Source organism: Oculatella sp. LEGE 06141 (genome assembly GCF_015207605.1).
Taxonomy (GTDB): domain Bacteria; phylum Cyanobacteriota; class Cyanobacteriia; order Elainellales; family Elainellaceae; genus Oculatella.
Genome location: NZ_JADEWO010000015.1, coordinates 1 through 57,671, shown reverse-complemented (window position 1 = coordinate 57,671; position 57,671 = coordinate 1). Strand labels below are relative to the sequence as shown.

General features: G+C 50.4%; 41 protein-coding genes and 1 pseudogene (1 of these 42 running past the window's edge). 18 read left to right on the top strand and 24 right to left on the bottom strand.

Going from position 1 to position 57,671, the window contains the following annotated elements:
- Together IQ268_RS12775 and IQ268_RS12770 are read right to left on the bottom strand one after the other, a co-directional pair.
- On the bottom strand, positions 1–612 hold the 5' portion of the coding sequence (locus tag IQ268_RS12775) for a PAS domain S-box protein (protein ID WP_193879167.1). It extends 2,154 nt beyond the left edge of the window; 612 of the gene's 2,766 nt are visible here — the first part of the coding sequence; it begins with the start codon at positions 610–612; the stop codon falls past the left edge of the window.
- A gap of 136 nt (positions 613–748) precedes the next feature.
- Positions 749–7,063, bottom strand: a complete 6,315-nt coding sequence (locus IQ268_RS12770; RefSeq protein ID WP_193879164.1) for an AAA family ATPase — start codon at positions 7,061–7,063, stop codon at positions 749–751.
- Between the two features lie 603 nt (positions 7,064–7,666).
- On the opposite strand from IQ268_RS12770, the gene IQ268_RS12765 reads away from it, so the two are divergent.
- A complete protein-coding gene (locus IQ268_RS12765) occupies positions 7,667–11,536 on the top strand; it encodes a PAS domain S-box protein (protein WP_193879161.1) in 3,870 nt (1,289 codons plus the stop codon).
- A gap of 469 nt (positions 11,537–12,005) precedes the next feature.
- Complete coding sequence (locus IQ268_RS12760) at positions 12,006–13,205, top strand: ATP-binding protein (RefSeq protein WP_193879158.1); 1,200 nt, start codon at positions 12,006–12,008, stop codon at positions 13,203–13,205.
- A 146-nt stretch (positions 13,206–13,351) separates the two neighbouring features.
- Here IQ268_RS12760 and IQ268_RS12755 read toward each other — a convergent pair whose 3' ends face one another.
- From IQ268_RS12755 to IQ268_RS12740, 4 genes are all read right to left on the bottom strand, one after another.
- Positions 13,352–14,746: a sensor histidine kinase gene (locus tag IQ268_RS12755; protein ID WP_193879155.1), complete on the bottom strand. Its 1,395-nt coding sequence runs from the start codon at positions 14,744–14,746 to the stop codon at positions 13,352–13,354.
- A 29-nt stretch (positions 14,747–14,775) separates the two neighbouring features.
- A complete protein-coding gene (locus tag IQ268_RS12750) occupies positions 14,776–16,437 on the bottom strand; it encodes an FAD-dependent oxidoreductase (protein ID WP_193879152.1) in 1,662 nt (553 codons plus the stop codon).
- Between the two features lie 469 nt (positions 16,438–16,906).
- Positions 16,907–18,469 (bottom strand): NAD(P)/FAD-dependent oxidoreductase, encoded by a 1,563-nt coding sequence (locus IQ268_RS12745; RefSeq protein WP_193879149.1) that lies wholly within the window; start codon positions 18,467–18,469, stop codon positions 16,907–16,909.
- A gap of 432 nt (positions 18,470–18,901) precedes the next feature.
- Positions 18,902–20,155, bottom strand: coding sequence for a lipid-A-disaccharide synthase-related protein (locus IQ268_RS12740; RefSeq protein ID WP_193879147.1), 1,254 nt, complete (start codon positions 20,153–20,155; stop codon positions 18,902–18,904).
- A gap of 153 nt (positions 20,156–20,308) precedes the next feature.
- Between IQ268_RS12740 and recQ the strand changes: the two genes are divergently transcribed.
- Positions 20,309–22,537, top strand: a complete 2,229-nt coding sequence (gene recQ / locus IQ268_RS12735) for a DNA helicase RecQ (RefSeq protein ID WP_193879145.1) — start codon at positions 20,309–20,311, stop codon at positions 22,535–22,537.
- A 73-nt stretch (positions 22,538–22,610) separates the two neighbouring features.
- Here the strand turns inward: recQ and IQ268_RS12730 are convergent, their stop codons facing one another.
- From IQ268_RS12730 to IQ268_RS12710, 5 genes are all read right to left on the bottom strand, one after another.
- Entirely contained in the window at positions 22,611–24,113 is a 1,503-nt protein-coding gene (locus IQ268_RS12730) for a GUN4 domain-containing protein (RefSeq protein ID WP_228035311.1), read from the bottom strand.
- A 122-nt stretch (positions 24,114–24,235) separates the two neighbouring features.
- Positions 24,236–27,445 (bottom strand): PAS domain S-box protein, encoded by a 3,210-nt coding sequence (locus IQ268_RS12725; RefSeq protein WP_193879143.1) that lies wholly within the window; start codon positions 27,443–27,445, stop codon positions 24,236–24,238.
- Positions 27,446–27,448: 3 nt separating this feature from the next.
- On the bottom strand, positions 27,449–27,601 hold the full coding sequence (locus tag IQ268_RS12720; protein ID WP_193879141.1) for a hypothetical protein: 153 nt from the start codon (positions 27,599–27,601) through the stop codon (positions 27,449–27,451).
- Between the two features lie 63 nt (positions 27,602–27,664).
- Positions 27,665–28,393: a DUF3891 family protein gene (locus IQ268_RS12715; protein ID WP_193879139.1), complete on the bottom strand. Its 729-nt coding sequence runs from the start codon at positions 28,391–28,393 to the stop codon at positions 27,665–27,667.
- A 146-nt stretch (positions 28,394–28,539) separates the two neighbouring features.
- Positions 28,540–29,100 (bottom strand): GAF domain-containing protein, encoded by a 561-nt coding sequence (locus tag IQ268_RS12710; RefSeq protein ID WP_193879137.1) that lies wholly within the window; start codon positions 29,098–29,100, stop codon positions 28,540–28,542.
- A gap of 374 nt (positions 29,101–29,474) precedes the next feature.
- On the opposite strand from IQ268_RS12710, the gene IQ268_RS12705 reads away from it, so the two are divergent.
- Both IQ268_RS12705 and IQ268_RS12700 read left to right on the top strand, forming a co-directional pair.
- Complete coding sequence (locus tag IQ268_RS12705) at positions 29,475–29,867, top strand: BON domain-containing protein (protein ID WP_193879134.1); 393 nt, start codon at positions 29,475–29,477, stop codon at positions 29,865–29,867.
- 468 nt (positions 29,868–30,335) lie between these two features.
- Positions 30,336–30,890, top strand: coding sequence for a DUF937 domain-containing protein (locus IQ268_RS12700; RefSeq protein WP_193879131.1), 555 nt, complete (start codon positions 30,336–30,338; stop codon positions 30,888–30,890).
- Between the two features lie 84 nt (positions 30,891–30,974).
- Here the strand turns inward: IQ268_RS12700 and IQ268_RS12695 are convergent, their stop codons facing one another.
- Positions 30,975–33,182 carry a glycosyl hydrolase family 28-related protein gene (locus IQ268_RS12695; protein ID WP_193879128.1) on the bottom strand — a complete coding sequence of 736 codons (2,208 nt, stop codon included), beginning with the start codon at positions 33,180–33,182 and terminating at the stop codon, positions 30,975–30,977.
- An 87-nt stretch (positions 33,183–33,269) separates the two neighbouring features.
- Between IQ268_RS12695 and IQ268_RS32875 the strand changes: the two genes are divergently transcribed.
- Positions 33,270–33,392 (top strand): hypothetical protein, encoded by a 123-nt coding sequence (locus tag IQ268_RS32875; RefSeq protein WP_255527183.1) that lies wholly within the window; start codon positions 33,270–33,272, stop codon positions 33,390–33,392.
- A 432-nt stretch (positions 33,393–33,824) separates the two neighbouring features.
- Here IQ268_RS32875 and IQ268_RS12690 read toward each other — a convergent pair whose 3' ends face one another.
- Genes IQ268_RS12690 through IQ268_RS12680 form a run of 3 tightly spaced genes read right to left on the bottom strand, consistent with a single transcriptional unit; the run spans position 33,825 to position 36,057 of the window.
- Entirely contained in the window at positions 33,825–34,796 is a 972-nt protein-coding gene (locus IQ268_RS12690) for an alpha/beta hydrolase (RefSeq protein ID WP_193879126.1), read from the bottom strand.
- Between the two features lie 2 nt (positions 34,797–34,798).
- Positions 34,799–34,978 carry a hypothetical protein gene (locus IQ268_RS12685; RefSeq protein WP_193879123.1) on the bottom strand — a complete coding sequence of 60 codons (180 nt, stop codon included), beginning with the start codon at positions 34,976–34,978 and terminating at the stop codon, positions 34,799–34,801.
- A complete protein-coding gene (locus IQ268_RS12680) occupies positions 34,978–36,057 on the bottom strand; it encodes a PIN/TRAM domain-containing protein (protein ID WP_193879120.1) in 1,080 nt (359 codons plus the stop codon). Before IQ268_RS12680 ends, IQ268_RS12685 begins: the two co-directional genes overlap by 1 nt.
- Before the next feature lie 356 nt (positions 36,058–36,413).
- On the opposite strand from IQ268_RS12680, the gene hemW reads away from it, so the two are divergent.
- A complete protein-coding gene (hemW, locus tag IQ268_RS12675; protein ID WP_228035318.1) occupies positions 36,414–37,730 on the top strand; it encodes a radical SAM family heme chaperone HemW in 1,317 nt (438 codons plus the stop codon).
- Positions 37,731–37,975: 245 nt separating this feature from the next.
- A complete protein-coding gene (locus IQ268_RS12670; protein ID WP_193879117.1) occupies positions 37,976–38,314 on the top strand; it encodes a hypothetical protein in 339 nt (112 codons plus the stop codon).
- 19 nt (positions 38,315–38,333) lie between these two features.
- Here the strand turns inward: IQ268_RS12670 and prmA are convergent, their stop codons facing one another.
- Positions 38,334–39,221, bottom strand: a complete 888-nt coding sequence (prmA, locus tag IQ268_RS12665) for a 50S ribosomal protein L11 methyltransferase (RefSeq protein WP_193879113.1) — start codon at positions 39,219–39,221, stop codon at positions 38,334–38,336.
- Entirely contained in the window at positions 39,222–40,802 is a 1,581-nt protein-coding gene (gene serA / locus IQ268_RS12660) for a phosphoglycerate dehydrogenase (RefSeq protein ID WP_193879110.1), read from the bottom strand.
- Positions 40,803–41,276: 474 nt separating this feature from the next.
- Between serA and IQ268_RS12655 the strand changes: the two genes are divergently transcribed.
- The 3 genes from IQ268_RS12655 (at position 41,277) to IQ268_RS12640 (ending at position 44,447) form a co-directional block, all read left to right on the top strand.
- Positions 41,277–41,447, top strand: a complete 171-nt coding sequence (locus tag IQ268_RS12655; protein ID WP_193879107.1) for a hypothetical protein — start codon at positions 41,277–41,279, stop codon at positions 41,445–41,447.
- Between the two features lie 98 nt (positions 41,448–41,545).
- On the top strand, positions 41,546–42,640 hold the full coding sequence (rlmN, locus tag IQ268_RS12650) for a 23S rRNA (adenine(2503)-C(2))-methyltransferase RlmN (protein WP_193879104.1): 1,095 nt from the start codon (positions 41,546–41,548) through the stop codon (positions 42,638–42,640).
- 895 nt (positions 42,641–43,535) lie between these two features.
- Positions 43,536–44,447 (top strand): pentapeptide repeat-containing protein, encoded by a 912-nt coding sequence (locus tag IQ268_RS12640; protein ID WP_193879098.1) that lies wholly within the window; start codon positions 43,536–43,538, stop codon positions 44,445–44,447.
- Here IQ268_RS12640 and IQ268_RS12635 read toward each other — a convergent pair.
- From IQ268_RS12635 to IQ268_RS12620, 4 genes are all read right to left on the bottom strand, one after another.
- Positions 44,356–45,075, bottom strand: a complete 720-nt coding sequence (locus tag IQ268_RS12635) for an ABC transporter ATP-binding protein (RefSeq protein ID WP_193879095.1) — start codon at positions 45,073–45,075, stop codon at positions 44,356–44,358. The two genes, IQ268_RS12640 and IQ268_RS12635, sit on opposite strands and share 92 nt — an antisense overlap.
- 29 nt (positions 45,076–45,104) lie before the next feature.
- Positions 45,105–46,325, bottom strand: coding sequence for an ABC transporter permease (locus IQ268_RS12630; RefSeq protein ID WP_193879092.1), 1,221 nt, complete (start codon positions 46,323–46,325; stop codon positions 45,105–45,107).
- 2 nt (positions 46,326–46,327) lie between these two features.
- On the bottom strand, positions 46,328–47,680 hold the full coding sequence (locus IQ268_RS12625; RefSeq protein ID WP_193879088.1) for an efflux RND transporter periplasmic adaptor subunit: 1,353 nt from the start codon (positions 47,678–47,680) through the stop codon (positions 46,328–46,330).
- Between the two features lie 112 nt (positions 47,681–47,792).
- Positions 47,793–48,299 (bottom strand): GbsR/MarR family transcriptional regulator, encoded by a 507-nt coding sequence (locus IQ268_RS12620; RefSeq protein WP_228035309.1) that lies wholly within the window; start codon positions 48,297–48,299, stop codon positions 47,793–47,795.
- Between the two features lie 241 nt (positions 48,300–48,540).
- On the opposite strand from IQ268_RS12620, the gene IQ268_RS12615 reads away from it, so the two are divergent.
- Complete coding sequence (locus IQ268_RS12615) at positions 48,541–48,690, top strand: hypothetical protein (RefSeq protein WP_193879082.1); 150 nt, start codon at positions 48,541–48,543, stop codon at positions 48,688–48,690.
- A gap of 19 nt (positions 48,691–48,709) precedes the next feature.
- Positions 48,710–49,813 carry a Gfo/Idh/MocA family protein gene (locus IQ268_RS12610; RefSeq protein WP_193879079.1) on the top strand — a complete coding sequence of 368 codons (1,104 nt, stop codon included), beginning with the start codon at positions 48,710–48,712 and terminating at the stop codon, positions 49,811–49,813.
- Between the two features lie 564 nt (positions 49,814–50,377).
- On the opposite strand, the gene IQ268_RS12605 is transcribed toward IQ268_RS12610, so the two are convergent.
- From IQ268_RS12605 to IQ268_RS12595, 3 genes are all read right to left on the bottom strand, one after another.
- On the bottom strand, positions 50,378–50,950 hold the full coding sequence (locus IQ268_RS12605; protein WP_193879075.1) for a GNAT family N-acetyltransferase: 573 nt from the start codon (positions 50,948–50,950) through the stop codon (positions 50,378–50,380).
- Between the two features lie 536 nt (positions 50,951–51,486).
- On the bottom strand, positions 51,487–52,014 hold the full coding sequence (locus IQ268_RS12600; RefSeq protein ID WP_193879072.1) for an SMI1/KNR4 family protein: 528 nt from the start codon (positions 52,012–52,014) through the stop codon (positions 51,487–51,489).
- Positions 52,015–52,282: 268 nt separating this feature from the next.
- On the bottom strand, positions 52,283–54,346 hold the full coding sequence (locus tag IQ268_RS12595; RefSeq protein ID WP_193879070.1) for an amylo-alpha-1,6-glucosidase: 2,064 nt from the start codon (positions 54,344–54,346) through the stop codon (positions 52,283–52,285).
- A gap of 453 nt (positions 54,347–54,799) precedes the next feature.
- On the opposite strand from IQ268_RS12595, the gene IQ268_RS12590 reads away from it, so the two are divergent.
- The 5 genes and pseudogenes from IQ268_RS12590 to IQ268_RS12570 form a co-directional block, all read left to right on the top strand.
- Positions 54,800–55,405 (top strand): peroxiredoxin, encoded by a 606-nt coding sequence (locus IQ268_RS12590; RefSeq protein ID WP_193879067.1) that lies wholly within the window; start codon positions 54,800–54,802, stop codon positions 55,403–55,405.
- A gap of 203 nt (positions 55,406–55,608) precedes the next feature.
- The gene (locus tag IQ268_RS12585; protein WP_193879064.1) at positions 55,609–56,184 is read left to right on the top strand and encodes a peroxiredoxin; all 576 of its coding nucleotides are present in this window, start codon (positions 55,609–55,611) and stop codon (positions 56,182–56,184) included.
- 177 nt (positions 56,185–56,361) lie between these two features.
- Positions 56,362–56,874 (top strand): hypothetical protein, encoded by a 513-nt coding sequence (locus tag IQ268_RS12580; RefSeq protein ID WP_193879061.1) that lies wholly within the window; start codon positions 56,362–56,364, stop codon positions 56,872–56,874.
- 243 nt (positions 56,875–57,117) lie between these two features.
- Positions 57,118–57,261, top strand: a complete 144-nt coding sequence (locus tag IQ268_RS12575) for a hypothetical protein (protein WP_193879058.1) — start codon at positions 57,118–57,120, stop codon at positions 57,259–57,261.
- Between the two features lie 82 nt (positions 57,262–57,343).
- Positions 57,344–57,671: pseudogene (locus IQ268_RS12570) on the top strand (hypothetical protein); the annotation flags it as partial.

The following is a 57,671-nucleotide window of genomic DNA, read 5'->3' as shown; positions in this document are numbered from 1 at the left end:
TGACGTTGAACCGTCTGGAGCCTGCTGATATTGGTAGAGCATTCCGGGCACATTAGCGGCCAACCGCTGAAAGCGGGCTTCACTTTCTCGCAGAGCCGTATTGGCCTGTTTTAGATCAGCCGTGCGCTCCTGTACCCGAAATTCCATTTCTTCATAGGCGCGGTTGCGTTCTGCTTCGGTTCGCTGCCGCTCCAGGATTTCCTGCTGCAATTCTCGGTTAATCGCTTCTAGCTGTTCAGGGGTTTTAAGCGCCAAGAATTGAGGTAACAGCGTCACCATTTGCAGGGCTGTGATGCAAGAAACCAGAGCCGTTGTGGCGTGTTCAAGACCAGCCAGCCAGTAATCTGGGTGCCAGAGCGTCCAGATATCGAATAGATGCCCAGCACCGCAGAGAATGATAAATGCCCCAAACAGCATGAATATGCCTGAAAAGGGAATATCTTTTCGCTTGTTTACAAAGTAAATTAAGAGTGCTGGAATGGAAAAATAAGCGATCGCAATGAGTGCATTACTCACCACATGCAGAGCAACCAGTGGCGTTTGCCAGAGATAACAGTGACCATGCGGAATATATTGACTAGACGATAGGGCACTGTTAATGATGTTCAACATTTTAGTTATTCCAGCAGCCGTTCATTAGTTTTGAAGACGCAGTATCAGTCCAAGTTCGTTTGAGTCAGCTTGGTGGCGAGAGGTTTGGAAGGTTAACTTCTCACAACATCAATTAACTTGCGGTTACAAGAGACGCTCAACCTGTGCCCGATTGAGTTTGCCGCAGTGGGATTTGAATGATAAATTCAGCCCCTTGTCCGGGCGATGAGATACATGTAAATGAACCGCCATGTTTTTCAGTCACGATTTGATAACTAATTGACAACCCCATACCTGTACCTTTACCGACGGGCTTTGTGGTGAAGAATGGATTAAACAGCCGTTGACGCACCGCTTCTGACATGCCCAACCCATTGTCAGCAATGCGAACTTCGGCTCGATCGGAACTGACAAGTTGAGTGCGAATACTAACGGTGGGTGTAAGTGATAAGGGTTGGGGTTTGAAGTTCTCTGTTGTGTTACCGGCTACCCATTTCTGGCTGTCCATTGCCTCCTCCAACGCATCGATCGCGTTGCTCAATACATTCATAAACACCTGATTGAGTTGTCCCGCATAACATTCGACTACAGGCAAATTGCTGTACTCTTTGATCACCGCAATGCCACTATGATCGGGTCTGGCTTTGAGTCGATGCTGTAAAATCATCAACGTGCTGTCAATGCCATCGTGAATGTTAATTGCTTTTACCTCGGCTTCATCCATACGGGAAAAGGTGCGGAGGGAGGCAACTATTTTCTGAATCCGCTCTGCCCCAATTCGCATGGAAGAAAGCAGGTTTGGCAGGTCTTCCAGCAAGAAGCCTAGATCAATTGTGTCTGCTTCTGTTTGAATTTCAGGATGGGGAGTGGGGTAATGCTTTTGGTACAGTTCCAACAACCCCAGAATGTCTTTAGTATAAGCATTGGCGTGGGTGAGGTTGCCAAAGATAAAGTTAACTGGGTTATTAATTTCATGAGCAACGCCAGCCACTAGCTGCCCCAGGCTAGACATTTTTTCTGCCTGAATCATCTGAGTTTGGGTGGTTTGGAGTTCTTGCAGGGTTTGCTCTAGCTCCTGTGTTCGCTGCTGCAACTGTGCTTCAGCGCGTTTGCGCTCACTGATATTGTTCACAAAAGCACAGTTATATTCTTCCCCGTCCAGTTCAAGGTAGTTCGCCCTCACTTCAACCGGATAGCTGTTTCCGAGTTGGTTAACGTTGCGCGTTTCGACGGTAAATGATCCCTCTGCTTTCAGGCTCTGCCAGTGTTCTCCCCACGACTCTGGCAGAAGATCTGGATTAAAATCCCAGACGTATTTCTGTAAAATATCTGCTTGAGAGTAGCCCAAATCGCGACAGGCCGCAGCATTTACATACGAAACCTGACCATTGGGTTTAATCCACCAAACTGGCAAACTGGCTCGATCGATCGCAAATTGAGTCAGCTTCAACGATTTTTCGGCATATTTGCGATCGCTAACATCTATCACAATGCCATCCCACACAATCGAACCATCTGCTTTTCTCTCTGGTTGAGCCGCAGACTGCACCCACTTCACGATTCCTGATGGGGTGATAATTCGCCATTCGTATACAAACGGAGTCAAAGTTTGGGCAGAGTGGAGCATAGCCTGTTCAACACCGGCACGATCATCAGGATGATGCATCCGGTATAAGTCATGGGTCCCTGCCATTGCTGCTTCCGCTTCCACTTCGTACAGCTCGAAGCAACCAGAACTGGCATAGGGAGTACAGGTAGAGCCATCGGTGGCCAGACAAAACTGATAAATCATGCCTGGAACGTTGGCAGCCAGGTTCCGCAACCGGGTTTCGCTGATTTGTAGGGCGTTTAGAGATCGTTCTAACTGTTGGGTATAAGCCTGCGACTGCTGATAAAGACGGGCATTTTCCAGGAAAATAGCCGACTGGGTACATAACAGGCTAAGCAGTTCTACGCGATCGCTGGTGAATACCCCTGTCGCCAGATTATTTTCCAGATACAACACACCCAGCAACTTACCCTGATGCAGGATCGGCGTACACAAAATACTCCTGGGCTGGTTCCGCTGAATGTATGCGTCAGATAGCAGCAGCGAATGATGGGTTGCATCAACAATTACAGTGGTCTCAAGGCTGCGTTTAACTCCATTCACAAGATTGACTGGAATTTCCTCACTGTCTTCTACTGGAATGGCTTCCAGGGTTGACGGGCAGGACTTTGCAAACTTGACGGCCGTCAACATCAAACGGTTGTCTTGCAACAACATCAATGCACACTTCTGTGCGCCTGCACTTTCAATGACAATGTCCAGCAAGGTGAATATTAATTTATCAAGCTGCATCTCGCTAGACAAAGATTGAGATGCTTTTAGTACCGCAGCCAGGTCTAGTGCATTTGAAATGCTGCTGGATGGGGACGTTTGGTTGACAGAAGATAGGGCGAAAATCGTTTCAGTGGCAATCAGTGGCTGCTGTTGCTGCTGTTGCTGCTGTTGCAAAACAGGCGCTAAAAGCTGTGGATAGCGTTGTTCCAGATCATTGATCTTGGCAGCAGATCCCCAACGAGCATAACAGTAGTACGCTTCAGTCATGTACTCTTGAGCAATCCGTTCTTTGCCCCATTCCAGGTAAAATGTTGCTGCGAGTTCATTAGCAATCGCTTCTTCATTCAGGTATTCATTTGCTTTAGCGGTTGAAATGGCCTGATCGTAAGCTTCTAATGCTTCTATGCGCTGGCCAGAGATGCGGGCGATTTCAGCCGACAGCAAAAGATATCGATGCTGAAAGTTCTCTGGGCAATGATCTGCCCATGTTTTGACCATGTGCTGATGCTGTTGCAGAACACTCCAGTACTGGCTTTTCTCTTCTGATGTAGCGGTAGGATAGAGTGCTGCTAAGCTAAGCGGGTAATAGAAATAGTATTGAATAATTGGGAAGAAACCAGCATTAGAGGGTAGTGTTGGCTCTGCCTCTTTCGCTGCTTGAACGGCATCGTTGTAGCGACCATACAGGTACGAGAGCTGTAGTTTGAGAAAGCAATACCAGTTGATGCCATGTTCAAAGTTCCGCTTTTGTCGCCAAACATTGATATGGGGAACGTCATGCTGATTCCAATCGTCGTAATTTTGATCGTGCAGCAAATCGGTATCTGGCAAGAGGTCTTGCAGGTTCAGGATAAACTGTCGCTGTAGCGTAAACGCATACAGCATATTGATATCGTTTACCTGCTGTACGTAGCTTAAATATTTTTCGGTTTCTGCGTAGACATCGGATAGGCGATCGCCCTTTACCAACATCGCCCAAATCAGAAATGAAACGGCCCAAACCCCAAACACAACATCTCCACCTTCCTGGCTGGCTTGAAACGATTGCCGAGACAGCGGTAGATTTGTTTTTAGATGCTGGTTATAGGGATTGATTGTGTGTGCAAAGATGTTATTGGTTTTGTAGATAAATTTAGTACTGTTAAAATGTCGGTCTAGCTTCAGGGCCAAGGTGCCAAACTCATACGCCGTTTGGTAGTCTCCCTGGTTAGCCAAACTCATTCCATACAGGCAGTAAGCAAAACCAGAACCTTCAGCATTGCCGTGAGTTAATGAGGTATTGAGCATTAACAGCAGGCTTAGATGTGAAAGATATTGATGGCCGCCCATGTAGGCTGCTGCCCAAAGGTCTGCTAAAAGACTCATGCAGACTTTATAGATGGGATCGGTCATCTGGGGTCGATCAAACAGATCGGCTGGGCGAACTGTTTTCAGTTTAGTGTGAAGTTTTTCCAGTTCAGCGGTGATGGCGGCTTGCTGTTCTTCGACGGTGGACGGTAGATGCATTCCCATGATGCTCAACCCTTTGAGTCCAGCTTCAAACCCAGCCTGGATATTTTCGCCCTGAGTCATTTTCAGATACATTTGAATGGCGTAAATATCGGCTTTGTCAAACTTATCTTGAGCGTGATGCAAGGCAACATCAAACAGCTTTTCTGCTGGATCAAGATGACCGGTTAAGTATTCACATTCTGCGCGTTCTCGATACAGGCCAAAGGTAAGCCCATAGTCGGTTTGCCAGCTATCTGCTGATAACAGCTCTAAACCGATCGCAAAATATTCGACGGCTGCTTTATACGCAGTGGAAATCTTTGCTTTTCTCCCGGCAATCAGGTTGAGTTGAGCCGTTTCTTTCTTTTCTGATAATTGAGTGGCGATCTCAATTCCTTGATTTAACTGATTAACAATATCAAAAATTTTAGTTTCAAGCGCTTCAGGTGGGGTATGTTGTAGCAGTAATTTTCCGATTTTTAAATGAGATGCTTTCTTCTGAGAGTCAGGAATGAGGGAGTAGGCTGCCTGTTGAACGCGATCGTGCAGGAATTTGTAGCGAACAGCCATTAACCCCTGTTCGTCAGCCCTTTGAGTGTCTACCTGGCTCTCGGCTAATGACCCGTTTCGGTGGATTAATGATGAATTTTGATAAAATTTGTAGACTTCATTGGTCGGTATGATAAATCCTTCCTGGATCGCTTTCCACAAATCCTCAGCCGTCTCTGCCTGAGACTTTTCATATACGGTGGCCAATGTGGCCAAGTGAAATTGATTGCCAATACAGGCCGCTAGCTTCAGGACATGCTGCGTTTTAGCAGACAATTTTTGCAGTTGAAGCGCCATGAATTCGACAACATCTTCGGTGAGGGCGAGCGATCGCACGGCTGCAATATCACACTGCCAGTGCCCGACGTTGAAGTTGAAGGTGATCAGATCGTCCTCATGTAACGCCTTGAGAAATTGACTGGTAAAGAAAGGATTGCCCTGCGTTTTTTGGTATACCAACTCGGTTAATGGCAAGGCAAGATCTTTTGTACAGCTCAATGTATCTGCAACCAGTTGGTTGATGTCGGTTGAACTCAGCGGAGTCAAGACAATTGTGTTGAGCGTTGCGTTTGCCCTCTCAATTTCCTCCAGCGTCAGCATTAAGGGGTGTGCTGCAAACACTTCGTTATCGCGATAGGCTCCCAAAATCAATAGATAGCCTGTCTCTGTCTCATCCATCAATAGCTTGAGCAAATTGAGCGAAGCAGAATCAGCCCACTGCAAGTCGTCAATAAATACCACCAACGGATGGTCTGCGGTGGTAAACACCTGAATGAACTGCTGAAACAGTCGATTGAAGCGATTCTGTGCGGCACTACCAGAGAGTTCCGGAACCGCAGGCTGTTGACCAATAATTTGCTCCAGTTCAGGAACCACCTCTATAATGACCTGGGCATTTTCACCCAATGCTTCTAGAATGCAGGTTTTCCATTGCGCCAGTTGAGTATCGGTTTCATTCAGCAGTTGCCCCATCAAGTCACGAAAAGCTTGTACAAATGCGCTAAAAGGGATGCTTCGCTGAAATTGGTCGTACTTGCCTTTGATGAAGTAGCCGCGCTGCCGCACGATGGGCTTGTGGACTTCATTCACTACAGCGGTTTTGCCAATGCCAGAGAAACCCGCAACAAGCAGTAGTTCGGTATTGCCGCTGCTAACCCGGTTGAAGGCACTCAGCAGTTCAATCACTTCAGTTTCTCGGCCATAGAGCCGTTCGGGAATCAGAAAGCGATCGCATATATCCCGTTGCCCCAGCGAAAACCATGCAAGGTTTCCCTTTTCTTTATATTGGGACAAGCACTGTTCCAGGTCATGTTTTAGCCCTAACGCGCTCTGGTAGCGATCTTCAGCCGTTTTCGCCATTAACTTAGCCACAATCTCAGACAGAATAGGGGGCATCAGCGGATTGAGACTGTGGATCATCGGCGGCTGCTTCGCCAGGTGGCAATGTACCAACTCCATTGGGTCGCAGGACTGGAAAGGCATTTGTCCTGTCAGCAGTTCAAAAAAGGTGACTCCCAACGAGTAGAAATCGCTACGGTAGTCAATTCCCCGGTTCATGCGTCCCGTTTGTTCCGGTGACAGATAGGCCAGAGTGCCTTCCAGAACATTTGGGTTTTGGATGTCCTGAGTTTCTCGCGGTAAAAGAGTTGAGATGGAAAAGTCGATCAGTTTTACCTGAAGCGAGTCGGGATGAATCAGAATATTGGAGGGTTTGATGTCTTTGTGAATCACCCGATGTTGGTGCAATTGGTGTAGAGTTTCTACCAACTGGCAGGCGATCGGAAGGAACTGGTTAAACGAGAGCGGCTCGTCTTTAGCGAATTGGCGCAACGAAATGCCGCCAACGTCTTCCATCACGAAGAGATAGCCGTTGTGATAGGAGTCGAGGCTGTAGGGCTGGATGATGCCCGGAAGGTTGAGGTTTTTGGTAATGGCATACTGATTCTGAAATTGCACCAGTTCCGCAAAACTAGGAAACTCATTTCTCAGTAGTTTGATCACTACTGCCTTTCGATCAAATTCCCGCATTCCTCGATAAACAAGTGTTCTGGTGCCCGCGTAAAGTTGCTCAGTAATGTAGTAACCCGGAAAGTCCTGTTTCACAGCCATATGGTTGAGTCTCTACTCTTGCAGGGAATAAACGGTGCGACTGAGACGCATCCGTTGAGCAGGGTTCCCAGTCGCTATTTCAAGTGGTTTAATACTCATTGTTCCCAGGCCAAATGAAGCTGGCACACAGCAATTTAGAAATTTAGGAAGGGGGTCGCGTTCTGTAACCTCCAAAGCAACCGATTTGGAACTCTGTCAGGATTTTGGGGGTGTGAGGTTGTTTGAAACGGATTAAGTGTCTGCTTAAACGTCTGCTGTAAGGGCGTAGCATTCGGCAAGATCGCCCTTGACTAGACTCAGACGTGGCGTGCTTGGTGCAGGGTATGACCACGCCCCTACAGGTTGTTGGGCTACTTCAAACCATCTTTTAGAGACTTTAGAACGGAACTGGCTCTCGCTCGTCAGTCTAGCAACGTTCATCCACCCAAAAGTTCAAACGGCACTTGAGTGAATGGGGTGTTGTCGAGAAGGGATCGGCAATCCTTCGCTATAGTGGTGACAACTTTGAATAATCGCTAAACGTAGAAAAATCAAATGCATTGGCGGCAATTTGTCAAAAAAACGTCGATCCGTCCAGGGAACCATTAAGGGGGGGTGATCACAATGGTGCCGTTGGCATTGTTCTGGCTAGGTGTGGGAATTGGAGGGGTAGTGGTTCTGCTGCTAGGGCACATCCAACGCGCTGACGTGGTTCTGCGGCGGTATGAGCGGATTGTATCCAGTGCACCAGATGGCATTGCCCTGCTTGATCGTACCTACACGTACCAGTTGGTTAACCAGACCTACCTCAGCAGAGCGCAAACGCAGCAAGAGAACCTGATTGGCTACACCATTGGTAACGTGATCGGGGAAGCCCGTTTTCAGAGCCAGGTAAAACCTCAATTCGATCGCTGTCTTGCCGGAGAAACAGTCCGATACGAAGAATGGTTGGACGATGCGGACGGTCGGCGGTGCTTTATTGGTGTGACCTATGCCCCCTACGTAGAGTTGGATGGCACCGTTACTGGCGTTGTTGTTACCACCCGCGACCTGACGAACCTGAAGCAGGCAGAAGAAGACCTGCAACGATCGAGAGCCTTTTTGAACCAGATCATCAATGTCATCTCAGATACTATCTTTGTTAAAAATGAGCAGTATCGCTTTGTGTTGGTGAACCGAGCGGTTTGCGAGTTAACGGGGGTCTCGGAAGATGACTTCTTGGGTCGTTCAGACTATGACTTCTTTCCTGAAGAACAAGCCGATCATTTTCGGCAGAAAGATCAGCAGGTCTTTCAAACCGGGTTGGAAGATGTTGTTGAAGAACCACTCACTAACCTGATGGGCGAAACTCGATGGTTGCTGACGAAAAAGGTGTGCTTTCAAAACCAGCACGGACAGAAGTTTTTGGTGGGTTCCAGTCAGGATATTACTGAACTCAAAGCAACCGAAGCGGCACTACGACAGCAAGCCTACCAGGAACAGGCGTTGAATCGGATTGTTCAGAGTATTCGCAACTCGCTTGATCTGGACACGATTTTTTCAACGGCAACCCACGAATTTGCCCAACTGTTGCAGCTTGATTTAGTTAATATTCTTCAACGCTTTCCAGAGCGACATTGCTGGGTGCCAATTACAGAACAGGTTCGGCATCCAGAATTACTCTCGACCCTGGGCGTTGAGATTGCAGATGCAAACAATCCCCTGACTGCACGCTTAAAACAGCGAGAAGTTGTTTTGGTTGAAGACACACATACCCTGAGCGACCCCATTAACCAGGCGGCTCAACAACATGCACCCGCTGCCTGGTTAATGGTTCCGTTAGAAGTAAACGGTGCCGTTTGGGGTTGCCTGGTTGGAATCAAGTCCCCTTTGCCCGCTACGTTTACAGAGGATGAACATTATTTGGCTTGTCGGTTTGCCGACCAACTGGCGATCGCCATTCAACAGGCCAACTTCTATCAACAAGTACAGCAACTCAACCAGGAGTTAGAACAACGAGTACAAAAACGAACGGCTGAACTGATACAACGGAATGAAGCGCTATACCAGAGCGAAGCCCGCCTTCAGCACATAGCGACCAATATACCCGGTGTTCTTTACCAAAATCTTAAACGTGGTGATAGGAACGTCCTGACTTACATTAGCGCTAACTGCCAGCAGGTTTTTGAACTAGAGCCAGCTAAAATTCAGGCCGATTTAAGCCTATTGGAAACGATGGTGGTGGCAGAGGATGTAGATGCTTTGCAGCAAGCCATTGCTCTGAGCGTGAAAACGTTGCAACCCCTTAGCCATGAGTATCGAATTATCACTCCCTCTGGTCGGCTGAAATGGATTCACACCCGTTCGCATCTAGAGCAGCAGCCCAATGGGGATGTGCTGTGGCATGGTGTGTCGTTTGACATCACCGATCGCAAACTGGCAGAGGTCGAGGTTCGCCGCAGCAAAGACCTGTTTGAAGCCATCTTTGAAGAATCGGCAGATGCTATTTTTCTGGTTGATCCGTCCAGCTTACTGATTGAGGACTGTAACCGCCGCGCTATAGAACTGTTTGAAGCCGATCGCAAGCAGGATTTAGTCGGCATTCAAGGTCACACTCTGCATCAAACTCCATTTTCAGAGGCAGAGAGGCTTAAGCTGCGTAGAGAATTTAGCCGACAAGGGGTCTGGAGCCAGGAGATTGAGTACCGCACATTCAAGGGGCATGCGTTTTGGGGCAATTTTGCGTCCAAGCGCATTCAGGTTGCCCATCGGCAAATGAACCTGGTACGAATTACCGACATCAGCCATCGCAAGCAGATAGAAGCGGCTCTACAAGCCAGTGAGGCTCATTTTCGCAGACTGATTGCCGACCTTCAGGTGGGAGTGGTGGTCTTCAATGCCGAGCTGATTCCACTGCTGTTTAACTCCAAGATGTTGGAACTCATGGAAGTTACAGCAGACGAAATGCTGAGTCGAACGCTACTCGATGCTGTTTGGGATGTGATTCGGGAAGATGGGTCGCCTATGCCAACCGCAGAGTATCCGGTTGTGCTGGCAACTGTGACCCGTCAGCCAGTGCTGGATGTCGTTTTGGGGGTTTATCGACCGATTACACAAGACAGGGTCTGGTTACTGGTCACGGCAGAGCCTCAGCTTGATCAGGAGGGCAGGGTTAAACAGGTGATCGCTACCGCCAGTGACATTAGCGATCGCAAACGAGCCGAAGAGTCACTCCGCCAGTTTGCCGAACGGGAACACCTATTACGAACGGTGACGCAACAAATTCATCACTCCCTGGATTTAGAGAGCATTCTTGATACGACGGTCACTGAAGTGCGGCAAATGCTTCAGGTAGACCGAGCCTTAATTTTTCACCTGACTTCAAGCTCATCGGGTGTGGTGTTAAAAGAATCGGTGCTGCCAGAGTACTCCAGCACTGCCACGATGTTTTGGGAAGATGACTGTTTTCCGCCGGAATGCCACGCCCACTATCAACAGGGCAAACCTCGCGTAATTTTAGATGTGGCTCTGGATCAGTGGGTCTCTTGTTTGAGCGCGTTCCACCGAGAAGCAGGAGTGAAGTCTAAGGTGGTTGCTCCAATTGTGCTTAATTTGGAAGATACGGAGCCTCATCTCTGGGGCGTGCTGGTGGTGCATAGCTGTGCTTACTACCGCCAGTGGGAAGCGGTAGAAGTGGCATTGTTGCAGCAAATTGCCAACCAACTGGCGATCGCCATTCAGCAGTCAGCTCTTTACCAGCAACTTCAAACCAAACTGAGCGAGCGTCGCCAAATTGAAGCGCAACTGCGAACCTCTCTGCAAGAAAAAGAAGTTTTGCTAAAAGAAGTTCATCATCGGGTGAAAAATAACCTGCAAGTTATCTCCTCAATGCTCTGGCTACAAGCAAGGGCTGCCCAACACGCCATTGTGTTCAATGCTTTGGCAGATACCCGCAATCGGCTACAGGCGATGGCGTTAATTCATGAAACGTTTTACCAATCGACTAATTTAGGGCAACTTAGCTTTGATGACTACATTCAATCCCTGGTTAGTAATATCCTGGCTGCCCACAGTACTCGTTCTAGCCCCATCCGCTTGGTTTATCATTTGCGTCCGACTGTACTTAATCTTGAAACGGCGATTCCCTGTGGTTTGCTGTTGAACGAGTTGGTGACCAATGCCGTAAAACATGCTTTTCCAAACCATCGAGCAGGCGAAATTTGCATCGTGCTAGAAGAGCGCACCGCATCTAACCTGGCCTCTCCATCGGCAGGCGCAGGACACTCAGCGCTATCTCAACCTCTAACACAACAGCCTACAAGCTATGTCTTGACGGTTCAAGATAACGGGGTTGGCATTCCCGACGACCTGGATCTTGAGAACCTGAAGTCTTTAGGACTCAAGATTACCTACGATTTAGCGCTACAGCTTCGAGGCAACTTGACACTCGATCGCTCCAGTGGCACTCGGTTTCAATTGACCTTTTCGGTATTGGAGTATCGCAAGCGGTTTTAGCTTGAAGTTTTATGTTGAAAATAGTTAAAGAACCTTAGCATTGTTATGTTTTCTTAGCGTTGACGATAAGTTATAAGCAGTCTTTTCTGTGGCGAACAAATGCTGCCACTCGTCGTGTAGGAGCCGCTCATGGCTGAGTCTTTAGAAGGATGCTGTAGACGTGTTAAGCGCAACCTAAACGGCTGTCTTTTCTGGCTTAGTGCAGGCGCTAATCTCCCAATTCTGGTGACCTTTGAACCAGAATTGGCTTGAACGTTCTCCATGTTGAGGAGTTTAGGAGGTCAATGCAGACCATTTGCTACGTTTCATCACCCTCTGAGAAGCTGTCTGCGAAAGATGCAATAGTCTGCATTAGCCTGTCAACCTTCCGATTTTGGGAGACTTTAAGACAGAATGATTCGGAAGGCTACCAAACATGGGGGATTAGGAAGCGGTTCGAGTTGGGCTTAGCACTTCTCAGACAACTTAGATGGAATTCGTCTCACTGAGTAGCGAACCGATTCAAGATATGGCAAACACCAGGATTCTGATTGTTGAAGATGAAATCTTAATCGCTAGAGAGATTGAGGGTTGCCTACAGGAATTAGGATATAGCGTTGTCGGTATTGCGGCGGACTCTGAAACGGCGTTGCAGCGCATCATGGAAACCCATCCCGACTTGGTGCTGGTCGATATTGTGATTCAGGGAGAGCAGGATGGAGTCGCCTTAGCCAAGCAAGTGCGCGATCGCTACCAACTTCCGGTGGTTTACCTCACCGCCTATGTTGATGAGCAAACTCTGGCACGGGCAAAACTAACCCGACCCTTTGGCTACATTCTCAAACCGTTCAACAAAAATGATTTGCGAGTGGGTGTTGAAATTGCCCTGGCGCGCCACCAGATAGAGATGGAAGAGAAAAGCACCTTGCTTTCTCTGGTGGAACACTACACCAGCGAGGCGACACCAGCGCCAGACAGCACAAACTCTGAATCGTTTGAGTATATTTCTATTCTGTCCCACGAACTCCGCAATCCCATTTCAGCCATTCAACTCGCAACCACTATGTTGGGAGTTTATAGCGATAAAATGGATGAAACGAAGAAGCAGCAATTGCTTCAGCGCATTCAGGCTGCTGCTGCCACAATGAATCAACTGATTGAAGATGTCCTTACTTTGGGACAAACGGGACACCACGCTACACCGTTTTGCCCCGAAGAAACAGACATCGTTGAGTTTTGCCACATTTTGTTGGAAACCGTTCAGTGGAGTGCAGCCGATCGCCCCAAAATTGATTTTGTTTATCAACCCAATGCTATTTCTGCCTGGGTTGATAAAAAGCTTTTGTGGCATGCGTTAAGCAATTTAGTGGGAAATGCCATCAAGTATTCGCCCGATGATTGTAATGTTGTTTTGCGAGTATCCGGCACGGTGGAAGCGGTGTGTGTTGAGGTGCAAGATTATGGAATTGGTATTCCACCAGGCGATCTAGAGCATTTGTTTCAGCCATTTTATCGCGGCTGCAACGTTGGCAAAGTGCCTGGAACCGGGCTGGGATTAGCGATCGCCAAACGAGCTATAGAACTGCACAGTGGCCAGATCACCGTCGATAGCCAGGTGGGATATGGTACAACCTTCCTCATCACATTACCGCTTGGCGATCGCCAGGCGAGAGGTGCCGATGTGGGATAAATGTAACCGTAAGCGGATGCGTTAAAGGGACGGATTGTCGCTCGAACCGCCTCTTCTGGAAGACTTTGAAACAGAATCGGCTTGGAAGTCCCCAAGGTTGAGGAATTCAGGGGACGAGTACAGCACATTGGCTGTTGAAATTGGCTCTATACGGTCAGGGGTAAGCAAATGGAAAAGCAGGTTCTCCCTGGCTTAGATTCAAACAAAATGCTGCCCTGGTGCCGATTTTCTACAATTCGCCGCACCAGATCCAGACCCAACCCGGAGCCTTGGCCTACTAGCTTGGTGGTAAAGAACGGCTCGAATATACGTGACTGAATCTCAGGGGAAATGCCGCTGCCAGAATCTACGATATCTACCCGAACTGACCCTTTTCTGTGATGGGTTGTAATCTCAAGGGTTCCTTTACCATCCATCGCAGCGATCGCATTATCAATTAAATTAGTCCACACTTGATTGAGTTCGCTACCGTAAGCCAGCACTTTAGGAATCTGTTTGTCATAATTCCGTTGAACCTGAACGCCATACTTGAGTTTATGGGCAAACAGGCGCAATGTGTCCTCTAATCCCTGGTGTACATCGACTTCCTGTTGGACGCCCTGATCCAGATAGGAGTAGGATTTCATTGCTTGCACTAATTCCGAAATTCGTTCAGCACCGCGCAGCCCATGTTTAATCATGATCATCACTTCAAACGAGAGAGCTAACCAGTGCAGGCCGATCTCTCGCAACTCGGTGGGGTCATCTCGCCACCGTTCCATTAGTGAAGACAGCGTTTCGGCTTCAACACTGCCTTCTGCCAGTGGTTCGGCTAGTTTCCATGCCTGGTTTACACCATACTCTTCTAGCCAGTCCAACAGTTTGTCCTCGCGATCGCTCAACGTGACCGGATCGGCGCGATCGTTGAGGATGACATCGTACCCCTGATCCCGCAAGTTTAACCATTGCTGAGTATGGGCATCTTCAACCTGCCGTTGCCCATAGACCAGGTTCATCCGCTGAAGTTCAAGAATAGCGGCTGGCATTTCTCGCAGGGCGCGAACGAGAGCGGCGGCTGGATTGTTGAGTTCATGAGCCAGTCCAGCCGTCAGAGTTCCCAGTGCGGCCATTTTCTCACGTCCGCGAATGAAGGACTCTAACCCACGCGATCGTTTCTCGACCAGGCGGAACACAATGCGCTCGAACTCTCGACATTCGTGCAGCAGTTTGCGAAAATCGTCTCCTTCAATGTTGTACAGGTTGCAGTCGGTCAGCGCCCACAGGGTGACTGGCACGGCTGTATCTGTTAGCACTTGTGTTTCCCCAAAAAAGGCCGGAGCATCATGTCGTCCTAGCGGGATATCAACCCCCTCACTGTGGCGGGTGATCTTGATCTGACCCTTGACAACGATGAACACACCACGAGGTGGATCTCCTTCCTTTACCAGTATTTCTCCAGCGTGCAGTTCAATGACCTGGGCGCGATCGCACATCCACTTCAACCGTTCCTGGGGCAGTTGGTTAAAGGGTTCAAGATCGGTCAGTTCCTCAATGCATAACATGGGCAAACCTCTCTTACGGTTGACAAGAGCTATACTCTGCTGAGGTAACGGTGAATAAATTGCACTGAGATTGATCCCTCTCCTACACCAGAGGCGACTCGTTTGACTGAACCATGACGGGCATCTCCAGCAACAAAAATGCCGGGAACGCTGCTTTCTAGCAGGAAGGGATCGCGCTCCAAATTCCACCGTTTGGGCGGGTGGCCATCGTGCATTAAATCAGGCCCGGTTAAGATAAAGCCCCGTTCATCTCGCTCGACAACACCGTCTAGCCAGTCGGTTTTGGGCATTGCACCAATGAAGATAAATAGAGACGTTGTATTCACTGTCTCCACGACACCTGTATTCATATCGCGAATAACGATCGCTTCCAGATTGCTTTCCCCTTTCACTTCCTCTACCACACAGCCTGTGCAAACGGTGATGTTGTCTGTCGAGGCGATCTGATCGATCAGGTATTGGGACATGCTCTTGCTCAGGGGCGATCGCACCAGCATGATCACTTCACGAGCGTACTTGGAAAAGTGCATAGCGGCCTGCCCAGCAGAGTTGGCTCCGCCCACCACATAAACCACCTCACCCTGGCAAGCAATGGCTTCGGTCATGGCTGCACCGTAATAAACGCCAGCCCCACAGAGTTTGTCCATTCCAGGAATATCTAACCTGCGGTACGAAACCCCCGTTGCAATGAGCAGCGCATGGCAACTAATCTCACTGCCGTCTGCCAGTTGCAGAATGCGGTAGGGATCTGTAATTCGAATCCCTGTCACTTCTTGAGGCGTTAGAATCTCGACGCCAAAGCGTCGCGCTTGCGTAACGGCTCGGCGGGCTAAATCCATACCGCTTAACCCAACCGGAAACCCCAGGTAATTCTCGATGCGAGAACTGGAGCCTGCCTGCCCGCCCGGTGCTTCTCGCTCAATCATGACGGTACTGAGTCCTTCGGATGCGCCATAAACGGCGGCGGCCAGCCCCGCCGGCCCACCACCCACGATCGCCAGGTCATAGAAGGGACGTTCTGCCTGGGTTTTTAGGCCAATTTTGTCGGCGATCGCCCGATTGGAGGGTTGCACCAGGCGGGAGCCATCGGGAAACAACACCAGCGGCAACTGTTGCCGACCATCTGATTCGGCATATTCGACCAGTTGAGCGGCTTCGCTCTCTAGTTCAATATCCAGCCACTGATACGGCATCTGGTTTCGCGCCAGAAAGTTTTTCACCTGATGAGACAGGGGCGACCAGCGGTTGCCGATGACGCGAATGCCTTCAAACGGAGGCCGGAAGGAGGCCAGCCAATCATCCAGCAAATCGTCCAGAACGGGATACAGCCGCTCCTCTGGTGGGTCCCAGGGTTTTAGCAGGTAATAGTCGATCCGGGTGCGATTAATGGCGCGAATGGCGGCATCGGTATCTGCATAGGCCGTCAGCAAGGCTCGTTTGGCGTTGGGAAAGACATCGATCGCCTGTTCCAGAAATTCCACACCCCCCATTTGGGGCATCCGCTGGTCAACGAGAAACAGCGCCACCAGTTCATTTCGCAACTTTATTTGTTGCAATGCGGTTAGCGCCGAAGAACCAGAATCGGCACGAACAATACGAAAGCGATCGCCATATTGATGCCGTAGATCACGATATACGGCTTGTAGAACATCTGGATCATCATCAACGGTTAGAACAACAGGTTTCGCCATACCTTTTAGTCCTTAATGCAACGATCGCACGGTTTAATCGGATGGGTTAGAAGTGCAGCCAGCACGCAAATTACGGTTCAGCCAGTTTGCGATTGGTTGTGCAACTTTTTATAGACACGCTTCTACAGGTATTCGCCGTTCAGACAAACGTTCATCTAAGACGATAGACCGCCTAACGGCTGAGAATGTAACGTATTCTACCGTTTGAAACAGAGCTGAGAACGAATGCTGATTTTCTTAGTGTTTCAGCTTTCTGTGTTCGCTCGTCTTAGAGCTTCAATCATACCGTACTCATTCTCAAACTCAGTTCCCTTTTTAGCCAGCCGAACGAAACGGTCGATCGCAGCAGCATCTGGTCGGCAGATGATCGACCGTTGGGCGCAACTTGAACAACCCTCCACATTCCATCACGGAACGTGGAGGGTGAGTACATGACCTTTTAACGATTGGTTGCGTTCATTTAACGCTGTTATCTAGTGCCTACCAGTTGTTTCGGTTCCTGTTTCTTTCTGATCGATCGCCCCGTGAGCAATTGAACGACGTCCATACCGTTGCCAATTACACCAGGCACACTGGGATAACCCGCACTCGCTCCCACAAAGAAGAGGTTGGGCAATTCGGTTGTATAGCCTAACCGATTTAACCCTACCTGTTGTGGAATTAATTTGGCTCCGTAGATATTACCCTGGGGTTGCCCCAGGTAATACTCACTGGTCGTCGGCGTACCGTAAAGCTTCATTCGCGTATAGGCATCCACGTCTGGAATCAAATCGCGCACACTGGTCATAATTTGTTGGTATACATCCCGCTTTTTAGCTTTATAGGCTTTGCGATCGGTTTCGTGGAGTTGTTTGAATGGTTCATAGGGGCAAATAGTGGCAATTTCTAGAACATGGTGCCCGGGAGGTGCCATACCTGGCTCATCGGATTTCATAGTGGGACAGGATAGAAAAATCCAGGGATGGCTGAGATCTCCCTGCAATTGTTTCTGATATTCCCGGTTGAGATTGCCCATTGGATAGTACCAGATATTCCAGTTGCCAATGCCATAGCGTTTTGGCTCAAAGCGACTGTCTAATCCCAGGTAGATGTTAAACGCACTGGCTGAGTATTCATAGCTGGTGAGACGATGATATTCACGCGGACTGAGAGCATTAGGGGACTGCATCAGATTAACGGTGAGTTTGGGGTCGAGGTCGCTGATATACGCCTTTTTCGCATGATAAACATCTCCCTCGGCAGTGGTAACATGCTGCACCTGGCGATCGCACACTTCAATGTGCTGAACCGGCGTTGAAAGCTGCACCATTCCACCTCTGTCCGTAATTGCCTCTACAATTGTGTCAACAAGATGTTTAAAGTGATGTTTAGGATAATAGGCACCTTCTGAATAATCCCAAACCAGGGATGTATGAGTCAGGAGCGCAATTTCATTGGGCGGCAGGGCATAATCGCCACTTTGTCCCGCCAACAGGTTCTGAAGTTTGGGTGAGAGGCCAACCCGATTGTACAAGTCTTGCAGTGTCCAATTCCGTTTAGAGAAGAGGTTCCAGTATTTGGGTAGCTTCAACCAATCTGACCACTTCTGGTCATACCATTGCACCTCTCGCACCAGATGATGGATATCTTGATGGAGTTGTTGAATCTCGTTGCAGTAGCGATGGATGGCGGCCTGTTCGTCTGGAAACGTGGCTAATAACCGATCGCACAGGGTGTTCCATCCCAGGGGAATGTTGAAGTCAACCTCAGGCGTAATGACCCGATCAATACAATCTGGATCAAGTGAGTTGAAGGGAACCGTGCGCTCAAGATAATTAAGCAATTGATCAATGGTTTTACCTGAACCACATTGGGAAATGTAATGCACATCGGCACAAAACCGATACTCGCCGTAATCAAAGGTGTGGCAGCAGCCACCGGGCAAATAGTGTTTTTCTAAAACGACCACTTCATGACCCTGGCGAGCCAGACAGGCAGCGGCAGAAAGCCCACCCAGCCCTGCACCCAAAATGACATAATCAAAGCTCTTCATCTCCACCTCCTGCGATCGCTTTTCTTCAGAGTAAGGAAACCCGTTGAGGAAAATGTGAGGACAGATTGATTAACGCTTGTATCCGATGCCGCAATGATTCCTGCCGTGCTTCTACATCGTTTGCACTCTTCACACCCTTCACAGCAGGCCATCAATTGTGTTCACCCGTGTTGCCTGAGCGGTTTTTGATGAAACGGGTTTGACCTAAAATGACGTTACGCTGTGGGAAGGGTGCTGGTAACTAACTTGAGTTCTATTATTTGTAACTTGATAATGTAAATCTCAATACAAACCAGTGCTTGTGCTTCTATTGTCATCCTACTCATCGATTCGGTTTCGATCTCTACACATTTCCTAACGCCATCGTCCGAATCAAGGTCACTAGCGCCTTCATAACCCAGATGTACTGGCCGCGATCGCATTTCCCTGCCGCTAGCGTCGGTTCACTTGCCAGTCCAGTTCCATCAGATGATCGGCAATGCGTTTTGCGGCTCCGGGTGCGCCCATGCGACGATAGCCATTATCGGCAATGAGTTGCAGGCGATCGGGGTCTTGCAGCAGCGCATCAATGACGTTAACCACCTGCTCGGGTTGTTTAATTAAAATGGCCGAGGGACCCAACAACCGAGTTTGGGCTTCAGCAAAGGCGGGCGTGAACTGCGGCCCTTCTCCTACCAATGTAATGGCCGGTTTTCCCAGACCCACAAACTGTTCTGTAGCGGTGCCAGCCATTGCGATCGCAAAATCAGCCTGGTGTAAGCAATCGTTATAGGCCGACTGGCTCAAAATGAGCGTGGCGGCACGTTGCGTAAATTTGAGATCGGGAGTAGACGGCTGCTGCTGCCATCCCTGTGAAATCAGGGCCTGGCTCAAGGGCGCAACGTCAAGATGGGGCGCGATCGCACCTAAGAACAAAAGCCGTTTGGAACGTCCCTGAACCATGATGGCAGCGACCGCTTGCAATATTAGTTGCCAGTTTTGATAGACTTCTGGCGCTCTGGAACCGGGAAGTAATACAAAGGTGAGCGATCGTTCTACGTCATTCCCCACTTCTCCATCCAGCCTGAACTGAATTCCAGACGGTTCTAGCCCGTCCATCATCGGGTTTCCCAGATCAAAAGCGGGAATATTCCATTCCTTCAGAATTGTTGTTGTTAACGTATCTCTGGGGAATACGGCCTTGCAACGGGGATGGCTCATCAGCCACCGCTCCCAGGGTAAATACACCGAGCCTGACCAGGTTTCTAACCGTTCAAACCACGAATGGCGTGGCAACAAACCCGCCTCATCCTGCAAATAGTAGTCTGACTTAGCCGTACCGACAAAGGCGTAGGGGGCACCGCTGAGCCAGGCAAACAGCAGCGGTACAATGTCGCCTACTGCCAGAACCATACCGCCCGATCGCGCCCATTTCCTCACGGCTTTGATCTGAGCCAGCGTGAGTTGTAACAGCCCGCCCCGGATATCGCGTGCCAATTGCCGATTGTCCATGTAGATGAAGCCACCGGAAGGCATTTGTCTGACTGGCTCTAACAGGGGAATGCTGTGGCGGATGTAAGCATACCCTTCTCCGACCAATGGCAAGGCGGCTAGTTTCGGATGGGCTGGATGCGGCTGAAGCTGCTGAAGAATGCGGAGCGCGATCGCGTCTTCGCCATGACCATTGCTAAGGCTAAGAAGTTTCATGCTTTCGAACGGAATGGAACAGGGCAGAGGTGAGTCTAGGATAAGATAAATGGGCGATCGTCGTAACCGCGATGAACCAGATCCGTCTCAATACGGAATCAATCGCGCCTCTGTCAGGGGCATTCTAACCGGATGTGCATCAAAGTTTAGTTAATGTCGGCTAGTATCTCCCTCACCCCTCCTAACTTCGCCTCCCTTGAGCAAGCGCTCAAGCATTACTTTGGCTACGAACAGTTCCGCCCTGGTCAGCGGCAAATTATTGAAGCGGCGCTGCAAAAGCAGGATCTGCTGGTAATTATGCCCACTGGGGGCGGTAAGTCGCTTTGTTTTCAGTTGCCAGCCTTGCTCCAGCCCGGATTAACGGTGGTTGTGTCACCGTTGATTGCGCTGATGCAAGATCAGGTGCAGGCGCTGCAAGATAATGGTATTGGTGCCACCTTTCTCAACAGTAGCCTCAGTGCTGCCGAGACGCGGCAACGAGAAGCCAGTGTGTTTAGGGGTGAGGTGAAGCTGCTGTATGTGGCTCCAGAGCGGCTGTTGGGCGATCGCTTCTTGCCATTGCTCGATCAGATCAACGCCCGGGTTGGGGTCACTGCATTTGCGATCGACGAAGCCCATTGCGTTTCAGAATGGGGACACGATTTTCGTCCCGAATATCGGCAACTTCGCACCCTGCGAGACCGCTATCCAGAGGTGCCCGTCCTGGCGCTGACGGCCACCGCCACCGATCGCGTTCGGCAAGACATTGTTGCCCAGTTAGAGTTGAACCAGCCCGTTGTGCATGTGGCGAGCTTCAACCGCCAAAATCTGTACTACGAAGTACGGCTGAAGCCACGCGGGGCTTACAGCGAACTGCTGCAATTTGTCCAGCAAACGCCAGGGTCGGGCATTATCTACTGCCTCAGCCGCAGACGCGTGGATGAGCTAACTGCTCAATTGCAGCGCGATGGCATCGCTGCTTTGCCTTACCATGCCGGATTAGACGATCAAACGCGGCGCGAAAACCAGATTCGCTTTATTCGGGATGACGTGCGGGTGATGGTCGCAACGGTTGCCTTTGGCATGGGGATTAACAAGCCCGATGTGCGGTTTGTGGTACATTACGATGCGCCACGAAATCTCGAAGGCTACTACCAGGAATCGGGTCGAGCCGGACGAGACGGCGAGGCGGCACGGTGCATTCTGTTTTTTGGCTATGGCGACATTAAAACCGCTGAATATTTGATCGATCAAAAACCCGATCCCAACGAGCAGCGAATTGCACGACAGCAATTGCGGCAGGTAATTGATTATGCAGAAGGAACAGACTGCCGCCGTCGAATTCAGTTGGGCTACTTTGGCGAACGGTTTGAGGGCGGGTGCAACAACTGCGATAACTGTTTGCATCCACAGCCAATTGAAGATTGGACCATTGAGGCGCAAAAATTTCTCTCTTGTGTGGCGCGATGTCGCGAAAAATTTGGCATGAATCACATCATTGATGTGCTGCGCGGCTCGAAAAATCAAAAGGTGATGCAGTATCGCCACAACGAGCTATCGACCTACGGCATTGGCAAAGACCGCACGGCAGATATGTGGCGCACATTGGGGCGATCGCTGCTGCATCAAGGGTTGGTGGCAGAAACGACAGATGGCTTTCCGGTGCTGCGGCTGAATGCGCTGAGTTGGGAGGTGTTACGAAAGCAGCGATCGGTTGCCATTGCGGTGCCACGGGCGGTAGATGAGATGGAAACGACTTCGTCTACCCGTGCCGAGATAGAAGTGCTGTTTGGGCGATTGCGCCACCTGCGGAAACAGCTAGCCGATGAGCAGTCGGTGCCGCCCTATGTGGTCTTTGCCGATTCCAGCCTCAAGCTAATGGCACAACTGCAACCCCAAACGCTAGAACAGTTTTCCAAAATCTCTGGCGTAGGAAGCCACAAGCTCAAGCAATATGGCGATCGATTCATTGCAGAAATTCGCGCCTATCGCCAGGAGCAAGGACTGACTCTTTTACCTTTAGTGGCTCCTTCTACGCGCCCTGTCCCTGCACCACCCCCCTCTACAGCGTCAGCGGCATCCCCCACGCACCTGCTTACCCTTGAATTGCATCAGCAGGGCTGTTCCCCGGCAGACATTGCCGAGAAGCGCAACCTGCGGCTGAGCACCATTTACGATCATCTGGGGATCTTAATTGAATCAGGACACCCAATCAATGTGACTGAGCTGGTGCCAGTGGAACGCCAACAGCAGATTTGCCATGCTATTCAAACCGTAGGAGATGACTCATTGCGATCGATTCGAGACAAGCTGGGTGAAACCTTTGATTACAATGAAATTCGTCTGGTGCGGGCGGCATGGCGGCGATCGCTCGATCCTGCACCCAATTCAGGCCTGGAATGATGGATCATTACTCGTTCATTGCTTGTTTGTAATGATGATTGATCAACCACCATTGCTTCAATGCTGCATGTTCCTATAAATTGCACTGCTCGATTCGCCGCATCATCAGCGCTATCATCCAGCGATCGCGGCTCACTCCGCCTCTGCCGCCCCAAAAATTTCCCATTTGGCTGGATTCTTGCCATGAAAGCTGCCAGAACCATCTAGCTGGCAAGTGACCTGACGGTGCCGATCGGGCAAAACCTAAAAAGGGATAATACTTAAAGAATTCCAGCCCTCGCGCCCACCATCCTACTGCTTTGCCAAAGGCGAGCGCGGTGCGATGGGGTAACTCATCATAAATTTGTTTTTGAACGCTGAACCCAAATCGTCCCTCGCTGTATTGCAGCCAGAGAGCATTCATGATCCGCAGATCAACACAGGGAAAGTCTTCAATGGCGTTCTGGTCTAGCCATCCCTGCTCAATGCGGCCTGTTCTAGCCAGCATGAGAGACATCGTTTCCAGATCGGCTTCTTTCCATAACCCTGCTTCTAACAGGCTTTCTAGCCGAGTGTAGTGTTCTCTGGGGTCATCATCGTCATCGTCTTCAAAGGCAGGCTTGGGCGGTAAGGTAATGGGTTCGTTGTCGAGCGATCGCTCTGTATGAGTGGAACCATTGGTGATAAAAGCAGCCATGATGCTGGCAGCGGTTTCTTTGGTGCCGTTTCCATGATCGGTGGTATCAGCCAGATCATCCCACAACTGGCCTGAGGTTTCGGTTTCGTCTCCCCACTGCGGCTGGTCGTCGTTTGTTGTCGTATCATCCCAACCAAGGTTAGATTCGGGATGCACCATTTCGTCTAGCTCGTCCCAGTTTTGCTCGGAATCATCCCAGGTTTCATTGACTTCATCACTGGGGAGAGAGTCTTGCGTTGGCAGATCGTCTGAAGCGGGTGGCGAAGTTACCTCCGCATGGCCTGGGGGCGGTGTATAGTCAACGAGTTCGTGGAGTTCAACCTTTTCAGTATTAAGGTGATTTGCCCAATCGGCAGAGGGGCGATCGCTCTCTTTCTCTGGTGATGCTTGTTCACCTGGATCCGTCTCATGCTGCAAGCCGCCCTGTGCTTCGGTCTGGGGTGTCGGCTCGGCTACGGCTGGTGGTTCAGATTGAATCACCGTGGTGGATGGATCGGCAACGGCTGGGTCGGCTGTTGTCGCTGGCTGGCGCTCTTGTTCAACTTCTTTGCGAACCAGAATAGGGCGTTCAATTTGTTGAATATCGGCATCTTTGATGGCTAGAGTCTGTTGCAGATCCTGAAACTCTGCGCGCATTGAGTTTGACAAGGGAAACTGCTGATCGATCGCCTGCATAAACTGCTGTTTGTACTGGTGCAGTTTGTCTTGATAGGCTGCATAGCGGGTTTCGGCATCAACCATGAGCTGATGTTCAAGCGGTAACACATCGGCATTGTTGAGATCGAGGGCTTGCTGTAGCTCTTTGAATCCGTTATAGGTGAACTCACTCATGGGAAACGATTGCCTGATCGCCCAGGCAAATTCCTGTTCATACCGCCTTAGCCGTGCTTGATAGTCCATGAACTAATCCCTATCTCTACCCGATCCAACTCGATTAGTATTCCACAATCACATGAATGCAGATCAGGCTAATTTCATATTGGCGATTCGTATGGTTAGGTTCCTGCTGCACCTGACTTGCACTACTGATGTCCATTCAGTAAACTCGTGACGGCTGCAACTAATTCAGTGGGTTCAATCGGTTTGGTGAGGTGAGCCTGAAAACCAGCAGCAAGGGCGCGAGCCTGGTCTTCTGTACGGGCATAGGCGGTTAATGCCGCCGATGGAATTTCTTTCCCTTGCTCGATGGCGATCGCCCTGACTCGTTCAATTAAGCTATAGCCATCTTCATCAGGCATACCAATATCGCTGATTAATACATCGGGCAATGACCGCTGCATATGGGCGATCGCTTCTGTGACGGACGAGGCCGTAGCAACGGTGGCACCCTGCTGTTCTAAAATGACCCGTGCTACCTCTCTGGCATCGGCTTCATCATCAACCACCAGAATGCAAACATCCTGTAGTGTCGCCTGAGGGGGAGGGGCTGGCTCCTTGGAGTCGCTGGGGTTAGCCCACTCTGCTACAATCGGTTTCTCTGAACGGGATGGGGAAACCAGCGGCAACCGTACCGTGAATGTAGAACCCTGCTCCAGCCCTTTGGAGTCGGCATGAATTGTACCGCCGTGGAGTTCAATTAAATGACGCACGATCGCCAACCCTAAACCCAGACCGCCATACGTGCGGGTGGTGGAACTATCCGCCTGGCGAAACCGTTCAAAAATGTAGGGCAAGATTTCGGGTTTGATGCCGCAGCCGTTATCAATGACTTCAATTTGGACATGATCCGACAATATAGAACTGGGGGGCGCAACTTGGGAAAGCCCGCTGGTGCTGGTTGGCTGATATTGACGATCGGGCGTTAGCCGCGTCAGGCGAATTTCGACTTGCCCTCCAATCGGCGTAAACTTGATCGCATTCGATAGGATGTTCCAGAAGACTTGCTGCAAGCGATCGCTATCTCCGGCGATGGGTTCAATGCTGCGATCGAGCTGGAGCCGCAGATTGATATTTTTCGCTTCTGCCGCCGGACGAACGGTATCGGCGGCCGCTTCCAGGACGGTAACTAACTCAACAGCGCGGATGTTAAGCCGCAGTTTGCCTGTAATGATGCGAGAAACATCCAGCAGGTCTTCAATTAATTGAGATTGAGATCGGGCATTGCGTTCGATGATTTCGATCGCCTGGGATTGCTGCTCCACCGAGAGCTTTCGTAGTTTTAGCATTTGCGCCCAACCTAACATGGCATTGAGCGGCGATCGCAGCTCGTGAGACAGGGTCGCCAGAAACTCATCCTTCATGCGGTTAATCACTTCGGCCTGCTGACGCGCCTGCTTCTCACGTTCTAGCAGTTGGTTGCGCTCCTCCTCTGCTCGTTTGCGATCGGTGATGTCAATGCAAGAGCCGATGTAGCCCAAAAACACCCCATCAGGGGTGTATCGTGGCACGCCAGGGTCTAAAATCCAGCGGTACTCACCATCGTAACGGCGCAAACGATACTCTATGATAAATTCTTCGCGAGCATCAAATGCCCGTGAGTAAGACTCCAGGCAGGACTGGACATCATCTGGATGAACTCCCGTCGCCCAACCGTCGCCTACCTCCATATCTGCGGTTCGTCCGGTGAAATCTAACCAGCCTTTGTTGAAGTAGTAGCACTTTTGGTCTATGCCCGCCATCCAAATCATCACGGGAGCCGAATCCGCTAAAATGCGAAACCGGGCTTCACTCTCTCGCAGTTCGGCTTCTGCCCGTTTGCGCTCGGTGATATCTAAAAACGCTGCAACGGCTCCCCTGGGTTTTCCCTGTTCGTCAAACAGCGGCGCAGCATGACCAAACAGGTTAAAGCGATCGCCATCTTCACGCACCACTTCTACTTCTAAGTCTCGTAACTCTACCCCGTGCGTTGTCACATGTTGTAAGGGGAGTTGCTCTCCGGCCAACTCTTCGCCGTTCTGGTAAAACTTGTAGGGAGGTGGGAAGCCCATCTCAGGAGAGGTTGGAGAGGCGTTGGCGGTGGCTGAAATCCCCAGGATGTGAGCAAAGTTAGGGTTAACGCGAACGTGATGGCATTCAGGATCTTCTGCAATTGAAATTCCGATGGGAATCACGCTAAACAGCGTTTGCAATTCGCCAGCCCGTCGCCGCAACCCTCGATTGAGAGCGTCGATCGTATCTTCTGCCTGTTTGCGTTCGGTGATATCTCGAAAATAAATGGCAATCCCGGCATCGGAAGGGTAAGCTCGTACCGTGAACCAGGCATTTGCCAGCAGCAGATAATCTTCTAGCTCCCCGGCTCGTTGCTCAATCATCACGGTGCGGCACAGTAGAGCAAACTGCGTAGTGTCTAATTCGGGGAAGCGTTGCCACACGTTTTGACCGAGCAATTCTTCTGGGACGCACCCCAAGATTCTGGCGGCTTCGTGGTTAATGTAAGTGAACCGCCAGGTTACATCAAAGGCAATGAAGCCATCGGTAATACTTTCCAGAATCTTTGAAATCTGCTCTTTATTCGCTTCGGCTTCGGCTCGTGCTGCCTGTTCGTGTGCCAGGAGCCGCACTTTTTCTTCCTCGGCCTGTTTGCGATCGCTGATGTTCATCACCAGGCTAATGACAGTCTCTTCGCCTTTGCCGTACAACAACGATGCCACCAACACCGGAATGCGTGAGCCGTCTTTACAAATGTATTCTTTTTCAAACGGCTGACATTTTCCAACGGTTTGCAACTCATTGATGGCCTGTTCGCTCATGGTTTGATATTCCGGTGGGGTCATGTTGCGCCAGTGAACCCGCCCGGCTGATAACTCCTCACGGGAGTAGCCCACCATATTGAGAAAAGCATCATTGGCTTCGGTAACTTTCCCCTCGACCGTCGCTATCAAGATACCAATGATGTTGGATTCTGTGAGGCGATGAAAGCGTTGTTCGCTTTCATGTAGCGACTGCAAACTGGCTCTTACTTGCCGCTCGGATGTCCACAGTTGAGAACAAAGGACGCTAATCAGCAGCGATACGACCACAAAGCCAAGCAGTTCAGTAACTAGATTAAAGTTGAGGACAGTTGGGTAGACCAGCGGCAGCAAAAACAGATTAGCCAAACCTGAAAGAAAGATCGCCAATACACCCGCCTGAATGCCGCCATACCATGCACTAACCGCAACGGCTGCATAAAACAGTTGAAACGAGTTTGAGTTGAATAGTTGAGGCAGCAAAACAGTGAGCAACAGTGCCACAGCAACGGTTAACACTGCCACTCCATAAAACAGCAAACGAAAATACTGTGCGCGACTCATAGGCTAAGGTTGAGCAGACTCTAGAGGGCAGCGATCGCCAACTGCAATGTAGCAACCATCTCTCAGCAATGCCCCTTTGCCAAGGGATGTGACATTGACCAAACCGATGTTGAGATACGTTGAGATAACAGGGGCAGGGCATTTTGTGTTTAGCACTAAATTCCTACCCACTTAAGGGAACTGAGAAATACAGCCTCTTGCAACTGTCTTGCGAGAGATTTACTGCTTTACAAACGTCCACGTTAGTTCTTTGATCGGAGCGGCTTGCAGTGCTTTTGACAATGCTTTGTTGTCCTTAAAGGTCACATGCGAAAGGTAGCACGCCTCAACATTCACCACAAACTTCTCAGATTCAAAACACCAGGGCTGAACGGTAATATAGCCGTTGCTTAATTGCAACACGTCATAACGTGTACCGTCTGGCAGCGTGCTAATTTCCAAGGCTCGCTCGTCGGCAGGTAGCCGCTTTTGACACAGAATTAGAGAAAGCTGATCGCACCACTCCATAAAGGCGTAGGCGGCTGCAGCTTCGTCTTTGGGGATGCCCAGGGCGGTTCGTAGTTCTGCCTGTAGCGTTAGCTGATCGTCCAAAAACTTATCCATTTTGGCCGAGTCGCCGCGTTTACTTTCGTTTAGAAATGAGAGGTGCATTGACGTTAACAGGGCAACCCACCGTCCGCGATAGCGGGCACTGTCCACCAGATCATACAACTTGTCAATCGATGACTGGGTTCCCAGCCGAAAATCTAGCGGTGCGCCCGATTCTGTAAGATGATCGCCTTCCCATTCCCGCTCCAGGTCATCGTGATGCGATATGGCGGCCAGGGTTTCGTACAGCCGAGGTGGCGCATCTGCGCGTCGCCACTGGCCTGCAATCTGCGCTGCTAGCAGGGCATGGGCGCGATGATAAATAATTTCCCAACCGCTTTCTGTTAAATGCGTAATCACAACCGATTGTTCTCCAAATATGCGTTAGATAGGCGTTGCCAAAAATTCACAGAAAACGATCTCTCCTGAACGGCATTCAAAGCCTGTTAATACGCTAGGTGACCTCCATTTCGCTCGCCCTCATTCTTTGGAGGGAGGGAATGACTTCAAATCCCGGCTGATTTGATATAGGCGATCGCCAAGGGTGTCATTTTTTGAACCACATTAAAGATTATGGCGCGATCGGTTTCATCCCATTCGCGCGGTTGCTCCATCATGCAGGGCTGTAAGATGCCCCACAACAGGTTGTCCTGACAAATATGGGCATGAACCAGGGCACGGTGGTGCAGGTATTTTTTTTCAAACTCAACGTTAACCACCTCAGGGCTGGCTGTCTCAATGTCGTTCACATAAACAGAGGGTTCGGCGCGTAGTGCAGCGGCAAACAGCGGATCGTCTTGCGATAAATGCTCTGGTTCTGGTTTCCACTCTGGATCGGTGACATCACGATAATCAGCCTTACGCCGCCAGCAGTAGACGACTTTGCCTACCTGGGTGCGCGGGTTTCGGAGATACAAAAAGCAGCGATCGCAATTTAATACCTGCCCTAAAGTGGGCATCAAATTGGTAAAAACAGCATCAGGAGTTTGGTGTGTTTCAAAGATGCTTTCAAGCTCTGCCGGAAGCGCTGGACGAGAAGACGATTGGGGAAACGTGTAATCGGTCATTAAGTGTCGTTGGTGTTAGTTAATGTTAGCTGATAGTCAGTGGCGTACTAATTATTTCATCTCACCCGAGAACAACAAATACAACCGTCAAAAGTTTGATTGTTCAAGTGCTTCAGCCGTTCTTCAGCCTTTAGATAGAACCTGAATAATGAAACAAGCAGCCGATCAAAATTGAGCGATAAAGTCATTGGTTGTCTTCCTGATGGCCTTTGGAGAATGCCTGGATTGCTGTTGTTAGACCAAAATCAGGCTTCTTGCGCTACCACAGGGTAGAACTTTGGGCTACAGGAAGTTCGCTCCTTTGAAAGATGCCAATCCCTGCCTCGAACCGTTCAATGGGTGAGGTAATGTTGATAAATCTGGAGAATAGTAAAGTGGGTTTTTTACAACGATTATTTGGTGTGCAGAAGCCACAAAACCGTGGAGCAGCTCAGGGACAATCTGCTAACCAGGGTACAGCAGCGGCTCCCCAGTCTACACCTCAAGCAGCCTCTCGCTCCGCAACGCAGCAGCAGTCTGTTCCCCCAGAACGGGTAGGACTTAACGGCGAATATGATGATAGCGGTTTGGCTAAGCGAGTAGCGTTAGCGTTCGACGAAGACTCGCAAATCGATGATGTTGACACCGTTTATGTAGCGCAAACGGGTAGCACTGTTGTGTTGAAGGGCAAAGTACCTAACCGTCAGTTGCTCGATCGCATGGTGAGTGTTGCTAAGGGCGTTAACGGAGCCAAATCGGTTGAAACAAATCAGGTTTCGGTCGGCTAATTTCTCGGAGCTTTTCTGAGCCTTAGAGGATGTTTTAAACGTATTGAATGTGCTGCATTTACCCCCTAAATCCCCCAACCTTGGGGGACTTGCGAGCCGATTCTGTTGCAAAACCCTCCAGTGCTGGGGACTTTAAGGGGGGCTGTTTAACAGCGCAGCACATATCAACTAGAGGGTGTCTGAGAATGGCTCAACATCCTAAATCAGCCCCCTAAATCCCCCAACCTTGGGGGACTTTGAAAGAAATAGAATTGATTCGGAAGTCCCCCAGAATTGGGGGATTAGGGGCGGTTCGAGTTGGAGCTTAATACTTTTAAGACATCCTCTTAGGCCAGTCCTGGATTAATCACTTGAAACAATAACTGAGGTACCCATCCCAAACGAACCCCGAACCTAAACCGGATCGTTTTATTTTGGGACAAGTGCCTTTTTCAATTACTTGTACTTCAACGCAGAGAGTATTTAGCCGTGGGACTGTTTGATCAAATTGCTGGTGCGATTAATAATCCAAACCAACAGGCGAGTCCAAGCCAGCTTGGCAATATATTGACAGCGGTGCAGCAGGTGTCGGGAGGACGCGGCATGAATGCTAGCACGACACAGTTGTTGTTGTCGGTGGTTGGCAGTCACGTTCGCAATTCACTACAACAGAAGCGATCGCGCAATGGCTATGAGGAAGCCGAGTCTATTGTCAATCAATACGGCGGTACTCGCCCCAATGCTAGAGCGGTAGAATCTCTGTTCTCACCTGCGGAACAGCAGGCTACAGTTCAAGATTCCGCACAGCGCACCGGGTTGAATGCGGAAACGATCCAAAGCCTGCTGCCAGTGTTGGTGCCCATTGTTTTAAGCTTGCTGCAAAGCGGCTCTGGTAATCAAAATGTGGCTGGTGCGAACCGTTCTGCTAATCGCAGCGGCGCTAACCCAGTGCTGAACGCTTTTTTAGACAGCAATGGGGATGGAGAAGTGGACATTGGCGATGCCGTTTCGCTCGCCAGCCGCTTTCTCAACCAGTCACGATAAGCTGCCGCTCTCGGTTATGCTGGCACAACTGTCTGTAGGGGCATTGAATTCAACGCCCCTACAGAACCAGGCCAGGTCAGCAGTTTAGCTCACCACTGCAAACTGATTAGCATTTAATGCTGGCGCTTTTTCGAGTTTGGCGATCGCCAATGCTGCACCGGGGCTGGTGCCGTCGGGGTCAAAGCTCAACACTCCGGTGCTGGTGCTGTATAAGAAGGTGGCGTTCAGGTCAACTGGTTTGGGAGAACTTCCTTTGACAAACACTCCGGTTGCCGAGGCGCTGGTACTCAAACCTGTTCCGGCCTTTAAACCGCCACCAAACCCAGAGGCCGAGATCTGAAAGCGATCGTCACTGCCAAAATCGGTAATCGTGTCAAAGCCATCGGTGCGCGAGCGATACACAAAGGTGTCAGCACCGCCAGAACCCGTCATGCGATCGCCACCTGCTCCGCCTTCTAGCAAATTAGCGCCCGTAGTGCCCACTAAAGTATCGCTCGACTGACTGGAGCCGCTGTATAGCGGAATCACAAACCCGTTAACTCGACGAATCATGTTGCTGTCGTTCATCAGGTTTTTGGTTTCGCCATTGCGGGTTTCTTGCACCAGAATTTTGTACGATCCCTTAACGTATTTGGACTCACCCACGCCCGCAATGCTGAGGTGAGAGTTGTTGTTGATAAAGGCTGGTCGGTTAGAGGGAATGCGATCGCCGCCCCCGGCAGGATAAATTAATCCACCCAAAATTTCGGTTTTGCCGCCACCGTTGGTTTCAACCACCGTTCCTTCTTTTTCGGTCTTGAGTCCTAAAATCCACAGGTCGCTACCGTTGTTGACAATGTGAGTAGAAGCGCCCTCTGGATTGAGCTGTCGCGCCCACACCTTTTGTCCGTTTAATGTCCAGCCTGTCATGGTAACGTCTTCAACAAACAGGCGACCACCGGATACGCTGTTGCGGTAGGCTCGTCCTGCGCCAACGGCAATGTTACGCATCACCAGGGTTTTGGCAGAGGCTTGCTCGACCCATTGGAAGTTGCTGCCGTCGCTATAATTTCCCCAAAACCGCTCGAGGACAACGGTTTCCTGGGTGCCATTGACAAAGCGAAAGACGGGTTTGTTGGAATTGTTCAATGGTGCGCCAATGGTCAGGGTGGTTTGATAGGACGCGCCCGTAATCATTTTGACGTTGCCACCCACTTGCAGGGTGGAATTAATATCGTAACCGCCCCCCGGAAAGTAAATGGTAGATTTGCCAGAGTTGAGCGCTTTTTGAATGGCTGCCGTGTCGTCTTTGCCGTCGTTGGCGATCGCCCCATAGTCTTTGACGTTAGCCCAATTGCTTAGCGGCTCATACTGAATCGCTGGCGTGTCGGCGATCGGCAGGTTAAGCGACGTTTGGGGAGACGGGTTTAGACTGTACACCTTGTGGAACACAGATTCTGATACCGCGCTTCCGGGCAAAAAGGTGGTGCCGCTTTTTACAGCAGAGCGATATCCTAACGTGTTGACGTTGCGAGCATACAGCGTTCCGTCTTTCATCTCGATCGCTGCATTGCCAGAGGCACCGCCCGTCAGGGTGCTGTCCAGAATGGTGATAATTCCCCTACCGTCAAGGTTTTGAATCGCCGGGACGGAGTTGTTGCTGGTTAACTTGCGAATTGAAAGAATGTTGCCGCTGTTGCTAACTCCGGCAACGCGCTGATTGCTCAACGTCAGGTTTTCGAATACGTTACTGTATTCAGGATGGTTGACCCGCACGCCATAGTCGAAGCCCTTGATAGTGATGTTTTTCAGCAGGGATGGCCCCGGCCATGCTTTGATCAGGGCTAATCCTGTATTTCCGGCATAGCCCGGATCGCTGGAGCGGATGGTTACGTCCCGCACACCACCCTGGTTGTTGTTGAAAAAGTTAATGCCGATCGCGCCTCGGTTTCCGGCTCCTACGTCAACGGTCAGGTTATAGATCGAGTTTTGAAACGCCTGTCCCGTACTGCTGCCGTTAAAGGTGGCAATCACTGATTTAGGCGCATTCGGCTCAGTAAAGCCGCTGGCATTATTTTTGAGCTTAATGACGCTGCCGTTTTGACTTTCGCCCTGAATCAAAACCCGTTTGATGCTGTCAGTTTGCAGGGTATTGCTAACGAGATAGGTACCGTTAGGAAAATAGACTGAGCGACTGGCGTTTAACGCTGCCTGGATAGCCTTTGTATCATCTGTAACGCCATCGCCTTTGGCTCCGTAACGTTTGACGTTAGCAATAACTGTCCCGTTGGGAAGATTGAACTCGCTACTCATAACTGTGGTGGATGGGGTAGGTAATGGTGTGTCGGAACCAACAAACAAAGTAAATGCTCAATTGAGCAAGGCTGACTTGAGAAGAGATTGGCTCAGACGAAGTGGGTAAACCCCCAGCAAAGTTGCACTGTACTGCCCGGTGGCGTTGCTGCCGTTCATGGAAGCGATCGCCTCACGGCTGCAAATGCACTTTGTTCACCCCGGTATTAAATCGATCGATTGTATTAGCACAACAAACAGAAACACATCCCAGTCCGATATACAGAGGCAGTTTAAAGAATCAGTAAAGAAAACTGTAATCAAATAAAAAACTGTCACTCGTACGTATTAACCGCAATGCTTTTGTTGAAAGCGATACGCGCTAGTAAGAATAATTTCAATGGCAGATTCACGTAGCTCCGATCGCTTTTGCCAACAGAGAGGTTTTCGGCCTGTGAACTAAAGAACCTGCAACCAGAACCCGCCAACTTACAGCAGTTCTCAATCGAGTCAGCCACAGTCTCGCCAGGATGGGTGTGAGGTGTAGGGTTTGTGTGGTGAATGCAAATGAGAATGGCGGTAAGACACAGGGATGGCATTTCCGTGTCCCTACCTGAACAATTAATACCTTGATAAATTCATGCAATGTTGCTGTGGATGAAATTACTCTGGTTCAAAGTCCAGAGTGGTGAGGAACTGCTGTACAGATTGTTTCCACTGCACGGCATCACTAGTAACCAGCGCACTATGACCCGCCGCCGCAAATGGGACGAACTGTTTTTCTCCCGCGATCGCCGCCACAATCGTTTCTGACTCGCTGAGAAGAACCCGCTGATCTAGCTCGCCTGCCATCAATAAAGTAGGGCAGTGAACAGCGCTGGCATACTCCAGAGGATTGTGGGCAAAGCCGTTGATCTGCTGCTGCATCCCTCCCCAAAACGTCACCAGTTCTGCCCCTGGAAAGGAAGGTAACCCCATCGATTCAAACCGATGACGAACCGTGTTAAGCAACCGATCAAACGGACTTTCGAGAATGATTGCGTCTGGTACAGCCTGCTCATGGGCGATCGCTCGCATCACAGCGACCGCTCCCATCGATATGCCGTAGAGAATGATGGGATGAGCCGACCACTGCTGCTGAGCATAGGTGATGGCGATCGCCACATCCTGCCCTTCTCGAATGCCCAGCGTTGTCCCACTGCCGCTTGACCCGCCGACTCCCCGAAAATCGACCAGCAGTGTATCATACCCCAACCCATGCAGAATGCCAGACGCTTCTAACAACGTATCCTTGCTGGATGCATAGGACGGAAACAGCAGCACCATTCCCTGCGAGTCTGGAGCTGGAATCCACCATGCTTCTATCCACTCCTGTTCTGTCACGGGGATGCGATGCGTTTCGTAAGCCATGCCAACATCGTGAGGCGATCGCCCCTGTTCTGGTCTAGGTACCGTTACCCCCGTGAGCATCACCCCAAGTTTGTTCACAAATGATAACTGTTCGGGTTTGGCGGTTCGTTGACCTTCCGCTACAAACCGCGTCATTGCCCGTGCCTGCATAAACGCCACTGCGTTTACCGCTCCCACAGCCAGCAGCAGCCCCAAACCCACCACAACGCCCAACCTGCTAACCATGGCTACCGCTTCTTGGCCTTCCAGGTACCGCCATATCGGTAAGCGGAATTGTTGTCCTTCAAAGTTGGCAAACACCGATCGCACACAAAAAACCACTGCCCCGACTCATCCATCTGCACGCGATACAGAACAGACGGAGAATCGGAGCAGCGATCGCATTGTTTTTGACGAGTAGAACGCACTAAGCGACAACAGACGCTTCCGGACGAGCAAAAATCATTCGACCCGCCGAGGTTTGCAGCGCTCCCGTTACAATCACGCAAACCTCATCGCCAATGTAACTGCCGCCGTCTTCGACCACAACCATTGTGCCGTCATTGAGATAGCCCACTCCCTGGTCTGGCTCCTTTCCTTGCTTTAGAATCTTAAGATCCATGCTGTCGCCAGGTAAGTAAGCCGGACGCATCGCTTGAGCCAGATCGTTGACGTTAAGAACCGCCACTTTCTGAAGGCTCGCCACTTTATTTAAGTTGTAGTCATTCGTTAGCAGCGTACCGTTGATGTCCAACGCCAGCCGTACCAGCTTGGCATCCACGGTCGTCACGTCTTCATAATCAGCCGGATGAATGATGATGCGATCGGGATACGCTTCTTTCATCTGGTTCAAAATGTCTAAACCACGCCGTCCTCGAACTCGTTTTTGCCCGTTGGAGGCATCAGCCACTTGCTGCAATTCCTGCAAAATGAACTGAGGTACTAGCAGTTGACCTTCTAGAAAGCCGGTACTCAACAGATCTTCAATGCGCCCATCAATAATGCAGCTAGTGTCCAAAATTTTGGTTGCCGATGGCTTTAACGTGCCTTCGGCTAGCAACATTGTTTCAACGCTGTGGGGGTTAATTAGCCGCAACAGGGCACGACCGTGCGTATCTGCCAAACTCACACCTGAGAAGGCAAACATCACGCTCCCCAATACCGCCGCCAGGGGTTTGATAAACGCAAACTCGCGAGGAATGGGCAGTAAGAAGATGGGTGCCAACATTAAATTTGCCACCAACAGCCCCAGCACCAAGCCAACCGAACGGCTCAGCAGCATATCTACAGGCATTTCGCGGACTTGCTTTTCAATGCGGTGGTAGGTGGTTTGGGCAATTAGCCCAAAGGCAACACCAATCAACGCACCAAACCCGGTCGTGACAAGGCTCAGCCCTTCCAGATTCGTGACTTGCGCGAGGGTATCGCTCGGCAACAGGTCAACGCTGTAGAGACCGATCCCTGCCCCTGCTAGAATGAATGAAATAATTATGATTGCATCAAGCATAATGCCAATCCAAATTGGATTTAGTGCAACTCCAGTCAGAGACGAATTAACGCCGAATTTGGGCCAAGCTAGTGATGGAATACTCCTACCGCTAGTTGGTAAAGCAGCAATGGAAATAAGATCCGCTGGCTAGACTGCACAGCATCATTATATCGTTCGCCAGAAAGCAAATCTCTTCGGGATGTTGGCAGAAATCCGCCCTTCCATAGTCATAACGGTGCGGTATGTTACCAATCAAAGCGAGTGTGTTGAAGTTGCCCAACGTTTTCGACTATTTCTCAACTGTATCTATCGAGAAACTCGCGCTTTTTTAGCAATAATTAACCTTCTAACCCAACCTTAAATCTACCTTGAGTTTGAGTATCGATCGCCCCATTCGTTCTCACTCCCACCCTCAACCCGTTTCTCAACCCGTTTTAGAGGGGGAGCTTCCTACGGCGGCGTATGTGCATATTCCGTTTTGCCGTCGCCGCTGCTACTACTGTGATTTTGCCGTTTCAATTGTGGGTGATAGGCCGCCGTTGACCGTTGCCGGAGACCTGCCCCAATGGCAGTCGATCGCAGACTATGTAACTATTTTGTGCCAGGAAATTGCAGCGACCCCAAACGCAGGACAACCGTTAGAAACCGTGTTCTTTGGGGGAGGGACTCCTTCGTTGCTGACGGTAGACCAACTTGGGCAGATTTTGCACAGGCTCGATCGCCAGTTTGGGATCGGGGCAGGGGCAGAACTCTCAATGGAGATAGACCCCGGTACGTTCGATTTTGCCAAGCTGCAAGGATATTGCGCTCTGGGAATCAATCGGGTCAGTCTGGGGGTGCAGTCGTTCCAACCGGAACTGCTGGTGGCCTGCGGACGCACCCATACTCCTGCCGACATTGAACTGGCGATCGACTTGATTCACAGAGCCAATGTGTCCAACTTTAGTGTGGATTTAATCTCAGGGTTGCCGCACCAAACCCTGGAACAGTGGCAGGAATCGCTACACCGGGCGATCGACCTGGCTCCTCCTCACATCTCTGTTTATGACCTGACTGTAGAACCTGAAACAGCCTTTGGTCGCTGGTATCAGCCCGGAACACTGCCGCTGCCGTCCGACGAAATGACAGCAGACATGTACCGACTGGCGCAGCAAACGCTGACCAGGGCAGGCTACGACCATTACGAGATCTCAAACTATGCTAAACCGGGTTATCAGTGCCGTCACAACCGGGTGTACTGGGAAAACCGCTCCTATTATGGGTTTGGCATGGGAGCCGCTAGCTACGTGCAGGGGCAACGCTTTACCCGTCCTCGTAAGCGCAGTGACTATTACCCCTGGGTGCAGCAATTGATTGCCGCAGACGGCCAGATCGACTGCCCCGTAACGCCCCTGGACGAGAGCCTGCTCGATTGGTTAATGGTTGGATTGCGGCTGGCGGTAGGCATTAGCCTCGACGAATTAGCCCAGCAATATGGGAACGATCGCCTTGAACGAGTGTTGTTGAGCTTGCAACCGTTCATCGATCGCAGTTGGGTACAGATTCTTGACGCTGACGGAACCACAGTATTGGCTGCTAGCCTCCAGCCAGAACCGACCTGGTCTGCACATCGACTGCGGCTCAGCGATCCAGAAGGGTTTCTTTTCTCTAACGTTGTTCTCAGCACCCTGTTTGAAAAACTAACCGATTGAAACGGTGACATCACTGGGCTAATTCTATCGGGCGAAGTTCCGCTCTAGAGACAACGGTACAGTAGAACACAACTGAACTATATTGCTTTCCAAACCAGAATTCAGTGGTCGTACAAACATTTCTTTAAACTGAAAGAGTTTGTACGACTTTTTCTCAGGGGTCTTTTTCTGAGAGGCTTTGTTAAGTGGTGATTTCGGCAAGGGAAATAACCAGTTACACACAACGCACTCCTCCCATTTCAGTCATGGCACATCCTTCTAACCAACCTTCACAAGACGACGCTAAAGACGTGCGGCTTTCAGCTTTGCAAAAGATCTGGTCTTACGCAACTGGAATGTTGGCGCTAGCGGTTATTTTTACTCCAGTTCGGCACAGTACGGTTATTTCTATAGCGATCGTATCGGGGGCAGCGGTGAGTTCAGCAGTGGTTTGGCGTGGCGATCGCGCCTCGACCTCATTATCATCACCTCAGGCGATGAAGCACCTGGAGGAACGAATTGCCAATTTGGAGATGATCGCCAGCAACGATGAGCTTGATCTGCAACGGCGAATTGAACGCCTGGAGAGTGGCGATCGTCATTAACGTCAAGACAGTTTGAACCTTACGATCGCCGGATATTCAAGCAGCACCAATCCTGCCGTCGCCATAGGGTTGCCACAATCCAGCCGCTTTGTTCCAGGGTATCGGCTACTGGTTTAACCTGGTCGAGCAAAATGCCGCTGAGGATGCCCCAGGTGCTTGGTTTGGCAATTTCGCTCATCGGTGGAATTAGATCGATGATGACCTCGGCCAGAATATTGCAGAGAATGCCGTCTACCGGAGCCGACAATAACCCGATCATTGCTTCTATGCTGCCCTCGGCGGCGGTTAATCGGTGCGGCTCGATCTGGTTCATGTCGCGGTTTTCCAGAGTGGCCTTTACCGCCAGAGGGTCTATGTCAACGGCATAGGCATGTTTGGCACCCAGCATTAAAGCACCCACCGAAAGAATGCCAGAACCACAGCCAATGTCGGCAACGACGGCATCGGTGGCGTTTTCACCCAGCCGCATTTCTAACGACTCTAAACACAACTGGGTCGTGGCATGTGCCCCCGTGCCAAACGCTACTCCCGGATCAAGTTTGATGATGAGGCGATCGGTTTCAGGAGGAGCGAGCCAGGCCGGATTAATCAAGAAGCGATCGCCAACTTCCTGGGGATGCCAGTGATCTTTCCAGCTACTTGACCAGTCTTCCTCATCGATCAAATGCCATTGCGTCGCGGGGGCCGGAAATCCATCGCAAAGGGCATCTTGCCGCAGCAACAGAGACAGTGCGGCCAGGTCAAGTTGCTGCACCTGGATCTGGGGCAAATAGGCACGCATCAGGCAAGAGTGCCCCTTGATCTCGCTGGAGGTGCCCCGACAGCCAAAGTCTTCTAGCCGCCAGAAAACCAGATCTTCCAGGACGGGATCGCAGCGAATTTGAAGTTCCCACCAGCTATTTGCCATCTACAGTGTCACAGTGTACGCATCTCGAATGCCTGGAACCTTGGTGATTTCTGCCAAAATGCCTTCTGGCAGGGGGTCATCAATGCTCAACACCATCACCGCATCACCGCGAACAATTTTGCGCCCCACCTGCATACTGGCAATATTGACGTTAAAGCTACCCAGTAGAGAGCCAATTTTACCAATGATCCCCGGCATATCTCGGTGAACGGTAAACAGCATGTAGCGGCTCGGCGGCACGTTGATGGGGAAGTTGTCGAGGCTGGTGATGCGAATTTCGTTGTCGCCCAAAATGGCACCCGTCACCGAGTGTTCACCCAGCGATCCCTTGGCAGCCAGTTCAAGTGACCCGGTGTAATCTCTCACGGCTGCATCGCGCGTTTCGATCACGTGAATGCCCCGCTCTTTTGCTTCAATGGTGGCATTCACATAATTAACCCGTTCTTGCAGAGCGTGCGACAGCAGACCTTTCAATGCCGCCACAACAATCGGCTGACTTTCGTTCGTTGCTAAATCGCCTTGCAGTTTAATGTTGAGCGATTCGATTCGCCCGCCTGTGAGCTGGCTGACCAGGTTCCCCAGGGTTTCCGCCAACTGTAGATAGGGACGCAGCTTCTCCAGCAAGTCGGGACGCAGACCGGGAATATTGACGGCAGAGCGAGCGGGTAACCCCAGCAGCACATCTCGAATTTGTTCGGCAACATCGATCGCCACATTCACCTGTGCTTCTTCGGTTGAGGCTCCCAGGTGTGGAGTCAACACCATTTCTTTACCAAGCGATCGCAACGGCGACTCACCCAGCGGCTCGGCTTCGTACACATCCAACGCCGCTCCGGCAATTTTGCCATCTTTAACCGCCTCGGCCAGCGCCGCTTCGTCAATGATGCCACCACGGGCACAGTTGACAATGCGAACGGTGGGCTTCATTTTTGCGATCGCCTCTGCGTTAATCAGGTGATAGGTTTCTGGCGTTTTAGGCAGGTGCAGCGTAATGTAATCCGACTCTTGCAGCAGCAGATCTAGCTCGACCAGGTGAACCCCCATCTGCTCTGCTCGTTCCATCGACAGAAAGGGATCATACGCCAACAGTCTCATGCCCATTGCCCGTGCCACCTGGGCAACATGCGAACCAATTTTGCCAAGCCCCACAATACCCAGCGTCTTTTTGTAGACCTCCACTCCTGTAAAGCTTTTGCGATCCCACTTGCCGCTTTTTACCGATTGATTAGCGTCGGGAATGTAGCGAGACATCGACAGCATCATGGCGATCGCATGTTCGGCCGCCGCAACGGTGTTACCCTCTGGCGAGTTAACGACAACAATGCCGCGACGGGTTGCAGCAGGTACATCTACGTTATCAACGCCCACTCCTGCACGGCCAATAATCTTAAGGTGGGTTCCTGCCTCAATGATCTCCTGAGTAACCTGTGTACCAGAACGAATCATTAACGCGTCGTACTCTGAAATAATCTTCACCAATTCGGCGGCAGGCAGGTTTGTTTTAACATCAACCTGAGCGACCTGAGAGAGGATATCAATTCCAACTTGGTCAATTGGGTCAGAAACAAGAATCTTAGGCATGATCGGCAGGAGATTAAATCGGCAGAAATGGGACAGAGATCATAGCGGCTCCAACTATTACTAACCATAATGGAGCGCAACAAATAAGGAGCAAAACGATGGAAATGTAGGGGGTAGGCGATGGCGATCGCTAAGCCATCCGTTGCGGTTGTTCTGGTTGTTCCTTCACAGTATCCCGTATTGGCATCCCATATTGGCATTCGGGCTTCCAGAACAGTTCAACAGTAAGTACACCTGCGTCACAGTGTGGCATTGTTCCACGGGTTGCCCGATATCATAAGGGCATCTCACAGACTGACGATTGAGAAGCTGGCAGCAACCCCTGGTCTACTCCCCACAATACCGTTCTTCGAGGAGAGTTGCTCCAATCAGTCTGGACATACACAACCGAACATTTCTATAATTTCCACAAGGGGTTATTTTACTGTAAAGGCGATCGTCTCTAACGCTGCATTTGAAAAAAGTTGGTTTTGTATGGATGTTTGCGTTATTGAAGCCAGCAGAGACTGTGGACGTGAGGCGATCTCGCCGCTTTTACTGGATGGTGCCCTCGCCCCAGAAGAAATGATAGGGGATGTCATGGTGATGGCGGCGAGTGCAACCGTGGGTGGAGAGATCACCTCCAGCTCGGTAATTTCAGGCTGACCCAACGTTGGAAGCAACCCGCAGACCACGGGCACCTGAGCTGATGTCCTAAGGCTGATGTCCTAAGATAGAAAGGCCAGGCTGCCATCACACTATTCATGACTTCCACAGGTTCGTTTGACTCAATCCACACGGCGATCGCCACCAGCGATACGACGATCGCCCCGTCTTTACCACTACTGGGTCTATCACTGGCCGAGCTAACGGCCTGGGTGCAGCAGCAAGGACAGCCAGCCTATCGCGGCAAGCAGTTGCATCAGTGGATTTATCAGCAGGGGGCGCGATCGCTGAGTGAGATGTCTGTCTTTCCTAAACAGTGGCGGGCGGAGCAATCTGAGGTTGTAATTGGGCGATCGAGCTTACACTACCGTTCTCAGGCTGCCGATGGCACCGTTAAGTTTCTGCTGCGGCTGCTGGATGGGCAAATCATCGAAACGGTTGGCATTCCTACCGAGAAGCGGCTCACGGTGTGTGTCTCGTCGCAGGTGGGTTGCCCAATGGCCTGTGATTTCTGTGCAACGGGTAAAGGGGGCTTTCAGCGCAACTTGCAGCGGCACGAGATTGTCGATCAAGTGTTGACGGTGCAGGAAGACTTTGGGCAACGGGTCAGCAACATTGTCTTTATGGGCATGGGTGAACCGTTGCTGAATGTGGATCATGTCCTGGGAGCGGTGCGATCGCTCAATCTGGATGTGGGCATCGGGCAGCGGGCGATCACCATCTCAACGGTGGGCATTCCGGGTCGAATTCTGCGTCTGGCACAGCACCAACTGCAAGCTACGCTTGCCATTAGTCTGCACGCCTCAAACCAGACATTGCGAGAAACCCTGATTCCCAGTGCCCACCAGTATCCGCTAGAGGCATTGCTGGATGAATGCCGAGAGTACGTAAAAATCACGGGTCGCCGCGTTACATTTGAGTACATTTTGCTAGCCGGACTGAATGATGGCATCCAACATGCTGAAGAATTAGCAGGGCATTTACGTGGCTTTCAGAGCCATGTGAATTTGATTCCCTATAACCCCATTTCGGAAGTTGATTATCAACGCCCAGACGAGCAGCGGATTCAAGCCTTTGTCACCACATTAAAAAAACGGCACATCGCGGTGAGCGTGCGCCGTCCTAGAGGCTTGGAAGCAGATGCCGCCTGTGGACAACTGCGGGCATCTCAAATTAAAGCGGCGATCGCCTGACGGCTACACCACGGCTTGAATTCCTACCCACTTGGGAGCGGAAATGCCAGGAGCATAAGCTTCAACTACATTTCCGGTGCGTGAACACGTGACCATGAGATAGTCACAGCTTGGGCATTGGGTTTGAATCGTCTGCTGATTAAGTAAGTAGTGCCTTTCTGCCAGACACCCACAATTGGGACATCTAATCGTTTGGCTAGTTTTAGTTTGGATAGCTTGCATTTTAAATGGCTCGTTCAATTCTAAGTTTGCAGAGACTCAACCCTAAACAAGTTGTAGCAAGGCTTTTCTCGTAATTCTTTCCTTGCCTCGGGTTAAAGAGTGTATCTAAGTTAACCAAAATAAAGATGATTAACGAACAGCAATGTTACGCAACAATTACTCTCATTATGTCAGTTTCTACAAGAGGTGGCAACCAAAGTCGAATAAAATTTAAATCGGGATCGCTTGCTATATGGGCGATCCCGCTTCTAAGCTTATATACACAAAGTCATACCTCTATATCAAAAGATATAGTTAAGCCAGATAAAGCTTAACTATGAAAAATCGAATTACTGCCGATTTTTGTCCTTTTTTTTACAGGTAGTGAGGGTTTTTCTCCTGATTTTGAAAGTAACGAATTGGGTTTGAAAAGAGGCTACAAAGGCAATTAACAACTGCTAATTTAATTAATGTATGCTGAGATACGTTTGGCCTTAAAATATTGTTAATTTAGCTGCCTCTGTCGCAAGGCAGAAGTGTGTCAGGCGAAAATTAAAAAAACCATGCCGCCAGACCTGCTATCTGGGGCGAATCTGAGAGATGTCCGGACTTGGGACGAATTCGACCGAAAAAGAGAGCAGAACAGTGCGTCGGCACTTCTCCCCGTGGGATCGACCGTGTAAGTAGGAAGGCAATGGCAGACCAGGCAATGCTAGCGGCGCTCCAGAAAGGGGCAGAAGGCTGGAACGAATGGCAACAGATCCACTTAACTCAAGTTGGAGCCAAAGCGGATTTTAGTAAGGCTATTTTGCCGAAAATTAAGCTAATTGCGGCCTATTTAAGTAAAGCGCTGTTTATTGAAGCTAACCTTAACCGGGCAGAACTGAGGCTGGCAGACTTAAGCTGGGCTGATTTTTCTAGAGCCAACCTGTGCAAGGCGGATTTGAGCCGCGCTAATTTACGGGGAGCCTGTTTGAACGAGGCCAACCTCGATACCGCCAAGCTGATAGATGCCGACTTGAGCGCATCTATTCTGGTCAATGCCAGCCTGAAGCACGCCTGTCTTGAACGCGCTAATCTTTCACTGGCCAACCTGCTGCAAGCCGATTTTAACTGTGCGGACTTACGGGGAGCCAATTTGAGCCGTGCCGATTTACGCGGAGCCGATTTGCGCGGAGCCAACCTGAGCAACGCCAATCTCACCGAAGCGAACCTTCAGGGCGTTAACCTGGGGCTGGCTGATCTGTGTGGGGCAACGTTGCACCGAGCCGATTTGTCTGAAGCAAACCTGTGCGGCACCGACCTGACCGCAGCCAATTTGAGTGGTGCTTACCTGCACCGGGCTAATTTGCGGGAGGCGTATCTCTGGAAAGCCGATCTTCACACTGCCGACCTGTGGAATGCGAATCTCAGCAATGCCGATCTCACTGGTACCAATCTGCATTTAACCAACTTAGAAGGAGCCAACCTGCTGGGCGCGTCTCTTCCTGCCAAAATGCCGCCGGAAGGGAATGCTACGAGGTCACAGCCATCTGAGCTAGATCCTGGGGTGCCAGGTTGGCGTGAACCACTTGACCATCCCGGAACCAAACAACCCGACGCGTGAGCCGCGCCACTTCTGCTTCGTGCGTCACCATGACTACCGTGATGCCATCGGTGTTGAGTTCTGCAAAAATCTCCATCACCTCTTTTGTGGTGTGAGAATCTAACGCGCCGGTTGGCTCGTCAGCCAGCAGCAGCACCGGACGGTTGACAATAGCACGGGCGATCGCCACCCGCTGTTGCTGACCACCCGAAAGCTCACTGGGTCTATTATTAAGCCGATTGCCTAAACCCACCCGCTCCAGGGCAACCTGAGACCGTTCTCGACGTTCATGATTGGGTACCCCGGCATAAATCATAGGCAGCATCACGTTTTCTAGCGCAGAGAGTTGCGGCAGCAGGTGAAACTGTTGAAACACAAAGCCAATTTTGCGGTTGCGGATATGAGCTAGCTCATCGTCTTGCAGCTTTGCCACATCAACCCCGTCCAGATAGTACTGCCCTGAAGACGGGCGATCGAGACAGCCAATTACATTCATGGCGGTTGATTTTCCAGACCCCGATGGCCCCATAATGGCGCAATATTCGCCAGCCTCCACGGTCAAATTGACATCGGATAAAGCCCGCACTTCTGTGTTGCCGGAACCGTAAACTTTGGAAACCTGTTCCAGTCGAATAATGGTTTGAGACATAACAACCAGTAGGAATAGAATAGTGGCGCTTAGGCGCTTCTGAGCGCCACAATGGGGTCGAGTTTTGCCGCTTGCCGCGCCGGGACAACCCCGAAAAATAAGCCAATGCCACCAGAGACGCTAACCGCCAGGGCAATGGCCGTCATTGATACGCCCGGTTGAAACGGGGTGAATGCCCCAATTAACAAAATGCCGCTAACCCCAAGCCCTACACCAATTGCGCCACCCGCGATCGAAAGAATCACGGCTTCAATCATGAACTGCACCAAGATGTCTTGCTGCGAAGCACCGATCGCCTTCCGTAACCCAATCTCCTGAGTGCGTTCGCGTACCGAAACCAACATGATATTCATAATGCCAATGCCGCCCACCACCAAGGAAATGCTGGCGATCGCCGCTAACATGAGTGTTAATGCACCCGTAATCGTGTTGGCAATGTCGAGCAGCGCTTGCTGACTGTTAATGAAAAAGTCGTCGTCTCGAGTGATTTGGTGCCGTAACCGCAGCAGGTTGGTAATTTGAAACTCGGCAGTATTCATGCTGTCGGCATCTCTGGCCGACACTGCAATATAGGAAACCTCAATACCATAAGGCGACGTTCGCCCGATGATGCGGCTAGACAGGGTGGTAATGGGAACGAGCGCCGAGTCGTCGTAATCTAGCCCCAGGTTAGAACCTTTGCCGGTCAGAACGCCAATCACTTCAAAGCTGATATTTTGGATGCGGATCTGCTTTCCTACCGGATTGTCTCGCCCAAAAAAGCGGTCTGCCAGGGTATTCCCCAGCACCACTACACGCTCACTGCGTTTGAGGTCGGTGTCGGTCAAAAAGCGCCCTTGATCGACGGTAAAGCTTCTGACTTGTAAAAAGTCGGGTGTAGTGCCAACCACCGTTGTATTGGTATTGCGGTTGAGATAGGTGACGAGCGTGCGTGTGCTGTTTTCTGGCGCAACTGCCTGCACCGAGGGCACCTGTTCGGCGATCGCGATTGCGTCGTCTACCACCAGCGTTCTGGGTGCTTCTAACGCGCCCAACTGCCGGGTCTCTCGATTGCCTGGAATAATAAACAACACATTGGGACCCAGTTCTTGCAGTTGTTCATTAATAAACAGTTGTGCACCTTCGCCTAACCCAATCATGGAAATCACCGACGCGTTGCCAATGATGATACCCAGCATGGTTAGGCCACTGCGAAGTTTGTTGGCGGTGAGCGTTTTCATCGCCATCTTCAGGCTTTCTGCCAAATCCATTGCTATTCGTCCCTCTGGTTTCGTCTAAACATTAAGTTTTCCAGGCTTTGCCCCGGAGGAAGGTCAATAAAGACGCGATCGCCTGGCTCAACTCCCTCCAAAATCTGCGTTTGGTCGCCCACCGCAAACCCAATCGTCACAGGTTCAAACCGGGGACGGTTATCGTCATCTGGAATGAGAACCCCTGTTTCTCCTTCCTGGGTAACGATCGCCACCGTGGGGACAACCAGCGCATCGGCTACATCATCTCCCAGGAATGTCACATCCACATTCATCCCAGAGCGAAGCACGTTCTCTCCGGTCAACAAGTCAACTCGCACTCTAAACGATGTCACGTTTTGTTCGACCACCGCTTCGGGTGCCACGCGCCGCACACGTCCCTGAAACACCTGATCTTGAAACGCATCTGCAACCACTTCAACCGCCTGACCAGGCTGAATCTGCTCAACATCCACCTCCGGCACTTCGGCCAGCACCTCTAGCCCGCTCGCTACAGCAACAATTGCGGTTGAGGTTGCCGATGACGCTTCGGAAGCGGAGGTAGTTGGCGTGACAAAAGCTCCCTCTGTGGCGTATTTCTGGGTGATGATGCCAGCAAACGGCGCTCGAATCACCGTATCTTCTAGCCGTACCTGAACGGCTTCTAAACTGCCGATCGCTTCTTGCAACTGCGCTTCAGCCGAGGCTACATCTTCACTGCGGCTACCGCTGCGTTGCAAAGACAGGGTTTGTCTGGCTTCCCGGAGTCTGGCGCGGCTTTGTTCAACGGAGGCTCTAGCCGTTTCGGCTTCGTTTAGCACCTGATCCAGATCATCCTGAGAAATCGCCCCTTCCTGTTGTAGGGCACGGTTGCGCCGCACTCGTTCTTCAGCCAGATTGAGCCGAGCTTCGCCTTCTACCACCACCGCTTCGGCCTGCTCAACCCCCGCTTGCGCCTGGGCGATTTCTTCGGGTCGGTTGCCCGATCGCACCTGATCCAGGTTGGCTTGCGCCTGAGCGACCCTGGCTCTGGCCTGGGTGATTTCGGCAGCAATGTCATCACTTTCCATCCGAGCTAATACTTGCCCCTGGGTGACGCGATCGCCCTGCTCGACATACAGCTCGCGCAGAATTCCGGCATTTTTAGGACTGATGTTGACGGTTTGAACGGGTTGCACTGTACCGCTAGCGCCGATGCGTACCGTCAGCGCTCGTGTCTCTACTGGAACGGTGAGTGCAGAAATATCAACCGTAGCCGACTGGCTGCGTACCAGATACGTCACCGTTCCGGTTCCTATCAAGCCAGCTCCAATCAGCCCAACGATCCAGGGTAGCGGTCGGCGGACTTTGCCGATGAGGGGAAGTTGCACTGACATAGCTCCGAAAAAATGAAGAATGACGCGAAAAAATACACCTGAGCGAGGACGCACCTGAATTTGAGCCTGTGATTTGAGTCTTTCTCAATGCGTCTACTGCACCGCCCACCGCCTAGCGGTCTACACTCATTTCATGTTGCTCGTCTTGCTGTTCCCAGCGCTCAATGAGTCGCGGCAATTCTTGTTCTAAGAATGCGTGGACATCGCGCATTTCTTGAAGACGCTCTTGAAGCGGCGGTTGAGTTCCCTCCATTAACTTCAGCCCCCGTTCTGCCAGTTCTCGAAATGCTTTGAGCTGCGCCATACGCTGCTTGGTTAACTGCGTCCAGGCATTGGGTCTGATTTGAAAATAATCTCGTCGGTGCCCCGGTAAACTTACCCGTTCAATCAAGCCGATCTGAATCAGCAGCCGGGTCATGGTACTCAACGATCCCTTACTGGCCTGCAATACTTCGGCCAGCTCACTACTGGACTGTTGCGGCGGATTGGAAATGAGCAGCCAACCAAAAATTCGTCCAGACATGCGAGGTAGACCCACTATTTCAAACATAAGACCCACTTCTTCAACGAAGTGAACCTTCTCAAACGGCTGTTCTGTAACTAGTCTGGGGCTTTTCAAGATCTGGGGCTTTTCAAGATGAAGAAAGAACGAATGGCTGTACTTAATACCAGCTTATCACAACAGGTTTTGAACGTTCAGTATTTGCTAAACCAACTGAATCAATCATTCTGCCTTGACCAACACTGACCCGACGATGAACGGCATACTGAGTGATTAGGCTTAAGGTGATGGGTTCAAGCGTTTCCACAAACTTATATCGGTTTGAGACGAGCGCACCTCGTCCGTTTGACCTATCTAGATGGGTGAAAAAGCAACGGATGGTAAGGTTGCGATCGCCCTCACCATTCACCGTTGCGGAGCTTGGCGTAAGGTCGATCGCCCTGTAGGGTTAACAATAGAGCACCTGAGTGGTTGGTCGTCACCATTCACGCTGTTCCGTATCCTCTAGTTGTTTGCTCTTAACCTCTATGACTCTTGGTGTTGCTGTTGTTGGTACTGGATTTGGTCAGAAAATCCACATTCCTGGTTTGCAAGCTCACCACCAGACGCAAGTGGTAGCTGTGTATCACCGAGATCGGGATAAGGCATTGGCGATCGCCAATGCTCATGGCATCCCCTACAGTTGCCAAACCGTTGAAGAGATTGTGGCCTTGCCAGAGGTGCAAGCGGTTAGCCTGTCAACGCCACCGTTCTTGCATTACGAGATGGCAAAAACGATTCTGGAGGCGGGCAAACATCTCTTGCTCGAAAAACCAACGGCTCTCTCGGCGCAAGAGGCGATCGCACTATATCAACTAGCCGAAGCCAACAGGGTCATGGCCGCGCTCGATTTTGAGTTTCGCTATGTTCCGGCATGGCAACGATTGGCAGAACTGTTGGCTGAAGGGTTTGTGGGGCAAAAACGGTTAATCAAGGTGGACTGGTTAGCCTCCAGCCGTGCCGATGCCAGCAAGCCGTGGAACTGGTACGCTCGTAAAGACCAGGGTGGCGGCGCATTAGGGGCAATCGGCTCTCATGCGTTTGATTATATGGCCTGGTTATTTGGCCCGGTACAACGGTTGTGCGGTCGTCTCAGTACCACGATCGCCACTCGCATTGATCCAGAAACGGGGGAAGCCCGACCAGTCGATGCAGATGACACCTGCACCGTAATGCTGGAACTCGCAGACGGGACTCCTTGCCAGATGGCGCTCAGTGCTGTGACCTATCAGGGGCGTGGGCACTGGCTGGAGGTGTATGGCGATCGCGGCACTCTTGTTCTTGGCAGCGATAACCAGAAAGACTATGTGCATGGATTTCGTCTGTGGGCTGCGCCAGCCGGGGAGGAGTTAACCGAACTCTCCATTCCCCAACGGTTAGAGTTTCCCAAAACCTATGCAGACGGGCGGCTAGCTCCGTTTATTCGCGTGGTCGATCGCTGGGTTCAAAGCATTGAGCAACGCAAACGGCTGGTGCCATCGTTGAGGGAAGGCGTTTATTCTCAACTGCTCATGGATTTAACCCACCGTTCGAGCGAAACGGGAACCTGGGTAGATGTGCCAGAACTGGACAGAGTGTTAGCCAGCCGCTAGCGATCAAGATGCACCCATATAATACGTAGTCACATACGCCTCTGATCTATATAAGTAGAGGAACCCTATCTGAACCAAGAACTCGGGTTTCAACCGCGATCGACCTTTTAAGTTCAAAGCCTCCGAGCGTTGAGCGGAGCCGAAACGCATCTTCTACTTAATTCGGCCTGTAGCGATCAAGCTGCATCCATATGGTATGTAGTCACATACGCCTCTCATCTATATAAAAACCCAATCTGAACCAAGAATTCGGATTTCAACCGCGATCGACCTTTTAAGTTCAAAGCCTCTGAGCGTTGAGCGGAGCCGAAACGCATCTTCTACTTAGTTCGGCCTGTAGCGATCAAGATGCATCCATATGGTATGTAGTCACATACGCCTCTCATCTATATAAGAACCCAATCTGAACCAAGAATTTGGATTTCAACTGCGATCGACCTTTTAAGTTCAAAGCCTCCGAGCGTTGAGCGGAGCCGAAACGCATTTTCTACTTAGTTCAGCCTACCTATACTACTTAACCCATACGAACTTACATAAAAGCAATGGCTGCGGCGCGATCGATCGCTAACGGGTAAAGTCCTGGTTAAATAGATAGTCCCGTTTTAACAACGACAGTATTCTCAAATCGTGAGAAGTTCCCTTCCAATAGCCGTATTCCCTCAGAATGCCTTCTTCTAAGAAGCCTAATTTCTTCAATAGTGAAACGGATGCCATATTGTTTAGCATCACCATTGCTTGAATTCGATTCAAATCGTCCGTTTGAAAACCAAACTCAAGTACAGCGCTCAACGCTTCGGTCATAATGCCCTGCCGCCAATAGGGTTTAGCCAATTCGTATCCTACTTCTGCTAGAAATGACCCTTTGTAAGTCAATCCACAAGAGCCAATAATGACATTGTTCGTTTTTTGGGCAATTCCCCAACGAATCCCCTGTTTGCTATTAAATCGAATGCTCCACCGATTAATTAAGCCTTTGACCTGTTCAACCTGGGTTGGCGGTTCCAGGTCATGATACTGAGTCACCTCTCGATCCGAAAAGACCTGGAAAACAGCTTTAGCATCCGATACATTGACCTCCCTCAAAATTAAATGTTCGGTTTCCAGCAGCGGAAACTCGCTCGTTACAGTATCAATCATTGTTCTAAATTCCGTTGCTTTAAAAACTACCAGGAAAAGAGCTTGAAACCTTGCTGTACAAGAATTAAGCTTATATTACTCAACTTGTCAAAATCCCACGATAAATGGCCAGAAATTTGGCTCTTTGCGGATTTTGGTGAAGCGAAGCAGACATTGCCTTGAAACCTCAGTTCTGATGAGAGCAATCTACGAAAAATCAAGGCTCTCAGTTCTATTCACGCGCTCTTAAATTAAGCATTAGAGTACGCCTTGACGCAGATCACCAAAATCAGGAAAGAGCCAGAAATTTCGGGGAAATTTCACGCTATTCGTTCTCTAAACTCAGAAGCCCTTGCTGCAAGTCTATTTCTCTCCTGAAGAAGCTTCGATGGAGAATACAAAGCAAGCCTAAATATTGAAAGAGTCCTCCCTACTCGACTACAAAGGCGAACTACCAATGACGTGCAGAATCCCAGACTTGCTTGGGTATTCCGATAAAGGCAGGAACTTTAATTGGTTTTGGTCTAAGCCGTTGCGGTAACTTTCTGTAACTTTCCTTAGCTAGACCAAAGCCGCGAACAAAATCTGTGAATTTTCTCGTAAGTTTTGTAAGGAGTTAGTGGGCTGTCTCGATAGGGTAGAAGATAAATATCATAAGAATCATCTAATTCACTATACGTTCTGAGATCCCAGAAGAATAATCTTTGTTTATCATTATCTGCAAACATAAATGAATCCCTTAATAGCTCTTCAACTTGCTCTAAATGATGCAAGTCCTCAATCTTTGTGCCATACTCTCTGCCTTGTTGCATACTAAATAACACATCGTTTTGAAGACCTCGGAGTACCTCATTCGAGTATTCAATATCTGGACACCAAATTCTAACGTTGAACCTGTCCTCGTTCACTTCTCTAAAGATTCCAGTTCCCAAAAAGTGACAAATCTCCTTATAGTCTGTTGGTAAGTTAAATCCTACATTTTTTTCAAATTCCGATAATTCTGTTTCACTCCTAGTGTCTTGATCATCCGGTATTTTAAGCGCTACCTGATAATCTATTAGAAACTGCTGCCATAGTTGACTCATAGTTCTACAATTAAATCCATTGGTTTTGTATTGAGGGATCAATAGACTTGTTGAAAAATAAGCGCAAAATCTTTGAAATTTGCTTCTAGTAAGCCTTTCAACGCTTTTAACTCAAATGAAATGCAACTCAATCTGTATGAGCTTTTCAGCGCTTTTGGTCGTTATTTCCCAACAAGCCTAATCTGGTCTATCAAATGATTTTTGTTGGCCAGAATTAGGAAAACTTGCTTGTCGATTGTACGTAAGATTAGAGAGATTAGCCAGGTTACTACTTATTCACGTGATGGTTCCCTAGGGAAATGTCATCCCAATGCCGAATGACTTCAGCCACTGACCATGCCTGGGCGATCGCTCCCTGCGGCGAGTGAGGCGCATCCCCATCAAAGATTTCAGAAATAGAACCCAAACAGGCATCATGCTGAAAGTGATTAATTAATAGCGCACTGTTAAAGGGAAGCGGCTCCAATGGATAAAACCGCTTCCAGGCTCGCACAAATGGACCAATTAACCAGCTCCAAACGGTGCCTTGATGGTAAGCGCGATCGCGGTGTGATAAGTTTCCGGCATAGCGACCCACATAATTTGGATCGGCAGGGTCAAGCGATCGCAAGCCATAGGGTGTTAAGAGGCGATCGCGTGCCACTTGCAGTACCTGTTGGGCATGGAGTTCCGAAAAGCCGCAGTGCGCCAACGATAAAGCAATGACGGCATTGGGACGCACTTTCGGATCGGGATAGTCATCTGGGGCGATCGTGTCGTAAAAGTATCCCAGCGACGGATTCCAATACTTCTGCAACGATTCCTTAACCTGCTCTGCCTGCATCGCATAACGATGAATCTGTTTTTCCAGTCCGCCGCCTTCGCCATCCATGTGTTGCAACTGGATAGCCCACTGCTGCGCCCAACACAGGCCCGAATACCAGAGGGCGTTGATTTCAATCGGCTTCCCGCGACGGGGTGTAATCGGCTCGCCATCCACCACCACATCCATCCACGTTAGCGCCACCCCCGGAGAATCCCAGGTTACCAGACCGTCAAAGGCATCAACCCGAATGCCGTGCAGCGTCCCTGCCATAATTCCTTTATAGATGCTGCGGACAACAGCATATTGGTCTTGCAGAAACGCCCAGTCTTGCGTGGCCTCCAGATAAAGCCCCAGGGTTTCAATCCACCAGAGAGCCGCATCGACGCTGTTGTAGAACGGTTGCGCCCCGGCATCCGGAAAGGCATTGGGAATTAATCCATGTTGGCAATAATGTCCAAAGGTTTTAAGTAACCCCTTTGCTAATTCAAACCGTTGAGTGGTGAGGGCTAACCCCGGTAACGCAATGAGCGTATCCCGTCCCCAATCGTTAAACCAGGGATAGCCTGCGATTACCGTAGGGCCAGAAATAGACGCTCGATAACAAATAAACCGATCGCCCGCTTGCAGTAGCCGTCGCCAAAGCCGATCCGTTTCCTTAGCGGCTGGCGCAATCGCTAATGGCACAACCTCAGATGCCAACCGCTGCTGCTCGGCTTGTATTGCCTGGTCAAAGGTGTCAGCGTTGAGCGGCGATCGAGACAAGGGTGTATCAGGATAGCGAACGCTGGCCTCAAGCGTGATCGTTTCACCCGGTTGCAGCAGCACAATGACGTTGCCGGGGTTGTATAGATCTTCGCGATCGTGCAAGCCCCGGCGCGTTTCTTCTGGATAGTGATAATCCCAGTACCACATGCCATCGGGTTGATAATGTCCATTCGTCCAGCGCAATTGCCACGGCGTTCCTACCCAGTCCGGGCGAATTGCTTGTAGCAACAAACAATGTGGCTGCACTACTTGCGAAAACTGTAGATCAGAATCGGCATGTTGCTGATGGTGAAAGTTGCGATCGCCCACCAGGACTCGCAGTTTCAAGATGGCAGACTGGTTGCCCTCATACCGATAGTGAACCAGCACCCTGTTACAAAACTGCAACTGCCCATTCTGCGGAGCCGTTTGAGTAGACAACGGTAAACCGTAAGGCAGCATTAGCCGCCGAGTCAGTTGCCAATGCGCTTGATCCCACATCCAGGTGGGAACGGGTTCAACCTCAAAGGACTGCAAAAACTGGTATCCCGTTGGCGCAACGGCTCCACTCGCCCAAAAGTTGGTGGCCAGTTCCAGTTCCTGTCCGGCTATGATCAGCGATGCATCAATCCGCGCCAGCAGCAGAGTACGCTGAGCAGGGGGATCGAGCGCCGCCATTAACCAGCCATGATAGGTACGCGTATGGGCATCGCAAACGGTACCGCTGGCAAAACTCCCCAGGCCGTTGGTCAGCAGCCACTCCCTTGTATCCAAATTCTTCATGCCCACCCTGAACTAGCCGCTTGGCTAACCGTTTTGAAGCCTCTCCAAGCATACTGTATCGAGATTTTAGATTGGCTGTTTGCAATGTCGCAAATGGTCTGCGTGTGTCTCCCCTATCTCTCCAGGTTGGAGGACTCCAAGCCCGGTCTGGGTCAACGTCCGCGTTCGGCTGAGGGCACACCGAAATTGGGGCGCTTGCTGAAACCCAGCAGTAGGGGCTGAGCGCCTGCGGCAAGCCAGAAAAGGGCAGTTCGATCCCCCCTCTAACATCTCGCCTCTGGAAATAACGATCACTTTGCGTTACTTTAGCAATGGCTCTACTCAAAATCGTTATGACTATGATATAGTCGTAACAGTTCGTAATTATTAACTCTCGGGTCTGAAGTAAACCCCTGGTTGCTTCACCAGAGTTGAGCCTAGTAGACGCAAAACTATTGTTAAGGAGAGTAATTCATGACCTACCAAAACGAAGGATGCATCCGGGTTGGTCAGCTAGCGCCAGATTTCACGGCAACGGCTGTGGTTGATCAAGAGTTCAAGACGATTAAACTGTCTGACTACCGTGGCAAGTACGTTGTCTTGTTCTTTTACCCGCTTGACTTTACCTTTGTTTGCCCTACTGAGATCACGGCATTTAGCGATCGCCACGGGGACTTCAAACAAATCAACACCGAAGTTTTGGGTGTATCCGTTGATAGCGAATTCTCTCACCTCGCATGGATTCAAACCGATCGTAAGTCGGGTGGTGTAGGCGACCTCAACTATCCGTTGGTGTCGGACATCAAGAAAGAGATCAGCTCCGCTTACAACGTGCTCGATCCGGAAGCAGGAGTTGCCCTGCGTGGCCTGTTCATCATCGACAAAGAAGGCGTGATTCAACATGCCACCATCAACAACTTGGCGTTTGGTCGTAACGTAGACGAAACGCTGCGGGTGCTACAAGCGGTGCAGTATGTTCAGTCTCACCCCGATGAAGTTTGCCCCGCTGGTTGGCAGCCCGGTGAGAAGACCATGAGTCCTGACCCAATCAAGTCGAAAGAGTTCTTTGCGGCTGTATAACGCAACGGTTGCAAGCGTAGAGCCGTATCGTATGAGTCTCTACCGATAAACCCTTTCAATCATGATTTTTGTCCCAATACCACCCCTGATGGTTTCAGAGAGTGGTGTTGGGATTTAATTTATTAAAGTAAAGGTGAGCTTGACTGTTTGCATGGCAGGATCACGGTTTACTGTTCTGTTGCTCTCTTGAGGCTTTGGATCAAATGCTGACTTCTACAGACTTTCGCGGCTTGTTGAATCGGCGGTTTTTCAATAATTTCATGCCGATTCCGGCCACCAGCCCGCTGCGAGTGGGCACACTGGCTCCGCCGTTTGAGTTGCTGAATGTGGCGACCGGGCAACGCGTCAGGCTCTCAGACTATACCGGGAATCGTAAGCCTGGAATGGAGACAGCCAATCGTCCTGTGGTGCTGGCATTCACTCGAATTTTTACTGAAAAACAGTACTGCCCGTTTTGCTATCCCCATATCAAAGAGATGCGCGATCGCTACTCCGAATTTGCCGATCGCGGTGTAGAAGTGTTGATGATCACCAGCACCGACGATCGACAGAGCAAAACCGTGCTAAAGGATCTAAAGCTACCGATGCCGCTGCTCAGCGATCCGGGGTGCCGTGTGTTTCGCACGTACCAGGTAGGGCAGGCTTTGGGGGCACCTCTTCCGGCTCAGTTCATTCTGGATCGGCAGGGTAAGATTCGGTTTCGTCATTTGTTTTCATTTCTGGAGTCTAACGCCAACGTCGATCGGCTGTTAGAAGCGTTAGACCAGATCAACGCCTGACCGGAGGAGTTCCATCAAAACCTGGTACCCATTTTCGGTCGTGGGCAACGGAAATCGACAACCATAGATCTGTGATTCATTTCAGATAGGGTGCAGATAGGGTATGCTTCGCTTGCAGGGAATTAGGGGCATCTTTGGAACATCAGCCCGTTACTATCGCCGCCAATTATGCAGATTGTGCAGCAAACACAACATCAACTCACTCTGGCATACCGTCCCTTCAATGTCTGGTTGCAGAGTGTAGTTTGTATGGCGATCGCTTTTACGGTGCCGCAGTTTGAAGGATACCCATCTCGCTACAACTTGCTGGTTAGCATCGGCTTATTCGTGGTGGGGTTCTGGCAAATTGCCTATCGTGGCAGTATTGTCACCTGCTCGTTTAACAAACGGCAGGGCTATTTTGTCATTCAGCAAGAGGGTCTGCGTGGCACAAGGCGGTTAAGGCGATCGCTGCGAGAGGTGTCTGGCATTGCCATTGATGAGATCGTGCAGTATGGCGGCAAGCGTCGTCGAGGGCCATACGTCTACAAAATATATTTACAGATGTTTTCGGGCGATCGCATTGCTTTATCAACCAATGCCCTATTTAGCCAGGAGCAAGCCCACCAAACGGCCTGGATGCTGTGCCGGTTTTTTGGGCTACGGCCTTATTCAATGACCGAAGCAAAACGGCGATCGCTCTTGCTGTAGCGATGGCGCAAACTGGCTGAACGACTGGCTTAACACACTGACTAAAACAGAACGGAGAGGGAGGGATTCGAACCCTCGGATACCCCTAAAGGCATCAACAGATTAACAATCTACTTGCTATGTTGTTGTCATGGCTTTGAGTTGGTGCTTTCAGCGATCGCCTGTTGGAGTTGCCCAAAAATTGCCCATTGGGTTGGCGGCTCTTGTTTTAAGTCCTAAGTGTCTTACAGCAAGAAATAGGCCATGATGACCTGCTCTGTACAGCAGTACATCAACGCCGAAACCCCGGAAACTCGTTTTGGGTTGTGCCAGTTGCCCCACGAAGATCCGGGCGGTTCAGACAACGTACTACACGTATTACAGTCCAGATCCAGTCCAGCGGTGTAGTACGTTGTCCGAGTGGACAGTTTTAAGTTGACAGCACAAAGCGTTTGCTGTACCTGTTGTGAACAGGTTCACGGACATGTTCATGCAGACTGATATTGTTGACAAAATTCCTGTTGCTACTCTTTTTCCCGATCGCTACGGGTTGGGGAAAACCAAAGTCTACGAATATTTAAAGGACTTAGGAATCAGACCTTTCTCTGATGGTCGAAAATCATTCATCAGTTTTGAGCAGCTTAAACTGCTGGATGAGTATGCCAAGGTTGCTCCAGACAGAGAAGCGGCGGCAGAGTTTTTGAACAACCTGAACCAGTCTGAACAAGTTCGGGAACATGTTCAGACTATGACTCACCAGGCTTCTGGTTCCCCGGCGTGGTTGTTGTTCGCAGAGGCGATCGCCTCCAGACTCACCC

Coding starts and splice junctions, on each gene's coding strand:
- IQ268_RS12770 (WP_193879164.1), bottom strand. CDS start 7,063: ATGGCTGTGAAACAGGACTTTCCGGGTTACTACATTACTGAGCAACTT.
- IQ268_RS12765 (WP_193879161.1), top strand. CDS start 7,667: ATGGTGCCGTTGGCATTGTTCTGGCTAGGTGTGGGAATTGGAGGGGTA.
- IQ268_RS12760 (WP_193879158.1), top strand. CDS start 12,006: ATGGAATTCGTCTCACTGAGTAGCGAACCGATTCAAGATATGGCAAAC.
- IQ268_RS12755 (WP_193879155.1), bottom strand. CDS start 14,746: ATGTTATGCATTGAGGAACTGACCGATCTTGAACCCTTTAACCAACTG.
- IQ268_RS12750 (WP_193879152.1), bottom strand. CDS start 16,437: ATGGCGAAACCTGTTGTTCTAACCGTTGATGATGATCCAGATGTTCTA.
- IQ268_RS12745 (WP_193879149.1), bottom strand. CDS start 18,469: ATGAAGAGCTTTGATTATGTCATTTTGGGTGCAGGGCTGGGTGGGCTT.
- IQ268_RS12740 (WP_193879147.1), bottom strand. CDS start 20,155: ATGAAACTTCTTAGCCTTAGCAATGGTCATGGCGAAGACGCGATCGCG.
- recQ (WP_193879145.1), top strand. CDS start 20,309: ATGTCGGCTAGTATCTCCCTCACCCCTCCTAACTTCGCCTCCCTTGAG.
- IQ268_RS12730 (WP_228035311.1), bottom strand. CDS start 24,113: ATGGACTATCAAGCACGGCTAAGGCGGTATGAACAGGAATTTGCCTGG.
- IQ268_RS12725 (WP_193879143.1), bottom strand. CDS start 27,445: ATGAGTCGCGCACAGTATTTTCGTTTGCTGTTTTATGGAGTGGCAGTG.
- IQ268_RS12710 (WP_193879137.1), bottom strand. CDS start 29,100: ATGACCGATTACACGTTTCCCCAATCGTCTTCTCGTCCAGCGCTTCCG.
- IQ268_RS12695 (WP_193879128.1), bottom strand. CDS start 33,182: ATGAGTAGCGAGTTCAATCTTCCCAACGGGACAGTTATTGCTAACGTC.
- IQ268_RS12690 (WP_193879126.1), bottom strand. CDS start 34,796: ATGGTTAGCAGGTTGGGCGTTGTGGTGGGTTTGGGGCTGCTGCTGGCT.
- IQ268_RS12680 (WP_193879120.1), bottom strand. CDS start 36,057: ATGCTTGATGCAATCATAATTATTTCATTCATTCTAGCAGGGGCAGGG.
- IQ268_RS12670 (WP_193879117.1), top strand. CDS start 37,976: ATGGCACATCCTTCTAACCAACCTTCACAAGACGACGCTAAAGACGTG.
- prmA (WP_193879113.1), bottom strand. CDS start 39,221: ATGGCAAATAGCTGGTGGGAACTTCAAATTCGCTGCGATCCCGTCCTG.
- serA (WP_193879110.1), bottom strand. CDS start 40,802: ATGCCTAAGATTCTTGTTTCTGACCCAATTGACCAAGTTGGAATTGAT.
- IQ268_RS12655 (WP_193879107.1), top strand. CDS start 41,277: ATGGATGTTTGCGTTATTGAAGCCAGCAGAGACTGTGGACGTGAGGCG.
- rlmN (WP_193879104.1), top strand. CDS start 41,546: ATGACTTCCACAGGTTCGTTTGACTCAATCCACACGGCGATCGCCACC.
- IQ268_RS12640 (WP_193879098.1), top strand. CDS start 43,536: ATGGCAGACCAGGCAATGCTAGCGGCGCTCCAGAAAGGGGCAGAAGGC.
- IQ268_RS12635 (WP_193879095.1), bottom strand. CDS start 45,075: ATGTCTCAAACCATTATTCGACTGGAACAGGTTTCCAAAGTTTACGGT.
- IQ268_RS12630 (WP_193879092.1), bottom strand. CDS start 46,325: ATGGATTTGGCAGAAAGCCTGAAGATGGCGATGAAAACGCTCACCGCC.
- IQ268_RS12625 (WP_193879088.1), bottom strand. CDS start 47,680: ATGTCAGTGCAACTTCCCCTCATCGGCAAAGTCCGCCGACCGCTACCC.
- IQ268_RS12615 (WP_193879082.1), top strand. CDS start 48,541: ATGGGTGAAAAAGCAACGGATGGTAAGGTTGCGATCGCCCTCACCATT.
- IQ268_RS12610 (WP_193879079.1), top strand. CDS start 48,710: ATGACTCTTGGTGTTGCTGTTGTTGGTACTGGATTTGGTCAGAAAATC.
- IQ268_RS12605 (WP_193879075.1), bottom strand. CDS start 50,950: ATGATTGATACTGTAACGAGCGAGTTTCCGCTGCTGGAAACCGAACAT.
- IQ268_RS12600 (WP_193879072.1), bottom strand. CDS start 52,014: ATGAGTCAACTATGGCAGCAGTTTCTAATAGATTATCAGGTAGCGCTT.
- IQ268_RS12595 (WP_193879070.1), bottom strand. CDS start 54,346: ATGAAGAATTTGGATACAAGGGAGTGGCTGCTGACCAACGGCCTGGGG.
- IQ268_RS12590 (WP_193879067.1), top strand. CDS start 54,800: ATGACCTACCAAAACGAAGGATGCATCCGGGTTGGTCAGCTAGCGCCA.
- IQ268_RS12585 (WP_193879064.1), top strand. CDS start 55,609: ATGCTGACTTCTACAGACTTTCGCGGCTTGTTGAATCGGCGGTTTTTC.
- IQ268_RS12575 (WP_193879058.1), top strand. CDS start 57,118: ATGATGACCTGCTCTGTACAGCAGTACATCAACGCCGAAACCCCGGAA.